Origin of the sequence: Avibacterium sp. 20-132, from assembly GCF_023611925.1 — a bacterium.
Lineage (GTDB): Bacteria > Pseudomonadota > Gammaproteobacteria > Enterobacterales > Pasteurellaceae > Avibacterium.
This window is the reverse complement of sequence record NZ_CP091456.1, coordinates 1209578-1265583: the sequence shown is the minus strand read 5'-3', so window position 1 is coordinate 1265583 and position 56006 is coordinate 1209578. Positions and strand designations below refer to the sequence as shown.

Below are 56006 nucleotides of genomic sequence, written 5' to 3'. Positions count from 1 at the left end.
TTTTTTAATTAAACGATGTTGATTATCTAGAAAAAGCACCAAAAAAACCTCCCGCTCTTTATGCTCTAGCTCCGTTTGCAAATACATTCGCACCAGTTCAGGACGGGTAAATGCCTGTGCCATTTCCAATTCTTGTAACAAATAACGCTTTGTCATCTCTGTACTGGCTTGAAGCTGGATAAATTGCGTGATACCTAACCCTTTGACATTGCAAAAAGCGTGTTGATCCGCACTGATTAATTGCCTTAACGATCCAAAATGTTCAAGAACCAAGCGAGATAATTCCATCACTGAACAATTCTTGATCCCTGTACGTAGAAAAATTGCCAATAATTCGCTGTCATCAAGGGCTTCTGCACCAAATGCTAATAATTTTTCTCGTGGCATTAAGGCGGTCATTTTAATGATGTACTCTTTTCTCTTAAATCAATTTATACTTACTTTTAGCATAAACAACCGCATTGTGATAGGTTTCTCCATCACTTTTGCGATCCTGATCGAAAAATAGGATTTTGTATTAAGGAAAATTACAGTAAAATTAACCGCACTTTTAATTTAAGGATCGCTAATTAATGCAAGATCTTCAAGGAAAACGTATCGTTATCGGCATTACGGGAGGTATTGCCGCATATAAAAGTATTGAACTTATCCGCTTGTTACGCAAAAGCCAAGCAGAAGTACGCGTGGTACTTACCGCAGCGGCGGCTGAATTTGTTACCCCACTTACATTACAAGCAATTTCAGGCAATGCAGTGGCTCAATCACTATTAGATCCTCAAGCTGAGTTAGCGATGGGGCATATTGAACTGGCAAAATGGGCAGACCTTATTGTTATCGCACCCGCTAGTGCAGATTTTATGGCGCGCTTAAATGCAGGAATGGCAAATGATTTACTCACCACCATTTGCCTTGCAACCGCAGCGCCAATTTTGCTTGCGCCTGCAATGAATCAGCAAATGTTCCGCCAACCCATCACACAACAAAATTTGACCAATTTAAAAGCCCGTGGTATTGCCACTGTCGGGCCAAATAGCGGTGAGCAAGCTTGTGGTGATGTGGGCTTCGGGCGAATGTCAGAACCGGCCGAAATTTACACCGCACTTTGTGAGATGCTTCTCCCTAAACAAGATCTCAGCCACTTAAAGGTTGCCATTACCGCAGGCCCAACGCGTGAAGCCATTGATCCCGTGCGTTATATTAGCAATCACAGCTCAGGAAAAATGGGCTTTGCTATTGCCGAAGCCTTTGCCAAACGAGGCGCAAAAGTAAAATTAATTGTAGGGCCTGTCAATTTGTCCACGCCTGCGCAAGTAGAACGAATTGATGTCATTTCTGCTCAAGAAATGGCGGATGTTACCCTTTCACTTGCACCACAAGTGGATATTTTCATTGGCTGTGCAGCCGTAGCAGATTACCGCGTAGCCCAGATCGCCGATCAAAAAATAAAGAAAACGGCTGGAAATGATATGCTCACCTTAGAATTGGTGAAAAACCCTGATATTATTGCCGCTGTGGCTGCACTCACTGAGAACCGTCCTTTTGTGGTAGGATTTGCCGCAGAAACGCAAAATGTTGCCCAATATGCACAGGATAAATTAGTGCGTAAAAATTTGGATCTGATCTGCGCCAATGATGTTTCTGATGGAAAAGGCTTTAATGGTGATGATAACCAACTTCAGCTTTTCTGGCGTGACGGCAACCAACAATTACCACACAGCAGTAAAAAAGAGTTGGCACGGCAACTCACTCAATATATTGTGGAACGATTTTACGCTCAGTTTGAACGAAAGGAATAAACAAAAAAATGAAAAAGATTGATGTAAAAGTTTTAGATAGCCGAATTGGCACGCAATTTCCCTTGCCAGCTTATGCCACAAGCGGTTCTGCCGGCTTAGATCTGCGTGCGTTGGTGGAAGAAAGTTTTGAAATCCAACCGGGTGAAACGAAGCTCATCCCAACAGGGCTGTCTATTTATATCGCCGATCCTAATCTTGCCGCCGTCATTTTACCTCGTTCAGGACTGGGGCATAAACACGGTATTGTACTGGGTAATTTAGTTGGTCTCATTGATTCTGATTATCAAGGCCCTTTAATGGTTTCAATGTGGAACCGTGGTGATCAACCTTTCAAGGTGGAAGTGGGGGATCGCATTGCACAACTTGTGTTCGTTCCTGTGGTGCAGGCAGAATTTAACGTTGTAAATGATTTTGAACAAACAGAACGTGGTGAAGGCGGATTTGGGCATTCGGGTAAGCAATAGAGGGAATATGGTAGAAGAACAATTAGAAATTGCGGGGATTGAGCCAGCGCCCATCACAGAAAAGCACACCACGACACAACGTACAGAAAAAATAACGAAAAGTGATAAACGTAGTGTTAAAGAACGCCGTTTACAAGTCCTCACCGTGCTGACCCATATGCTTCATTCCGAACGTGGAATGGAACGGATGACAACGGCTCGCCTTGCCCAAGAAGTCGGTGTTTCGGAGGCGGCACTCTATCGCTATTTCCCAAGTAAAACCAAAATGTTTGAAGCCTTGATTGATAATTTAGAAAGTAATTTATTTAGCCGTATCAACCATTCAATCAAAAATGAAACAAACACGATGAACCGTGTGCGAGATATTATGCAAATGATTTTAGATTTTGCACGTAAAAACCCCGGGCTTACTCGTGTTCTTACCGGACACGCCTTGATGTTTGAAGATCCGCTCCTACAAGCACGCGTTGCGCAATTTTTTGATCGTTTAGAATTTCAATTTGTGAATATTTTACAAATGCGAAAATTACGTGAAGGAAAAGGGTTTCATCTCGATGAACGGATTATTGCCTCTTATCTTGTTAATCTGTGTGAAGGACAATTTATGCGTTATGTTCGTTCTAACTTTCGCCATCATTCTAGTCAAAATTTTGAACAACAATGGAAACTTATCGCGGTACACTTTGCATAATAACAATTTTTAGGTAATATGATGATTATTCCTTGGCAAGATTTAGAAGAAGAAACACTCATTAATATTGCAGAAAGTTTCATTCTGCGTGAAGGGACAGATTACGGTGAACAGGAGCTTTCCCTCCAACAGAAAACGCAAAACTTGCTGACCAAAATACGTCAAGGAACGGCTGTAATTGTTTGGTCGGAATTACACGAATCCATTGATATTAAAGATAAAATGGAATTTCTTAAATCATAGATGATAAATGTAGGAGGACACCGTGCAAGAACAACATACTCCGCCAATGGATCCAACCTTAGAATGGTTTTTATCTCATTGCCATATCCATAAATATCCAACCAAAAGTTCAATTATTCACGCGGGTGAAAAAGCAGAAACGCTTTATTATCTCATCAAAGGCTCTGTGGCTATTTTAGTCAAAGATGAAGATGGTAAAGAGATGATCCTTACTTACCTAAATCAAGGCGATTTCTTTGGCGAAGCGGGATTATTTGAAGAAGGTCAAGAACGTTCAGCTTGGGTAAAAACAAAAATGACGTGTGAAGTGGCAGAAATTTCTTACAAGAAATTCCGCCAGCTCATCCAAGTAAATCCTGAAATTTTAATGTATTTATCTGGTCAGCTTGCTCGTCGTTTACAAAATACCTCAAGACAAGTTCGCAATCTTGCTTTCCTTGATGTGGCAGGGCGTATTGCACAAACCTTGCTAAACCTCGCTAAAATGCCAGATGCAATGACTCACCCAGAAGGAATGCAGATCAAAATTACTCGCCAAGAAATTGGTCAAATGGTCGGCTGTTCCCGTGAAACCGTTGGGCGAATTTTAAAAATGCTGGAAGACCAACATCTTATTTCAGCTCACGGCAAAACGATTGTGGTTTATCACTCCAGATAAAAATCTCCATCAAAGAAAAGAGCGGTGTAAAAATGCTGAATTTTCCACCGCTCTTACTCTTTCTATTGCTTTACTAATGCTTATTACCAAACGGCGGATTGGCAAACCACACCACGATAAAAAGCAACATAAACATTATCGCAGACAACCAGAAAATCTCATTTGCGCCAATAATAAATCCTTGCGCGGTGATGGTTCTTGCGAGAGACATTGAGGTTTGCGTTTCGCTCAAACCTAGCTCTGCCATTGTGTTGTAATAAGCTTGGGCGTTGAGATTATAAGGATTGATCGCTTCTGTAAATTGCGTGTGATGTATTGCCTCACGGTTATACCATAAGAAAGTGGTCAGCGAAGTACCAATTGAACCTGCAAGGGTTCGTAAAAAATTAAACAAGCTCGAGGCTGATGCCATTTTTTCTGCGGGTAAACCCGATAAGGTAATGGTGGTGAGTGGCATAAAAAAGCAAGCCACAGCAATTCCTTGGATAAGTTGTGGTAATGCTACATCAGCAAAGGTCATTGAAGGCTCAAAAGTAACGGCACGCCAATGGAAAGTTAAGGCATACACCATAAAACTGATCGTAACTAAAATTCGCATATCAATTTTATAGCCAAAACGTCCAATAATAGGCGAAAGTAGAATGGGGAATAATCCTACTGGGGCGGCGGCAAGCCCTGCCCAAGTGGCGGTATAGCCATAAACTTGTTGTAATAAAAGCGGAATTAGGACGACTGAACCAAGATAAATCAAAAATGCAAGGCTAGTACACAAGCAGCCCACACTAAAATTACGTGATTTAAATAAGGAAATATCCACAACAGGGTTATCCTCAGTCAATTCCCAAATAATTAAGGCAATTAATGCAATGGCAGAAATCACAGTAAGCACGACAATTTCAGTAGAATTAAACCAATCTTGCTCGCGCCCTTGGTCAAGCATTAATTGTAAACAACCCACGCCGATGACAAGCAAAATTAATCCCATCATATCAATAGGCTGCTGATAAGTTTTGGTTTCTCGCTTAGCTAAAATTTTCCAACTTAGAAAAATGACACACAATCCAATCGGCACGTTAATAAAGAAAATCCACCCCCAGTGCAGATTATCACTAATCCAACCACCTAAAATTGGACCAAAAATAGGTGCAACAACCACCGTCATTGACCAGAATGCTAATGCCATACTGCGTTTTTGCGGGGGATAGTTGTTCAGTAATAAACTTTGCGAAAGTGGGATAATTGGCCCTGCCGCAAGTCCTTGAAAAATACGGCATAAGATCAACATTTCTAAACTATGAGAAATACCACATAGCCAAGAAGCAAGCACAAATAAGCCAGTAGCAATTAAAAACAAGCGCACTTCGCCAAAACGTTTTGCTAGCCAGCCTGTAATGGGAATTGAAACGGCATTTGCAACCCCAAAGGAAGTAATGACCCAAGTACCTTGACTAAACGATGCCCCCAGATCGCCTGCAATCGTCGGGATTGCCACATTGGCAATGGTCGAATCTAACACTTGCATAAAGGTGGCAAGGGAAAGGGCAATCGTCATTACTGCCAGTGCGGCACCTTGAACAGGTTTTTGCATATTATTCACCTGCATTAGCTTGAATAATTTGTTCTGCTAATGTGTTTACAGGACTTAGGTCATAATCTAATGCCTGTGTTTGATACAATACTTCACTTGCACGCGGTTCGCGCAACACCTTACCGCGCGTATCCGCCACATTCACTTCCACGGTGGCAGAAAGCCCAAGCCGTAATGGATATTTTTTCATTTGGTCAGGATCTAAATCAATCCGCACTGGCACACGCTGTACCACTTTAATCCAGTTACCTGTGGCATTTTGAGCAGGAAGAAGCGAAAAAGCACTGCCTGTTCCCATTTCTATCCCACTCACGGTGCCATCAAATTTTACGTCATCGCCATATAAATCGAAGACTAATTCTACCGGCTGACCAATCCGCATTTTACGCAGTTGGGTTTCCTTAAAATTCGCATCAACCCACATTGTTTGATTGGATACCACTGCCATTAAAGGGCTACCTACTACCACTTTTTGTCCCACTTGCACATTACGACGTGCAACATAGCCATCAACAGGGCTAACAATTTTGCTACGTTGTAAATTCAACCACGCGAGGGTTAAGGCACTCACGGCATTCTTCACCGCTGGTTGCTCGCGTAACGGCAAATTCCCTAATAAGGCTTGATTCGCTGCTAATTGGTTCTGTGTAGCTTGTAGATCCGCTTGTGCAATATTCACCGCGTCTTTGGCGTGTTGTAAGGTTTCCTTATCAATAGATCCTGTTTTAGCTAACTGCTCACGGCGTTGTAAATCGCCTTTTGCTTTATTAAGTGCGGTGCTTTTTGCATCTAAAATGGATTGCAATTGCTTCACCGTAAAACCTAACTGCTCAATTTGACGCACACTACTGGCTAAATTATCTTGAGCTTGCTGAAAGTGCAATTTGAGATCCGTATCATCAAGCTCAAGAAGAACGTCACCCGTATGGACAAAATCCATATTATCTACGTTAATTTTGCTTACGTTGCCGTTCACTTGGGACGAAATCATCACTTGGTTACCTGACACATAAGCATCTTCTGTTTCCTCATAATTTCTTACAAAGAAAAACCAATAAACGCTGGTAATTATCGCGATGAGAAGTAGTATAGTAATAAAATAGCCCAGTGCTTTTTTACGTTTCGCATTTTTACTTAATACCGGTTTTTTATTTTCAGTTTGTTCTGTCATTGACTTCACCTATTAAAGATTTTCTAAACTGGTTAGCAGTTTAAGTAATAATTTTTTTAATTGTTGCTGCTCTTGTTCATCTAACACAGAAAAAAGTTGCTCCACTTGCTTCCATTGATTGGGCAAAAGTTGTTCTAAAAATTGTATTCCTTGCGGCGTAAGGGTTAATAAAAAGCCACGCCGATCCCCTTGCACTTCCGTGCGTGCTAACCACGCACGCTTTACTAATTCATCAGCAATACGTGTTGCATTGGTTTTTGAATAACCAAAAATTTCACTTAATTGACTGGGTTGTAAAGCATAGCTGGGCTGGCAATATAGCACAACTAATGCCATAAAAAGGGTATCATTGAGCTGATATTTTTTAAGCAACTGATTTCGTTTTTCCACATAACGGCTACTGTTATGCAAAAGTAAACGAGCCAAAAGAATTTGTTCTACTGGCATTGCAGGATTATTCTTCGCCGATTGGCGAATCAACATTTCTTGATCCGAAAAAGAGAGTGGCATAAAACAATTGATTAGTAGAAAATAAACTGCGTAATAGTAACGCACGTAACTATTTGTGTCAAAAAATACCGCACTTTCTTTTTCCTTAATGGATAAAGTGCGGTGCTTTTTCTTAATATTTTTCGAGCCTTATGGCAAACCTGATTTATGCCAATAGATAAGCAAAAATGAGATTGATCCCAAGTCCCCCCACCATTAACCAAATCCAAATTATTGCCCCCAATAATAAGGGTTTTGTTCCCGCTTGTTTCAGAGAGTTAATATGCGTGGTGAGTCCCAATGCCGCCATCACCATCATTAATAAAAAGCGGTCTAATTGAACCAGAAAATCTACGATAAATGGAGGTAATACATTGAAAGAATTAAAAATTGCTACGCCAATAAATAATAACGCAAAATAAGGAATCACAATTTTACCTTGTTGCTCCCCGCTTTCTTTGCGTAAAAAATAGGACAACGCAAGTAAAAGCGGTGCGAGCATCATTACACGCAACATTTTAGCAATCACCGCGGTATCTGCCACTTGAGGTGTAATATTTGCCCCAGCGGCGTACACTTGTGCGACTTCGTGTACCGTTGAGCCAATATAAATACCGAATAAATGATCTGGCAAGTAAGCTTGCAAGTAAGGGTAAAGTAGCGGATAAAGGAACATACTCACTGTGCCGAAAATCACAATTAATGCCACCGCAACAGACACTTTATAAGAAGGGGCTTTTAGGATTGGCTCGGTTGCCATAATGGCGGCAGCGCCACAAATACTGCAACCTGAAGCGGTAAGCTGTACAATTTGGCGATCAATCTTAAGCCATTTAATGCCGATCCAACAAGTCAGTAAGAAAGTTAAAATTAGCATCGTTAAATCAGAAAAAAACGCATTTAAGCCAACCTGACTAATGTCTTGCAAGGTTAAACGAAAACCAAATAATACAATACCGCAACGTAATAATATTCCTTTTGCAAAGGTTACTCCCAATTTCATTACGGATTCAATACGATGATAAAACGTATTTCCACCTAAAATCCCTAACAAAATGGCTAATGTCAGGGCGCTAATGTGCCACGACAGCGCTAAGGGGGTTTGCGCAAGCGAGCTTGCCAATAAGCTAATTAATATAGTTAAGAATAAACCCGGGAGCAGTGAGAGGTGTTTCATCATTGTATGGTTCTCCACATAACAAGGTGGTGATACAGTAACGCATTTTTATGATAAGTAAATAAGAAAAATGATAAAAATCCCACCGCACTTAAATTAGCCATTTTTGAATAACGCGGGTGATGCTATAATCTTGCACTATTTTTCAGCAGAGATCAGGAAAGAATATGATACGAATTGGACACGGGTTTGATGTACACGCCTTTGGTGGGGCTGGGCCGATTATTATTGGTGGTGTCGCAATACCTTATGAGAAAGGCTTGCTTGCACACAGCGATGGCGATGTGGCATTACACGCATTAACAGATGCATTGCTCGGTGCGGTGGCGTTAGGGGATATTGGGAAATTATTCCCAGATACCGATCCACAATATAAAGGGGCAGATAGCAAGGGATTGCTACAAGCAGCTTATCGTCAAGTGCAGGGCAAAGGCTATAAAATCGGCAATGTTGATATTACCATTATTGCTCAAGCACCGAAAATGCGTCCATATATTGATAATATGCGTGCGGCCATTGCACAGGTGTTAGATTGTGAAATAGAACAGGTGAACGTAAAAGCCACTACCAGTGAAAAACTTGGTTTTACCGGGCGTGGTGAAGGCATTGCTTGTGAAGCTGTCGCTTTGCTATTGAAGGCTTAATTTATGCAAGAACTCGCCTTTTTATACAACCCCCCCGAACAACCGGCTCACTTAAAAGCGGAATGTGCTGATTTTATCGTGAAAGAAGAATTGGGCTATGAAATGGCTGGTGAAGGGGAATTTGTTGCTCTTTATGTGCGTAAAACCGATGCAAATACCCTTTTCGTTGGTGAAAAATTAGCTGAATTTGCGGGAATTTCGCCACGCAATATGAGCTATGCTGGCTTAAAAGATCGCAAAGCTATTACGGAACAATGGTTCTGTCTGCATATGGCGGGGCAAGAAACGCCTGATTTTAGTCAATTTCATTTAGACGGCGTGGAAATTCTTAAAGTAACAAGGCATAACCGAAAAATTCGGACAGGCAGCTTGGATGGTAACCATTTTGAGATTTTATTGCGTGGCGCACAACAAACTGACGATTTAAACCTGCGGTTAGAAAATCTGAAGCAGTTAGGGTTTCCTAATTATTTTACCGAACAACGTTTTGGCCGTGATGGGCATAATCTCACACAAGCAATGCGTTGGGCAAAAGGTGAAATTAACGTGAAAGATCGCAAAAAACGAAGCTTTTACTTATCTGCCGCACGGAGTGAAATCTTTAATTTAGTGGTTTCAGATCGTGTTCAGCAACAACTTACACAAGCTATTTTATTCGGTGATATTGTGCAATTAAATGGCTCACACAGTTGGTTTACGGTGGATGAAACAGAGGATCTTGAGCAATTAAAAGTGCGGTTAAAAAATCAAGATATTTTACTAACCGCCCCATTAGTTGGAGAATATATTCAAGCAGCGAATGCGCGTGAAATGGAGATTGTTCAGCAACATCAAGAGATCTTAAACTTAATGCATAAAGAACGAATGAAGCCAAGTCGCCGTCCCTTATTGATATGCCCGCAATCCTTAGATTGGGCATTTTTGCCTGAAGGATTGAAATTAACCTTTTATTTACCAGCAGGTTGCTATGCTACGGCATTGATTCGTGAATTAATACAGATTATTGAATAAGGAATACAATGAATATTTTATTATCAAATGATGATGGCATTCACGCTGAGGGAATTAAAACCCTTGCTACCGAATTACGTAAAATTGCACAGGTTACCATTGTTGCGCCAGACCGCAATCGTAGTGCCGCTTCAAGCGCGCTAACCCTAGTAGAACCATTACGCCCAATGAAATTAGATAACGGTGATTACTGCATTAATGGCACACCCGCTGATTGTGTGCATTTAGCCTTGAACGGTTTTCTTTCAGGACAAATCGATCTTGTTGTATCGGGTATTAATGCAGGGGTGAATTTAGGTGATGATGTGCTTTATTCGGGGACGGTGGCGGCTGCTTTTGAAGGTCGCCATCTCGGTTTACCGGCTATTGCCGTTTCATTAGATGGTCGCCAACACTATGAAACAGCAGCGCGTATTGTCTGTGAACTTGTACCGAAATTGCACAATCAGTTAGTAAAAAGCCGTGAAATTCTGAATATTAACGTGCCTGATTTACCTTACGACAACATTAAAGGGATCAAAGTCTGCCATTTGGGCTATCGTGCAGCGGCAGCAGAAGTCATTAAACAACAAGATCCCCGTGGTGAAGCCATTTATTGGATTGGTCCTGCGGGTTTAGCAGAAAATGAACAAGAAGGCACAGATTTTCACGCAGTGAAAAATGGCTATGTGTCTATTACACCGATTCAAGCGGATATGACCGCTTATCATTCGCTCCAATCTTTACAAGATTGGTTAAAAAGTAAATAATATTCCGCTTTGCAAATTATTGAGGGTATGCCATTGAAAATATTTGGCGCGATGTACGATAAAGTGATGCAGTGGTCGGTTCATCGCTATGCGACGGCGTGGTTGATTTTTACCAGCTTTATCGAATCCATTTTTTTTCCTGTTCCCACTGATGTGATGCTTGTACCAATGGCAATGAATCGCCCCAAACAAGCCTTAAAGCTGGGAATTTATACCGCGATTGCCTCTGCACTCGGTGGCGTCGTGGGCTATGGATTGGGTTATTATGCTTTTGATTATATTCAAGAATATATTATTAAATGGGGCTATCAATCTCACTTAGACACAGCGATGTCTTGGTTTAAACAATGGGGAATTTTAGTGGTGTTTATTGCTGGATTTTCCCCTATTCCCTATAAAGTGTTCACTATTTGTGCGGGCGTAATGCAAATGGCATTTTTACCATTTTTAATTACATCAACGATTTCTCGTGCTGCACGTTTTATTTTAGTGGCGAAATTAGCCGCTTGGGGCGGTCAGAAATTTGCGCATAAATTACGTCAATCTATTGAATGGATTGGCTGGGTAGTAGTACTTCTTGATGTGATCATTTATTTCATATTCAAATAAAAGTGCGGTCAAAAATGAAAAAATTTTTAATCCTAATTACTTGCTTTTTTATGCTAGGGGCTTGTACATCAGAACCACAACAGCAAGATGAACATACCCTTTCACCGGGAATGATGCAACCTGTGCTTGGCACAGGGGCAACGGAAGATGCCCAATGGCAACCAATTATTGAAAAACAACCTATGCCTGAATCAATGAATTAATAGAGGAACTCCAATGAAAAAATCTTTTTTACTTCTGCCTATTACGATGGCGGTATTATCAGCTTGTTCATCCACTTCACCTGCACCGGTAGAAAATGCCGATGGTGTGTTGCCACCGGGAACGATGCAACCGGTAGATAGCAATACTGGTAGCACTTGGGAACCCCAAATTCAGCAACAGAGTATGCCGGCTACAATGACTGCACCTGTTGCGCCACAACCCACTTATCAAGCACCTCAAGTACAGGCACCACAAATACCACAACCAGTAAATCAAGCGGTGCAACAAAGCAAAAAAGCGGTGGCAAATACCACTGCGAAAGCAAAACAAGTTTCACAAAACTTTGAGATTCCGCGTAATCCAGAAACCAATGCCCCTGATTACAGTAAAATTGATAAAGGGTTCTATAAAGGGAACACTTACACCGTTCGCAAAGGCGATACAATGTTCTTGATTGCTTATATTTGTGGGCTTGATGTGAAAGAACTGGCGGCGATGAATAATATGTCTGAACCTTATACCTTAAGTGTTGGACAAACCTTGAAAGTCTCTAATGAAACCGCCCCTGTCGCGACCAATACTGCCCCAAGTACGGCTAAACCGGTGGAAAAACCTGCTCAACCTGCAGTTACTTACACGCCGGGGCCAAATGGTACACAATATGGTTCTGATGGTTCGATCATCGGGCCGATTAAATCTTCGGTCGGTACTCCTTCATCAACGCCAATCGTTTCTGCACCAGTTAAAACACAGCCTGTTGCTCAACCGGTTTCTTCTACCCCAATTGCTTCAAATGTGGCTTGGCAATGGCCAACCAATGGCAAAATTGTACAAGGTTTCTCTAGCGCTGATGGCGGAAATAAAGGCATTGATATTAGCGGTTCACGTGGACAGGCAGTTAATGCGGCAGCGGCTGGTCGCGTAGTATATGCAGGTAATGCGTTGCGCGGTTACGGTAACCTTATCATTATTAAGCACAATGATGATTATTTGAGTGCTTATGCACACAATGAAAGTCTTTTAGTGAAAGATCAGCAAGAAGTGAAAGCTGGACAGCAAATTGCGAAAATGGGAAATTCTGGCACAAATAGCGTGAAACTTCATTTTGAAATTCGCTATAAAGGCAAGTCTGTTGATCCTATTCGTTATTTACCGAGACGTTAATGATGAAAAAACTTGCTGCATTATGCTTTAGTACCACGCTGACCTTAGGCTGTACTGCCCATTCAGCAAGCCAACTTTTAGGCGGTGATGTTGATGAAAAAGGCTGTATCTCCTCTGCTGGTTATCGTTGGTCTGAATTAAAACAGCAATGTGTTCAACCTTTTGATATTGCCGATCTTCGCTTTACCGATCCTGAAGATTCGACCTTCGCTATCTATGTGATTTTGGCACAAGATCAAGGTAAAGCAGAGGTTTTTTCTGCGCATTCAACGCCTAATCTGATCCTTGATGCGGTAAAAGGTGGCTATGCAGCAAAAGATAAAAGTCTGAGCATTATAAAAACCACGCAAGGGTGGGAACTGAAAAAACGTCCTACTCGTTAAAAATAAAAAGTGCGGTGGAAAATTTTGTAAAATTTACACCGCACTTTTATTGCATTTAAGTTGAATAGAATAAAGGTGATGTTGAATATCAGTGGCTATTTACTCTTTTCAACAGCAATAGTTATTGACGACCTTTATAAATTGCCACAGCCTCAGGCATTAAACGAAGTAAATTGGCTTGGCGGTCTTTATCACTCGGGTGAGTGGAAGAAAGCGCCGCTAATACACCGCTATTTCCTGAAGAAGCTGTCTGCATTTTTTCCCATAATTTTGGTGCTGCCTCTGGGTTATAACCTGCTTTTGCCATTAAAAATAGTCCCACTTCATCCGCTTCCGTTTCTGCACTACGAGAATAAGGCTTATCTAATGCCCAATCTTTGGTAATACCGATAATTAACCCACTTCCTTCTGAACCAATTTGTGTGGAAAGTGCAATATGCGCAACCTGTGCGACCACATTCGTGAATGTTCCCATATTCACTTTCTTTTTACCGTGTTCTTTCAGTGCGTGTGCCATTTCGTGCCCCATTACGGTGGCAATTTCATCATCATTTAAGTGTAACTTATCCACAAGCCCTGTATAAAATGCCATTTTACCGCCCGGCATCGCCCACGCATTGAGTTCATTTGATTTAATCACGGTAATTTGCCAATTAAATGGCTGCCCCGTATTATTTTCACGATTAGCATAAGGGTACATTTTATTAAATACTTGATGAATGCGTTTTGATGTTGTTGAACTTGTATCAACAACCCCTTTTTGTTTTGCTTCATTCACCGTTTGTAGATAACTTGTCGCCGCTTGTTGATTAACACTTGCAGAATCGGCACAAGCATTAAGCATTAGGGTAAAAATGAAAAGTGCGGTGATTTTCTTCATTGTTTTTAACATATTCACTCCTTAGGTTAAACATAGAAAAATACCGCATTAAGTAACGCGGTATTTAAAAAGAACAGGTTAAGAATTATTTTTTTGCACGCTCAAAAGAGTCTAAAATTTCTTTACGTGCCGCCGCCGCATCTTCCCAACCATCAACTTTCACCCATTTCCCGGCTTCTAAGGCTTTGTAGCTTTCAAAGAAATGTTGAATCTGTGCTTTTAGTAATGCTGGTAAATCACCAACATCTTTAATGTGATCGTATTCTTTGCTTAATTTTGTATGTGGTACTGCAATAACTTTAGCATCTTGACCCGATTCATCGGTCATTTTTAATACGCCCACTGGACGACAACGAATCACTGAACCCGGTTGTAAGGGATAAGGGGTTGGTACTAATACATCAACAGGATCGCCATCTAACGATAAGGTGTGGTTAATATAGCCATAGTTTGCTGGGTAGAACATTGCTGTCGCCATAAAACGATCAACAAATAAGGTACCCGTTTCTTTATCCACTTCATATTTGATTGGATCTGAGTTTGCTGGAATCTCAATCACAACATAAATATCATCAGGAAGTTCTTTTCCTGCTGGAACACTTTCTAAGCCCATTTGCTCTTTCCTTCTAGTTAATGAATGGTAATAAAACGCTTGAATTATAGCTTGATTTTTTTGCTTTTGCCAAGCTAAATGGGCAATTTTGGCATTGTGTTTTTATTTTGCACTATTATAATAGTTCACTAATACCAATATAAAACTTATAGGTGAATTTATGAAAAAAAATCCTTCCTTATTTGGTGGTGCGATGATTATCGCAGGCGGTACAATTGGTGCGGGTATGCTCGCAAACCCTATTGCCACCTCTGGCGTGTGGTTTATCGGTTCAATTTTGATCCTCTGCTACACTTGGTTTTGTATGACCACATCAGGCTTAATGCTACTTGAAGCAAACTTACATTATCCTACTGGTGCAAGTTTTGACACCATTGTAAAAGACTTGCTTGGTAAAGGCTGGAATATGTTAAATGGGCTTTCCGTTGCATTTGTTCTCTATATTCTCACCTATGCGTATATTACTTCTGGTGGTGGTTTAACAGAAAGTTTTCTTAATCAATTACTGAGTAGCGAACAAAGTGCGGTGGAAATTGGACGCATTTCTGGCTCACTGATTTTCTGTGCGGTTCTCGCTTTTTTCGTATGGTTCTCAACAAAAGCAGTGGATCGTTTTAGTACCATTTTAATTGCTGGAATGGTGGCGGCATTTTTCCTTTCGGTGACTAATTTATTAGGTATGGTAAACACCGATATTCTGCTTGATAGCACAGGGGATAGCCAATACTTGCCTTTCGCCCTTGCGGCCTTGCCAGTTTGCTTAGTTTCGTTCGGTTTTCACCAAAACGTACCAAGCCTTGTGAAATATTATGATCGCGACAGTAGCAAAGTGACAAAATCGATTGTTTACGGTACATTCATTGCCTTAATCATCTATATGCTATGGCAACTTGCTATTCAAGGCAATTTACCACGTAATGAATTTATCCCGGTTATCCAAAAAGGGGGCGATATTGCGGTGCTACTGGAAGCCTTAAATAGTCAAATTCAAACGGATTTTGTCGGCTTAATGTTACGCTTTTTTGCCTATATGGCGATTGCTAGCTCGTTCCTTGGGGTAACTCTCGGTTTATTTGATTACATTGCGGATTTATTCAAATTCGACAACGGTAGTGCAGGCAGAAGCAAAACCGCATTAATCACCTTCTTACCACCGTTGATTTTAAGCTTATTTTTCCCATACGGTTTTGTTATCGCCATTGGTTACGCAGGATTAGCGGCAACAATTTGGGCGGTTATTACGCCTGCATTATTGGCTAAAGCAAGTCGGGCTAGATATCCAAATCAAACTTACCAAGTGTATGGTGGTTCAGCGATGATTTATTTTGTTATCTTATTTGGATTAATTAATATTCTTGTTCAACTCGCTGATTTAGTTGGCTGGTTACCAGTATTTGGAAGATAGTTGAAAATCCCTTAAAATAACAGAAAATAGACACAATTAGCACGGATAACCGTGCTAATTTTTTACCGTTAAGATGATAATGAAAACCTCTGTTTACGATAAAGAAGGCTTTTTTGAGCTTTACCAAAAATTACGCCAGAACCCATCTAGTTTAAATGAAATTGTGGAAAAACCCACAATGTTAAGTTTACTGCCTGATTTAACGGGTAAAAAATTGCTCGATCTCGGTTGCGGAATGGGAGAGCATTTACAACTTTATTTGCAACAAGGTGCAGCATTTGTGGTAGGAATGGATTTATCTCAAGCGATGCTACAACAAGCGGCAAAAAATCTCGCCGAAAAACGACCGCACTTTGCTTTGCATCAACTGGCAATGGAGCAACTTAATGAATTACCTGATGGAAATTTTGATGTCATTACGAGTTCTTTTGCATTTCACTATATACAAGATTTTCCCCGGTTATTAGCCCATATTCAGGCAAAACTTAAACCTAATGGCTGGCTGATTTTCTCTCAAGAACATCCGATTGTTACTTGCTATCAAGGGGGAGAGCGTTGGGAAAAAGATCAGCATAAACAACAAGTGGCTTATCGACTTAATTATTATCGCGATGAAGGTGAACGGCAACGAAACTGGTTTAAACAACCATTTAAAACCTACCATCGAACACTTTCAAGTATTATCAATGATCTTATCAATGGCGGGTTTCAAATAGAAAAAACGGCAGAACCAATGCTCGCTGAACAACCCGAATGGCAACAAGAATTTAAAGATCTACAACATCGCCCCGTGTTACTTTTTATCAAAGCGAAAAAAATAAAAAATTTGCTTGCATAAAAATTTTTTTTGCGTAGAGTAATGGCTAAGCAATTTTTGGAGCAAAATAAAATGAATTTTAATCGTAATACTCATCATCACCATCACCCTGAATAATCTTTCGGGCGATGGCGATTGCTTGGAAGATAAGCTTCCGAGTGAGTATTGCTGATACCAAAACACATAAACCTCTCGGAAGTCAATTTCGAGAGGTTTTTTTATACTTAAATTTTGATTTAGAAGGAAAAATTATGGCTAACACAACACGTTTACGTATTGCTTTACAAAAAAAAGGCCGTCTTAGTAAAGATTGTGCTGAATTATTGAAACAATGTGGGGTAAAAATTAATTGGAATGAACAACGTCTGATTGCTTACGCGGAAAATATGCCCATTGAAATTTTACGGGTGCGTGATGATGATATTCCGGGGTTAGTTTTTGATGGCGTGGTTGATCTTGGCATTATCGGGGAGAATGTCCTTGAAGAAGAGGAGCTTGGTCGTATCGCAACAGGCGAAAACGTAAGTTATAAAAAATTACGCACACTTGATTTCGGCGGTTGCCGTTTGTCTTTAGCCATTGAGCGAGATCGTTCCTATAATGGCGTGCAAGACTTTGCCGATTCTCGCATCGCAACCTCCTACCCTAATTTATTAAAACGTTATATGAATGAACAAGGTGTTCCTTTCAAAAGCACCTTATTAAACGGATCCGTTGAAGTTGCCCCTTCCGCAGGATTGGCTGATGCTATCTGCGACCTTGTTTCTTCAGGTGCAACCTTAGAAGCAAATGGATTAAAAGAAGTGGAAGTCATTTATCGTTCAACTGCGTGTTTAATTCAACGTCAAGAGGCGTTATCTGCCGAAAAACAAGCCTTAGTAGATAAATTATTAACACGGATTCAAGGCATACAACAAGCTGGCGAATCAAAATATATTATGCTTCACGCCCCCAAAGCACAATTGGAACAGATTATTAATCTGCTTCCCGGTGTGGAAAATCCCACAATTTTACCACTTGCGCACGATGAAAGCCGCGTTGCTTTACACGCAGTAAGCCAAGAAACCTTATTCTGGGAAACAATGGAAGAACTCAAAGCACAGGGCGCCAGTTCGGTATTAGTATTACCTATTGAAAAAATGCTCGCGTAAAGTGCGGTCAGAATTTAAAACGTTTTAAGGAAAAATTATGCAAACACTAATTTGGAAAAATTTAACACAACAAGCGCGAAAAGACGCATTAATGCGACCAGCGATTTCTGCCGCACAGTCCATTCAAGAGGCCGTTGAGGCTATTCGTGAGCAGGTGCAAAGCAATGGCGACCAAGCATTATTTGAGCTAGGTGAAAAATTTGATAAGGTGAAATTAACCCGTCTGACGATTTCTCCACAGGAAATTGATGCCGCCTCTCAACGCCTCACTCAGGAATTAAAAACAGCCATTCAAAATGCTAAACGTAATATTGAACGCTTCCACCAAGCACAAATTCCGCAACCTGTGGATATCGAAACACAAGCTGGCGTGCGTTGTCAGGTGGTTACTCGCCCAATTAACCGTGTAGGGCTATATATCCCGGGGGGATCGGCACCACTTTTTTCGACCGTATTGATGCTCGCAATCCCTGCTAAAATTGCAGGTTGTAAAAAAATTGTACTTTGTAGCCCGCCGCCTATTGCAGATGAAATTCTCTATACGGCAAGCCTATGTGGCATTGATACAATTTATCCCATTGGTGGTGCACAAGCCATTGTCGCAATGGCATTCGGCACAGAAAGCGTCACTAAAGTAGATAAAATTTTTGGCCCCGGTAATAGTTTTGTGACAGAAGCAAAACGTCAAGTAAGCCAAGCCGTAGATGGCGCTGCGATTGATATGCAAGCAGGCCCTTCTGAAGTATTAGTGTTAGCGGACGAAAATGCCGATCCTGATTTTGTTGCCAGCGATCTGCTTTCTCAAGCTGAACACGGTGCTGACAGCCAAGTGATTTTAGTTACCCCTAGCGAAACTTTAGCAAAACGCACCGCACTTGCTATTGAACGCCAGCTTGCTCAACTTCCCCGTGCTGAAACTGCCCGTAAGGCGCTCAGCCATAGCCGAATTATTCTTGCGGAAGATTTAGCGCAAGCCATTGAAATTAGTAACGAGTATGCGCCAGAACATCTTGTGGTGCAGGTAAACAACGCGCGTGAATTGCTCGATCAGCTTGATAATGCAGGGTCTATTTTCCTCGGCGCATATAGCCCTGAAAGTATGGGCGACTATGCCAGCGGCACTAACCACGTTCTACCTACTTATGGCTATACCCGTACAACTTCAAGCCTTGGCTTAGCCGATTTTAGTAAACGAATGACAGTGCAAGAATTGACGCCACAAGGTTTTAAAGATCTGGCAAAAACAGTGGAAATTATGGCAGAAGCGGAACAACTAGATGCCCATAAGCAAGCGGTTTCTATTCGTTTGGCAAAGCTACAATCCTCAAATTAGCTACTTGTTACATTTTGTATCGAACGAGCAAGAAATTGTGATGAAGATCGTAAAATTGAGGGAAACCGCTTGCACATTCTGTGCTTTCCATTAAGGATTACTGTGTTTTTATACATTAAAATGAGAGGCTAGAAAAATGCAAGATCAACGAGGTAATAACCAAATTGAAATTTATCAATTAGCAAACGGCGAAACTCAAATTGAAGTGAAATTTGAAAATGACACGGTTTGGCTTTCTCAAGCCCAAATGGTCTCGCTATTTGGGCGTGATGTTTCTGTTATTTCAAGGCATATTCGCAATGCAATAACAGATGGCGAAATCTCAGAAAAAAGCAATTTGCAAAAAATGCAAATTGCTTTTGCAGACCGTCCAGTCACCTTTTATGATTTGGATACTGTGATTCCTTTGGTACTTACGATTAAATCAACATTTACTCGCTAAACCTGTAGAGCGACTGATTAATGATAACACGTTAGTCGCACTTGCACTTTTGGTGGCGGAAAGTTTGCCAGAACAAAAAGAATTAATGATAAAACTGATCGAACATTTTATTTTGATCAAATAAAAGTGCGGTCAAAAAAACGAAAATTTTTAGAGAGAACAACAATGACAATCACAACCTTATCACGCAAAAATATTCAAGCCCTCACGCCTTATCAATCGGCGCGCCGTTTAGGTGGGAAAGGGGATATTTGGTTAAATGCCAATGAATTTCACTCATCTCCTCAACTGAATTTGACTCAGCAGAATTTTAATCGCTACCCCGAAGCGCAACCACAAGCATTGGTTCAAGCGTATGCTGATTACGCGGGGGTAAAAAAAGAAAATGTGCTAGTAAGCCGAGGAGGGGATGAAGGGATTGAATTAATCATTCGAGCGTTTTGTGAAGAGCAAGATAGCGTGTTATATTGCCCACCGACCTATGGAATGTATGCGGTGAGTGCGCAAACCTGTGGTATCGCAACGAAAACCGTTCCTCTCACGGCTGATTTTCAACTTAATCTTGCCGAAATTGAACAACAACTTGATGGCGTTAAAGTTATTTTTGTATGTAGCCCAAATAATCCGACAGGCGGTTTGTTGAAACGGGAAGATTTACTTACCTTATTACGAATGACTCAAGGCAAAGCCATTGTCGTCGTTGATGAAGCTTATATTGAATTCTGCCCAGACGCGACAATGGCTAATGAACTCGCCCATTATCCTCACCTTTCGATTATCCGAACCTTATCAAAAGCCTTTGCACTTGCGGGATTACGTTGTGGTTTCACCTTAGCGAATACGGCACTGATTGATGTCTTACAAAAAGTGATCGCGCCTTACCCAATTCCTGTTCCGGTATCAGATATTGCCGTACAAGCCTTAAGCAAGGAAGGGGTAGCGACAATGCGAGCAAATGTGGATGAAGTCATCACGCAACGCCAATGGCTGGTTAAGCAATTAGGCGATTTGCCTTTGGTGGAACAGATTTTTGAGAGTGAGGCAAATTATCTGTTAATTAAATTTAAAGAAGGGCAAAACGTCTTTCAGCAATTATGGGAGCAAGGCATCATTCTACGTAACCAACACACTGCGCTAGGATTGCAAAATTGCGTGAGAATGACGGTGGGAAGTGCGGTAGAAAATCAACGTGTAATCAATGCGTTAAAGGCACTTTAGCCATTTAAACCCGTAATAAGAAAAAATACGCGTTTATCTTATTTTCTGATGATAATATTAAACACACGACGTTACTTTATAAGGAAACACCAATGACACAACAATCTATTTTATTTATTGATCGAGACGGAACCTTAATTGATGAACCGAAAACAGACTTTCAAATTGATAGCCTAGAAAAATTAAAATTTGAAAAAAACGTTATCCCTGCCTTACTCAAATTGAAAAACAAATATCGCTTTGTTATGGTCAGTAACCAAGACGGTTTAGGTACTGCCTCTTTTCCACAGGCTGATTTTGATGCCCCTCATAATACAATGATGACGTTGTTTAACTCGCAAGGTATTGAATTTGACGATGTGCTGATTTGTCCGCACAAGCCTGAAGATAACTGTGATTGCCGTAAGCCAAAAACCAAATTATTGCAAAAATATATCGACCGTGAATTATTTGACCCCGCCACCAGTTTTGTCATTGGCGATCGTGTAACCGATGTGCAATTGGCGGAAAATTTAGGCATTCGAGCCTTACAATATCATCCTGAAAAATTAAACTGGGATCTAATCAGTGAAAAATTATTAGGCGAACCTGTTACTAACATAGGAAACCGTCAGCCACGCTATGCTGAAGTAGAACGAAAAACGAAAGAAACAGAGATTAAAGTTCAAGTATGGCTAGACGAAACAGGACATAATGACATCAAAACAGGCGTAGGTTTTTTTGACCATATGCTTGATCAAATTGCCACGCACGGCGGTTTTAGAATGAATGTGTATTGCAAAGGCGACCTTTGGATTGATGAGCATCACACGGTTGAGGATACCGCCCTTGCCTTAGGCACGGCACTGAAACAAGCCATTGGTGATAAACGTGGCATCGCCCGTTTTGGCTTCGTATTACCAATGGATGAATGTCGAGCTGAATGCGCAATGGATCTTTCCGGTCGCCCATTTATTAAATTTAATGCACAATTTAAACGCGAAAAAGTTGGTGATTTCAGTACTGAAATGACGGAACATTTCTTCCAATCTATCGCATTTACCCTATTAGCAACCTTGCATTTAAACGCTGAAGGCGATAATGATCACCATAAAATTGAAAGTTTGTTTAAAGTGTTTGGACGAACGCTAAGACAAGCGATTAAAATTGAAGGGAATGAATTGCCGAGTAGTAAGGGGGTACTCTAATTCTTATGGGTAAAGTCTGAAGGGAAATGACTATGCTAAGTAACACCACCATCATTACTGATATTAAACAAATCATCGCGCAATCTCGTGAAAATGCGGTAAGAGCGGTAGATTTTCAACGTGTGCTGATGTATTGGCACATTGGTAAACGTATTTTCGAGGAAGAACAGCAGGGGCAAGCGCGGGCGGATTATGGGAGTTATTTGATCAAATCTCTTGCAAAACAATTGCAACCTGAGTTTGGTACGGGGTTTTCTGCTCGTCAGCTAGAACGTTACCGTCAATTTTATCGAACTTTTCCAATTGCGACCGCACTGCGGACGCAATTAAACTGGACCCAGTATAAAAGCTTAATTTCAATTAATGATCCTGATAAACGCGAATTTTACATTGCCGAAAGTATCAAGAATAATTGGAGTTCTCGTCAGTTAGAACGTCAAATTAATAGTAGTTTATATGAACGTTTACTGTTAAGTAACGACAAAGAAACCGTGCTTGCAGTGGCGAATAATCAGCTTATCCCTAATGATCCTAAACAGATTATTAAAGATCCTATGGTGTTGGAATTTCTCGGGCTGCAACGTGAAAGTGCCTATTATGAAAAAGATCTTGAACAAGCGATTATTACTCATTTACAGGAATTTTTGCTTGAATTAGGTAATGGCTTTTCTTTTGTTGCACGGCAGAAACGTTTACATCTTGAGGGTGATGATTTTTTCGTGGATCTCGTTTTATATAATCGCTTACTGCAATGTTTTGTGATTATCGAAATCAAAACCCATAAATTAACCCATCAGGATTTAGGACAGTTACAAATGTATGTCAATTATTTTGATCGTGTTGAAAAGCTGCCACGAGAAAACCCAACCATTGGGATTTTATTATGTGCAGATAAGAATGATAGCGTAGTGAAATTTTCCTTACCTGAAAATCAACAGCAAATTTTTGCTAGTCAATATCAACTTTATCTACCGTCAGAAGAATTATTGCTGACAGAAATACGCAAAGAAATTGAAAATTTTGAACAAAAACAACAAGAAAACTAGGATACTCAGAAAACAATGCAAACCATTACTATCATCAACACAGGCTGCGCTAATCTTTCTTCGGTGAAATTTGCGTTTGAGCGATTAGGTTATCAAGCGGATATTACCGATGATCTTGCCAAAATTCAGCGTGCTGAAAAGCTTATTTTACCGGGAGTGGGAACGGCATTGGCCGCAATGCAAAGTATGCAAGCCCATCAATTAACCCACGTTTTAACTCAGCTTACGCAGCCAGTTTTAGGCATCTGTTTGGGAATGCAGCTAATGACAGATTATTCTACGGAAGGTGATGTGGAAACGCTGAAACTTATTCGCGGTAACACGCAATGTTTGCCAAATAAAGGGTTACCATTACCCCATATGGGCTGGAATAAGGTAAATTATCAGGATAACCACCCATTATTTAAAAACATTCCGCAAGACAGCTATTTTTATTTTGTGCATAGCTATGCCGTTTTGCCAAATGAAAATACGATTGCTACCTGCGATTATGGCGTGCCATTTTCTGCAGCGATTGCGAGAAAAAATTTCTATGGCGTGCAATTTCACCCTGAGCGTTCAGGCAAAGTAGGCGAACAGTTATTGCGCAATTTTATGGAAAATCTGTAATGAACAAAATCCAAAGTGCGGTGAAAAATCTGCTCATTTTTGCCTTATTGTTTGGCGTTATCTCTCTCGCAATAGATTATTGGCGGCGCCCCAATGTCCCTGAAAATGCGTTGCAACAACCATTGATAACGTTGGCGGGGGAACGCATTCAGTTAGCCAAACTCAGTAAAGAAAAGCCCGTGCTACTTTACTTTTGGGGAAGTTGGTGCAGTATTTGTTCACTGACTTCACCAAGCATCGCAAGCCTTGCCAATGAGGGCATACAAGTCATTAGCGTGGCATTAAAATCGGGCAATGATCAGGCGGTACAAGACTATCTACAGCAACACCAATATAATTTTTTGACCGTAAATGATCCACAGGGGACACTTTCCGCCCAATGGCAAATTCAGGTAACACCAAGTATTATCATTATTAAAAATGGCAAAATTGTGCATACCACCACAGGATTAAGTAGTCCTTGGGGCTTAAAATTACGTTTATGGCTTAGTTAATAAATCCAAAAGAGAAAATAACAATGAAAAAAACATCACAAATTATCCCCGCACTTGATCTCATTGACGGCAAAGTGGTGCGTTTATATCAAGGGGATTACGCGCAGCAAACACAATATAGCGATAACCCCATTGCTCAATTTCAGCATTATTTATCGCAAGGTGCGAAGCAGTTACATTTGGTAGATTTAACGGGAGCGAAAGATCCAAGCAAACGTCAAACCAAGCTTATTGGTGAAATCATTGCGGCAACCCAAGCCAATATTCAAGTAGGGGGCGGTATCCGCACGGAACAAGATGTGGCAGATTTACTCTCCGTCGGTGCTAATCGCGTGGTGATTGGTTCAACGGCAGTAAAACAACCTGAAATGGTGAAACAATGGTTCACTCACTATGGTGCAGAAAAATTTGTTCTTGCCTTAGATATTCATATTGTAGAGGGTAAAAAACGCATTGCCATTCACGGCTGGCAAGAAACCAGTCCACTTACTTTAGAACAAGTCATTGAGGAGTTCCATCAAGTGGGCTTACAACACGTCCTTTGTACGGATATTTCCCGTGATGGCACATTACAAGGCTCCAATGTCGCCTTATACCAAGAAATTTACACTGCTTTCCCACAGATTGAATTTCAATCTTCTGGTGGTATTGGCTCACTGGCAGATATTGCCGCATTAAAAGGCACTGGCGTCGCAGGCGTGATTGTCGGGCGTGCATTATTAGAAGGAAAATTTAACCTAGCGGAGGCGATTCAATGTTGGCAAAACGGATAATTCCTTGTTTAGACGTGCGTGATGGGCAGGTGGTAAAAGGTGTGCAATTTCGCAATCACGAAATTATTGGGGATATTGTTCCTTTGGCAAAACGCTATGCAGAAGAGGGCGCAGACGAACTCGTATTCTACGACATCACCGCCTCATCAGACGGGCGCACGGTGGATAAAAGCTGGGTGGAGCGGGTAGCGAAAGAAATCAATATTCCATTTTGTGTTGCAGGAGGAATTAAAACCATTGCAGATGCGGAGCAAATTTTTACTTTTGGTGCGGATAAAATCTCAATAAATTCCCCCGCACTTGCTGATCCCACATTAATTACACGGTTAGCGGAGCGATTTGGTGTTCAGGCCATTGTGGTTGGTATTGATAGTTGGTTTGAGCAAGAAACCGGAAAATACTGGGTTAATCAATATACCGGCGATGAAAAACGTACACGCCAAACAAATTGGCAGTTATTAGATTGGGTCAAAGAAGTACAACAACGCGGAGCGGGGGAAATCGTGCTAAATATGATGAACCAAGACGGTGTACGTAATGGCTATGATTTAGTGCAACTTAAAAAAGTGCGTGAAGTATGCAACCTGCCACTGATTGCCTCTGGCGGTGCTGGCGAAATGGTGCATTTCCGCGATGCCTTTATTGAAGCGAATGTGGACGGTGCATTGGCAGCAAGCGTGTTTCATAAACGGATTATTGATATTAGTGAATTAAAACGTTATTTACGCAATGAAAAAGTTGAAGTGAGAGGTGAGGAATAAAATGACAAATCAAGTATTAAACGCCAACATAGACTGGCAAAAAGTGGACGGTTTACTTCCGGTTATCGTGCAAAATGCGACGACTTGCGAAGTGCTAATGCTAGGCTATATGAACCCAGAAGCACTAGAAAAAACCCTTTCAGAAAAACGGGTTACCTTTTATTCTCGCACCAAGCAACGTCTTTGGACAAAAGGAGAAACTTCAGGGCATTTTCTTAATGTGGTGGATATGAGTTTGGATTGTGATAATGACACCTTATTAATCCTTGCTAATCCCATTGGCGAAACTTGTCATACTGGGGCGGAAAGTTGTTTTCATCAATTTGAAAAACAAGATGAGCCAGATTGGATCTTTTTTAGTAAATTAGAACGTTTAATTGCGAGCCGCAAAGGGGCTGATCCTGAAAGCTCTTACACCGCCCATTTGTATTCACGCGGCACAAAACGCATCGCACAAAAAGTGGGGGAAGAAGGGGTGGAAACCGCACTGGCAGCGACAGTAAAAGATCGTGAGGAAACCATTTGCGAGGCAGCAGATTTAGCCTATCACTTAACCGTGTTACTGCAAGACGCGAATTTAAGCTGGGCAGATGTGATTGCGAAGCTGAAAGAACGGCATCAAAAATAAGTCTAAAAAATGAATTTTGCACACTATCGTCAATTACTCTCTCGCCCTGATTGGCAAACATCAGGGCATTTTGCCACACCTGAAATAGCGCAATGGATACAGCATCAAGGTTCGCTAACGCAGAAATTGCAACAAGCCTGCCAGCAACTTTCCGTGGAGGTCATTCATCAGGGCTGGCAAACAAATTCCTCGACAAAAACTTCCGAAAAAAGCACCGCACTTAATGATGTCTGGCTACGCGAAGTATTGCTGAAAGGCGATGACATCCCTTGGATTTTTGCACAAACACGCCTGCCTAAAGATACCGTTGATAACGTCGCACAATATGTATTGCAACTAGATAATGAACCTATTGGCTTGTGGTTATTCAAACAACCCATACAACGCACCTCTCTTTATTGGCGACAAGATCCTGAAACTGGCTTATATGCACGTTATTCAGATTTTGACCTCAAAGGATATGTTTTACAAATCAAAGAGTTATTTCTTGATAATTTCTCTTTCCCAGTCTAGCTCTTTCTTTATATGAGTGAGACATCAAAAAAATGAATGAAAAAACACCGCACTTTTTTCATTGATTTTGCATAATTTTGCTGTTCATTTTGATCACTTTGATTTAGAATTTGTCGATTTTATTTTTACGGGTCGAATAAGGGGTTAAAGATGAAAATTGTTGAAGTTAAACATCCATTAGTGAAACACAAATTAGGTTTAATGCGTGCGGCTGATGTTAGTACCAAACACTTCCGTGAACTCGCTACTGAAGTAGGGAGTTTATTAACCTATGAAGCAACCGCTGATTTAGAAACTGAAAAAGTGATTATTGATGGTTGGTGTGGGCCTGTAGAAGTAGATCGAATTAAAGGCAAAAAAGTGACGGTTGTGCCGATTTTACGTGCTGGTTTAGGAATGATGGACGGAGTGTTAGAGCATATTCCAAGTGCGAGAATTAGCGTAGTTGGTATGTATCGTAATGAGGAAACCCTTGAGCCAGTTCCTTATTTCCAAAAATTAGCAAGCGATTTAGAAGAACGTTTAGCCATTGTCGTTGATCCTATGTTAGCAACAGGGGGATCAATGATTGCCACAATTGATTTATTAAAAGAAAAAGGCTGTAACCAAATTAAAGTATTAGTGTTAGTAGCCGCACCTGAAGGCATTGCCGCATTAGAAAAAGCCCATCCAGATGTAGAATTATATACCGCTTCTATCGATCAAAAATTAAATGAACAAGGCTATATTATCCCGGGCTTAGGTGATGCCGGTGATAAAATTTTTGGTACAAAATAATCTTTTTAAAAACGGCATTTATGCCGTTTTTTTTCCGTGCGTTTTATGCAAATAAAACGTTTTTTTAAAGTTAATTCAGACAGAGAGTTGAAACTTAAAATGATAAAAACCAATCCAAATGCACCTATTGAGGTGGAAAACAAAGCCAAACAAGCCTTTGTAGGCTTGCAAATGTTATTTGTTGCTTTTGGCGCACTAGTACTTGTTCCCCTTATTACAGGCTTAGATGCAAATACCGCATTATTAACTGCAGGGGTAGGAACATTACTTTTCCAATTATGCACGGGTAAACAAGTCCCCATTTTTCTTGCTTCTTCTTTTGCTTTTATTGCGCCAATCCAATATGGCGTTGCGACTTGGGGGATTGCCGTAACAATGGGCGGGCTAGCTTGCACTGGCTTAGTCTATTTTGCGTTAAGCACACTGGTAAAACTAAAAGGTGCGGAAGCCTTACAAAAGATCTTTCCGCCTGTCGTGGTAGGCCCTGTTATTATTATTATCGGTATGGGACTTGCACCTGTTGCGGTAGATATGGCACTTGGGAAAAACTCAGCATATCAATATAATGATGCAGTTTTAGTTTCTATGGCAACACTCTTAACGACACTGGCAGTGGCGGTTTTTGCTAAAGGAATAATGAAACTGATTCCAATTATGTTTGGTATTACGGTCGGTTATATTTTATGCTTATTCTTAGGCTTAATTAATTTCCAGCCTGTCCTTGATGCCCCTTGGTTTAGTTTACCGCATATCACCACGCCAGAATTTAAGCTAGAAGCCATTTTATACTTACTTCCAATTGCGATTGCTCCTGCGGTAGAACACGTTGGCGGAATTATGGCGATTAGCTCCGTAACGAGTAAAGATTTTCTGAAAAAACCGGGATTACACCGCACATTACTCGGTGATGGTGTCGCAACCACTGCGGCATCATTATTAGGTGGTCCACCAAATACCACCTATGCGGAAGTAACAGGGGCTGTTATGCTTACCCGTAACTTCAATCCAACGATTATGACGTGGGCTGCCGTATGGGCAATTGCCATTTCTTTCTGTGGAAAAGTGGGGGCATTTCTTTCCACCATTCCAACCATCGTAATGGGAGGCATAATGATGCTGGTATTTGGCTCTATTGCAGTGGTCGGAATGAGTACCTTGATCCGTGGCAAAGTCGATGTTACCGAAGCACGCAATCTGTGCATTATTTCTGTGGTGATGACTTTTGGTATTGGTGGAATGTTCGTGAACTTCGGCGAAATTTCATTAAAAGGTATTAGTTTGTGTGCGGTTGTGGCGATCCTTCTTAACCTGATTTTGCCAAAAGCGAAAGATCAGGTAGAAATTCAAGAATAAAATTTCACCAAATTCAACGTAGAAAATAGGGGTAGGCTTTATTTATCCCTATTTTTTTTGTATATTCTTACCGCACTTTAGTTTACGAACACATTGGTTATTAGATTTGCAGTTACCGCTTCCCATTCATCAAATTGATGAAGAAACTCTAGATAATTTTTATGCTGACAATAATTTATTGTTGCTCGATTCCTTGCATAAAAATTTTACTGAATTAAAACAGCAATTTTTCTATATATGGGGAACAAAAAGTAGCGGCAAAACCCATTTGCTAAAAGCCTGTTCTAATGAATTTTTAGTGCAGCAACGCCCTTCTATTTATGTACCATTAAGCAAATCACAATATTTCTCCCCTGAAGTGCTGGAAAATTTGGAGCAGCAAGATTTGGTCTGCTTAGATGATATTCAAGCTGTGATTGGTAATGATGAATGGGAACTCGCAATTTTTGATCTGATTAATCGTATGCGAGAACAAGGGCGAGGTATTTTACTCATCAGTGCCAATCAATCACCAAATGCGCTACCAGCGAAATTGCCTGATTTGAGATCACGTTTATCTTGGGGGGAAAGTTATCAGCTTGTATCTTTAGATGATGAACAGAAAATCAAGGTATTACAACAAAAAGCACATTCTCGTGGCATAGAACTGCCCGATGAAACCGCTAATTTTCTGCTAAAACGCCTTAATCGTGATATGCACACGCTGTTCCAAGCATTGGCAGACTTAGATAAAGCCTCTTTACAAGCACAGCGTAAACTGACGATTCCTTTCGTGAAAGAGATTTTAAAACTATAAAGGGAAGGTATTCCCCTTCCCTCTCAGTATGTTATCGTCATTCCAAATAAAAATCATACAGCGTTGCCGCTTCCTTATGTACGACGAGTAACACCGCGGTCGCTTTCTCGTATTTTCATTTTCAACGACGATAATAATCTTGTTTACAAATTGTTTTTTTCAGCATTTCTGAATTTTTTGCAATATTTTGTGTTGCAACTTGTTTACCGTATTTATTTTCTTCATCTTGCACCTGCTGTGCAATTTTTTCATCTTGAATGTTAAATACAGGCGCATATTGCACATTTTCTGGCGCATTTTTAGAATAAATGGTGGCACCTGCAATGCTTGCATAATATTCATTATTAGCTTGGTCAATATAATAAGTACGAGAATCGGTCATATCAACGCCATAATGTGATCTAAACCCTCGACAAATCCCCGCACCAGATTTGAATACCGTGTGTGCAACACGATTTTCACTCACCTCATACACTTCAAACTCAATACTTTTGGCGAGTTTTTCTGCATCGCTCATTTTCTTAGGATTAAGAAGCTTCGATTCTTCCTTGCTCACATAGGTTTGATTTTCTGGCTCACTTTCAGAAAAACGAAAAACTTCCACATAACCAGAAGGCTCTGCCGTTTCTTCAACTGCCATAATGAAATGGCTAGAAAAGCTAAGGAAGATAGCCGTTGCTATATTTAACTTTTTCATTTTGTTACCAAATATTTTACTCAATTTCGTATAGTTCCAAAGGTAACCCATCTGGATCTTGAAAAAAGGTAAACTGCTTACCCGTTAATTCATCGACTCTGATAGGTTCACAAAAAATGCAATGTTGGGCTAAATACGCCACAACTTGATGAATATGCTTTACTTTAAATGCCAAATGGCGTAAACCGCAAGCTTCTGGTTTTGTCACTCTGGCTGGCGGGTTGGGAAAGGAAAACAGCTCAATTTGACTGCCATCGGGCAAAGCAAGATCCAGTTTATAGCTGTCTCGCTCTGCTCGATAGGTTTCTTGAATCACCTTTGCCTGCAAAATTTGCGTGTAAAAATGTTTAGATTTTGCATAATCTGACGCAATAATCGCAATATGATGAAAACCTAAAAATAATGAATTCATTTATCCTCCACGCAACAATCGCTCCACTATATCATTTTTTCAGTAAAATGTGGAATTATCGCTCAAATAGGAAAAAGATAAGATTAGCGTATTTCAAATGGCGCGACGCCACACATCATTAGTTTTTCTGATTTGCCTTCTCTTTTTCTTCTTGCGCATCACGTGCTGCACGGATACTTTTTTCTAATAATGCGACTCTAGGATCATCTTTGGGAATTAAACGCAGCATCATTGCCCAAGTAACCGCAGCCATTTTATATTCTTCAGCTTCAAAATATTGAAAAGCCAACAAACCTAACGCCTGTAAATTCGTATGATCTTTACGCAGTACGCCTTTGAGTAACTCCATACCTTTATTTTTATCCGTTTGGTCATCAGAGAACATTAATATACGTGCATAAGAAAGCTGATATTCCTTATTTTCAGGATCTAATTTTACCGCTCTTGCATAGCTGTCATAAGCCAAACGTGCATCATTAAGATTCATTGCCGCCTGCCCAAGCGTCCACCAATCTGCTGCATTATTTGGCTCTTTTTGCAATTTCAAACGCAAAGCCATCGCAAACTGCTGTAATTCTTGCTCATTCATTGGCTTACTTTCTTCTTCCTTTAAGCGTTCATAAAAGTGCGGTAATTTTTGATAAGTTTTTTCAAGCATTGCCTCTTGTTGCCACGCCCCTACACGCATATAGCCTAATCCCGCCAGAATAACCAACGCAAGAAAACCTGAAATAAACCAAATTTTGCCATATTGTTTATGATCTTGTTGAAGGGGTTCATTTTCAGGAATATCTTGCAATAAGGTTTGTTGCAATTCTGTGCGTAACTGCGGGGTATCTTCAATTAAGCCTTGTTGTTCATCATCCTCAAGTTCTTTTAACCGATTAAGATAAAAGGCTTTATTTAACTTATTTCGCTTATTACTATCCTGTTCGGTTTTGCTTGAAAATAATAAGGGATAGAAACAAATCACTGTAATCAAGAGTGTTACGCCTAGACTAATGAGCCAAAAATTCATTGATTATTCCTTATCTGCTAATAATTTTGCTAAACGTTGCTGTTCTGCTTGGGTTAATTTTTCATCATCCATTTGTACCGCACTTTGCTTTGCCTGAATTTGTGTTTTGGGTTTGCGGCGTAACACTAAAATACCACCAAATAACACCAAGCCAATCGGTACAATCCAAAGTAATAGCGTAGCTGGCGTGAGCGGTGGGTTGTAGGTAACAAAGTTGCCATAACGTTGCACCATATAATCCACCACTTGCTGTTTAGTTTGTCCTTGATTGAGCAATTGATAAACTTTTTCGCGCATATCCACCGCAATGGTGGCATTAGAATCTGCAATATTATTGTTCTGACACTGCGGGCAACGTAGCTCTTGGGTGAGGGTTTGATAATCTTGTTCCTGTTGTGCTGACGCAAAATTCCGCACCTCAATCGCTGCCTTGGCGGTGATAGCAAAAAATAAAAGTGCGGTAAAAAAATAAGGAATTTTTCGCATTATTTTTGTTCCATTAATTTTTGATAAATTGGCTGTAACGTGCTTTGCCAGACTTTTTCGTTCACATCACCTGCATAGCGATAATGAATGATGCCTTTGCCATCAATAATGAAGGTTTCTGGTGCGCCATAGACGCCTAAATCAAGTCCAAAAGCCCCTTTTTCATCTTTAATCACAAGCTGATAAGGATTGCCTAACTCTTTTAACCATTTAATCGCCTTATCCGTTTTGTCTTTATAATCTACCCCGATAATGGTTATCCCTTGTGAATGAAGCTGATTTAAATATTGATGTTCCGCGTAGCAGGTGGGACACCAAGTTGCCCATACATTCAATAAGATTGGCTTGCCTTGCTGAAAAATACGTTGCTCGTGCGTTTTGTTGTCAAACAGATCTTGCAACATTGCCGTTGGCACAGGTTTTCCCACTAACGCACTTTCCAACGCTTTGGGATCATCGCCGTTGGAATTACGCTGTAATTGAACGAAAAAGGCAATACTCAATGCCAAAAATAAAATTAGCGGAATTGCATATTTTTTATTCATTATAACCTTCTTATTCTGTTTAAGCCTTCGTTAATAACTGTTTGAAACGGTAACGTCGATCAAGCATACAGAGCAAGCCGCCTAACGCCATAAAGAGACCACCGAGCCAAATCCAACGAATAAACGGTTTATAATATAAACGTAATGCCCACGCGCCGTTGCCAAGGCTTTCACCTAATGCCACATAGAGATCGCGTGCAAAGCCCCAATCAATCGCCGCTTCTGTCATTGACATTTTACTTACCGTGTAAAAGCGTTTTTCAGCATACAGCGTGGCTTCATATTGACCATTTTTACTGATTTCAATTTCTGCCTTGCCACCAAGATAGTTTGGCCCATTCGCATCACTAATCCCTTGGAATTTAAAATCATAGCCTGCAATCTCAATGCTATCACCAACGTTCATTCGCACATCACGTTCAATGCTGTAATTTTGGCTAAAGGCAATCCCCCAGACGGTCATCGCCACGCCGAGATGTGCCAACACCATTCCCCAATGGGAACGGGAAAGTTTACTTAGCCCTGCAAAAAAGTGATGGCGGTGAGTAGCTCGCTGTTGTAATTCGTATAAGGCTAATACGGTGATGATCACCGACATCATCACGCCTAGCACAGAGGTTGCCGTGATACGATCTTGTAACCAATAAGGCAACGCAACCCCCGCAATTAACATCAAAATTAGGCTAAGAATGACCGGCGTTCGGATAGCAGAAAATTGATCTCTACGCCATTTTACCAACGGTCCAATACCAAGTAATAAAGCAAAAGGGATCATAATATAAAGGAACATTTGATCGAAGAATGGCGCACCGATAGAAATGCTCCCCAAGCCAAGTTGTTTATGCACTAAAGGCAATAATGTACCTAAAAACACCACAGCAAGTGCGGTCATTAAAAGGATATTATTGAGTAACAACATCGTTTCGCGCGAATAACGTTCTGCATTATCTCTTGAACGAATGCGGTTGCCTTTGTAAGCATACAAGGTCAGTGAGCCACCAATCACGACGATCAAATACGCTAAAATATAGAGTCCACGGGTTGGATCAGAAGCAAAGGCGTGTACAGACACTAAAATACCCGAACGCACAAGGAATGTGCCGAGCAAACAAAGGGAAAAGGCTAAAATCGCCAGCAATACTGTCCAAGCTTTAAATGCTCCCCGCTTTTCGGTTACCGCAAGCGAATGCAATAACGCCGTTCCTGCCAACCAAGGCATTAATGAGGCGTTTTCTACCGGATCCCAGAACCACCAGCCGCCCCAGCCGAGTTCATAATACGCCCACCAAGAACCAAGTACGATCCCTAAGGTTAAAAACACCCAAGCGGCCATTGTCCAAGGTCTTGACCATCTTGCCCACGCGGTATCCAGTTTGCCCGTCATTAATGAGGCAATGGAAAAAGCAAATGCCACTGAAAATCCCACATAGCCCATATAAAGCAGGGGCGGGTGGAAAATTAAGCCCACATCTTGCAATAAAGGATTTAATTCTCGCCCTTCCACTGGAAAATTTGGAAAGGTACGTGTAAAAGGGTTCGATGTGAAGAGAACAAAAATCAAAAAACCAATCGTAATAACCCCCATCACGCCTAACACGCGCGCAACCGCTTCTTGCGGTAACGGCTTGCTGAAAAAGGCTACCGCAGCACTCCATAAGGTGAGCAACCAAATCCATAGCAATAATGAGCCTTCGTGCGATCCCCATACCGCAGATAAGCGATAAGCCAAAGGTAACGTTGTATTTGAATTATTGACCACATATTGCACAGAAAAATCATTGGTCGCGAATAGATAAAATAAGCACGCAAATGCCAAACTCAATGCCACAAATAATCCATAGGTCATTGGACGTGCTAATGCCATCAGTTGGACATTATTTTTTTCTGCCCCATATAAAGGGAATATCGCCAATAATAATGCAATGCCTAAACTTAGGGCTAACGCATAATTTCCTAATTCCGCAATCATTATTTACCTTCTCGTTTTTCTTGACGATCACGTTCGCTTTCATGGCTTAAATCTGAAATGCCCATTGGCTTATGCACTTTTTTCATTTGTTCGCCTAATTCGGGTGGAACATAATTCTCATCGTGTTTTGCCAATACTTCACTGGCTTCTAGCACAGTCGGGGTTTTTAATACTCCTTGTGCAACAATGCCCTGCCCTTCACGGAATAAATCAGGCAAAATGCCTTCATATTCCACCGTAATTGAAGGCCCAATATCATTGAGATCAAATACCACTTTCAGGCTTTTCGCATCACGTTTTACTGAGCCTTCCACCACCATTCCGCCAACACGGATACGTTGCCCAACGTGCGGTTTGGTTTCCGCATTCTCATTTTTGCCATAAAGTACTTCTGTTGGTGTATAAAATAAATCAATATTTTGACGCAACGCATACAACACCAGCGATGACGCCACCGCAAGACCGACTAACACAAATAAAACAATGGTTAAACGAGATTTACGTCTTGGATTCATAGGCTTTCCCCCGTTCTACGTTTTTGTTCATATTGGGCACGTTGTTGTTCACGTTTAATTTCATTAATGAGATTTTTCTTACTCATCACCCCTTGCAAGATCAAGCCTACAATGGCTAAGAAAGAAATGCCATAGGAAAGCCAGACGTAAAACCCATAGCCCCCCATATTTAGAAAATCACTCACAGAGTTAAAAAACATTCTCTTATCCTTATAAAATTAAAAATTCGTTGAAAAACCACCGCACTTTAGTTTTCTCCCCACATTATGTTTAAAAAATAAAAGTGCGGTGCAAATTTATGCAAAATTTATTTGCTATTTACTAACATTTTTACCCAAGGGCGTTTTTTCTCATCATTTAATAAGGCTAAACGATAACGCACTAAGGTTAAACAAATGGTTAATGCCATAAAGCCCAAAATAGATAAAATCAGTGGGATCAACATCGGCGTTGCAATAGATGGCTTTTCAAATTTGGTGATACTCGCGCCTTGGTGCAAGGTATTCCACCATTCCACAGAGAAGTGGATAATCGGAATATTGATAACACCGACAATAGATAAAATAGCGGCAGCTTTCATTCCTGTTGTGCGATCTTGGAATGCGGAATACAACGCAATCACGCCTAAATATAAGAAAAATAAAATTAATGATGCGGTTAAGCGTGCATCCCACACCCACCACGTTCCCCACATAGGTTTTCCCCAAATCGCCCCAGTTACTAAGGCGATAAAAGTAAATACCATACCAATTGGTGCCATCGCAATAATTGAAAGATGCGCTTGGCGAATTTGCCACACTAAACCAATGATTCCCGCAATCGCCATTGACACATAAATACTCATTGACCAAATGGCTGCCGGAACGTGAATATACATAATGCGAAAGCTATTACCTTGTTGGTAGTCTGCTGGTGCATAAGCTAAGCCCCATACTAAAGCCGTCGCAATGAATAAGGTTGAAAGTATGGCAAACCAAGGAAGTAATTTTCCACATACGCGATATTGCGTTTCTGGTTTAGCATAAGGGTGAAGCCATTTCCACATAATGAATATTTTCCTTACTTTAAAATCAAAAATCAGTTTCTCACGTTATTCCACGCTAATCCGTAACGCTGCCGCAATAGCAAAAGGCGATAAGGTTAATGCAGCACATAACATTGCGCCCAAAATAGCAAGTTGCCCGTTATAAGGCAAGGTAAGTGCCGCCGCTTCAAGGACAGACGAAGAAAAAATCAGCACGGGAATAAACAAAGGTAACACCAATAAACTCAATAGCACACCGCCTTTGCGTAGCCCAACCGTAAGCGCCACACCAATTGCACCAAGACAGCTTAGAATTGGCGTCCCCAATAACAATGTCAGCACTAACGCCCACCAAATATGGCTATCCAAAGAAAGCAATAATGCAGCAATAGGGGAAAGCAAAATCAGGGGTAAGCCTGTCAATAACCAATGTGCCACCACTTTAGCTAATGCGGTTAAGGCTAAATGTTGTGAGCTGAGCATTAATTGCTCTAATGAGCCATCAATAAAATCATCACGAAATAAACGTTCAAAAGATAATAATGCCGAGAGCAACGCTGCCACCCAAGCAACCCCGGGGGCAATTTCGGCGAGTAATTTCGGTTCTGGGCCGATGACCAAAGGAAATAAAGTAATAATAATCAAAAAGAACCACAACGGATTGAGAATCTCCGTTTGTTTTCGCATCGCAATGCGTAATTCCCGTTTGATAATTTGCGCAAATATCTGCATAAAAACGTCTCTCATTTTGCACCGCACTTTATTTGAGCGTAGCGACTAAGCACGATGTGGGTCAAATTTATATTTCTCTAAATCCAGCACCTGTAATTGTTCGCTCGGGATCGCTTGATGACTAGTTAAAATCACCATTCCGCCTTTTTCCACTTGCTGTTCAAATAAGCCTGTTAAAATGCGTACACCCTTTTTGTCAATCGCCGTGAAAGGCTCATCTAAAATCCATAAAGGCGCTTGGGAAAGCCATAACCGTGCAAGGGCAATACGTCGCTGTTGCCCTGCGGAAAGTTGCCCTGCGGTAATCTCTTCACGCCCGATCAAGCCCACTTTTTCCAATGCCTGCCAAAGGGCTTCTTCACCTTGTTGGCATTGGCTAACGGCTTGATAAAATTTTAAATTTTCCCACGCAGTAAGTTCTGGTTTAATTCCCGTGTGATGACCTAAATATAATAACTGGTAATAATACGCTTCACGGCATTGTTTAATCGGTTGAGCATTCCAGCATACTTGCCCAACAACGGGTTGGGCTAGCCCAACTAAAATCCGTAATAAACTGGTTTTTCCAATACCATTATGTCCTTCAATCTGTACAAAATCACCACTTTGCCAAGTTAAAGATAACTCGGAAAATAAGGTTTTATCGCCACGTTGGCAGGTAATTTGTTCAAGCTGTAATTGATTGATTATTGACATAAAAATTGACAATTATTGGAAAATGCCCTGATTCTATCATAAGGCGATAACGCCGCGTAGTTCTTCCAGCAAAGAAAGGCTACCCCTTTAGTAGTATTTGTAGGTTATTATTGATTTAACGCAAAATTTGTTTTTTCTTCTTTATCAAAATAAATTTTATTCTCTTGTTTTCAGGAAAAGTGCGGTATAAAAAAATAACATTTTTGCCACTCTTAGTTTATTAAACCAATATAAAATTAAAATATGAAATATTAAACTAAACAAACACATTGAAAATCGTTTGCTTTAGAGAAAAATCCTAAAATAGTGTTTGACAGTTTATTTTTAGCAGGTAAGATAAAACCGTTTTCAAGAAGGATTATGTTTTATGTTTACTCGTGTTTTGCTTTCACTCCACCTGCTCCTCTCACAATTTTTGTGCGGCTAGCTTGTGGATAAAAAACACGTTATGTAAAAATTTCCCAAATTTGACCCGCACTTTAGAGGCGGGTTTTTTTATATTCAAAATCAATGAAAGGATAAGTTATGACAGATCAAGTGATTATCTTTGACACCACCTTACGCGATGGCGAGCAAGCCCTAAAAGCCAGTTTAACGGTAAAAGAAAAACTACAAATTGCCCTTGCTCTTGAACGTCTTGGCGTTGATGTAATGGAAGTGGGATTTCCTGTTTCTTCTGCGGGGGATTTTGAATCCGTGCGTACCATTGCGGAACATATCAAAAATAGTCGTGTCTGTGCGTTATCTCGTGCGGTGGATAAAGATATTGACGTGGCAGCAGAAGCCTTAAAAGTGGCGGAAGCATTCCGAATTCATACTTTCATTGCCACCTCAGCTTTGCACGTTGAAAGCAAATTACGTCGCACCTTTGATGATGTGGTCGAAATGGCAATTAATGCGGTTAAACGCGCACGCCGTTATACCGATGATGTGGAATTTTCTTGTGAAGATGCAGGGCGTACAGGCATTGATAATATTTGCCGTATTGTAGAAGCCGCAATCAATGCGGGAGCAACCACAGTGAATATTCCAGATACAGTGGGTTATTGTTTACCAATGGAATATGGCAATATTATCGCCAATGTAATGAACCGTGTACCAAATATTGATAAAGCGATTATTTCCGTGCATTGCCATAATGATTTGGGAATGGCGACTGCGAACTCTTTAACTGCGATACAAAATGGTGCAAGACAAATTGAATGTACAGTAAATGGTATCGGTGAGCGTGCGGGTAACACGGCATTGGAAGAAGTGGTGATGGCAATTAAAACCCGTCAGGCCTTGTTTGGCGTAGATACTCGCATTAATACACAAGAAATTCACCGTGTTAGCCAAATGGTCAGTCAATTATGTAATATGCCAATTCAACCCAATAAAGCGATTGTTGGTTCAAATGCCTTTGCCCATTCTTCTGGTATTCATCAAGATGGTATGGTGAAAAATAAAAATACTTACGAAATTATGTCGCCAGAAAGCATCGGTTTGAAAAAAGAAAAATTGAATTTAACGGCACGTTCTGGGCGCGCCGCGGTAAAAAATCATATGGATTCAATGGGATATCAAGAAAGTGAATATGATTTAGATAAATTGTATGAGGCGTTCTTGAAATTAGCAGATAAAAAAGGGCAAGTGTTCGATTATGATTTAGAAGCCCTTGCTTTTATTGATATGCAGCAAGGCGATGAGGATCGTTTAACCTTAGATGTGATTACTTCACAAATGATCAGCCATTTACCTGCCTCTGCCTTTGTGCAAGTGGAGCTAGACGGTGAAAAATTAAGTCAAGTATCCAGTGGGGGGAATGGCCCAGTGGATGCGGTGTTTAATGCTATTTTGAACATCACGAATATTGATTTAAAAATGTTGAATTATCACTTAACAGCTAAAGGCGAAGGGGCTGAAGCACTAGGGCAAGTGGATATTGTGGTGGAGCATAAAGGTCGCCGTTTCCACGGGGTGGGCTTGGCAACGGATATTGTAGAATCCTCAGCCCGTGCGCTGATCCACGCCATCAATGCAATTTACCGCTCACATAAAGTAGAAAATTTGAAATTAAGCAAAAACTCGATCAATTAAGGAGTGATACGATGAAAAATTATAATGTTGCTGTATTAAGTGGTGATGGCATTGGGCCTGAAGTGATGGCAGAAGCCATTAAAGTGCTTGATGCCGTACAACAAAAATACGGTTTTCAGCTTAACTTCCGTCATTTTGATGTAGGTGGCATTGCCATTGACAAGCACGGCACAGCGTTACCAGAAGACACCTTAACAGGTTGCGAACAAAGCGATGCTATTTTATTTGGTTCAGTAGGTGGACCAAAATGGGAACATCTTCCGCCTAACCAACAACCTGAACGCGGTGCGTTATTACCATTACGCAAACATTTTTCATTGTTTTGTAATTTACGCCCTGCAACCTTATACAAAGGCTTAGAAAAATTCTGCCCATTGCGTGCGGATATTGCCGCTAAAGGTTTTGATATGGTTACCGTCCGTGAATTAACGGGAGGCATTTATTTTGGTCAGCCAAAAGGGCGAGAAGGCGAGGGAGATAATGAGAAAGCCTATGATACGGAAATTTATCATCGTTATGAAATTAAACGCATTGCCAAAGTTGCCTTTGAAACCGCAATGAAACGTAAAAAACATTTAACGTCTGTAGATAAAGCCAATGTATTAATCAGTTCAATCTTATGGCGGGAAGTGGTTGAAGAAGTGGCGAAAGATTACCCAGAAGTAACGTTAGATCATATCTACATTGATAATGCTACGATGCAATTAATCAAGCAACCTGAATTTTTTGATGTGTTACTTTGCTCAAATATTTTCGGCGACATTATTTCTGATGAATGTGCGATGATCACGGGTTCAATGGGAATGCTACCTTCAGCGAGCTTAAACGAAAAAGGATTTGGTTTATATGAGCCTGCAGGCGGTTCTGCCCCTGATATTGCTGGGAAAGGTATCGCAAACCCAATTGCACAAATTCTTTCTGCCGCAATGATGTTACGTTATAGCTTTAATCTTAATGAGGCGGCGAAGGAAATAGAAAGTGCGGTACAAAAAGTGCTAGAAAATGGCTATCGTACAGCAGATTTAGCCGATGAAAACACACCTGTTTCAACGAAGGAAATGGGGGATCTGATTGTGGCGGAGATTAAGGCTTAGCCATTTATTAAGAAACTTGATTAATTTATCTAGTTTCACCTAACCGAGACTTCATTTTCTTTGTTCGCACAAAGAAAACGAAGCAAAAGAAATGCGCCCTGATAACTTGCTTTTCTTCATTTCGTGGAGTGGCAAACGGCGGATTTTTAACTCGCCTGCAAGCAGGCTCAAACACGAAAAATCCACCTAGCCACTTAGCCACTCATTCAGGCAAGTTATAAAGGGGAAAAACGGGATATTCACTATCCTTTTAATTTAACAAAGATAGTACTTCGGGTTACCTGCTGTTTTGCCCAAACGTAAATAAATTTTTAGGAAAATTCATTCTAAAAAATGGAAGCAAAACAGCAGAGAGCTTTTTTGCACAAGCAAAGACACCCTTTAGGTTGAACGTTGCTTTAGCAACGGCACGCAGTGCAAGGCATAGCCACAGTAAAATGAAGTCGCTATTAGGCGAAACCAAACAGCAGATACCAAATATTAAATACCAAATAACGAGCGAAATATGAAAAAAACTCTCTACGACAAATTATTCGATGCACACATCGTCTACGAATCACAAGGTGAAACACCGATTTTATACATTAATCGCCATTTAATTCACGAGGTTACTAGCCCTCAAGCATTTGATGGATTACGAGTCGCGAACCGCCCAGTTCGTCAAGTAGGAAAAACCTTCGGCACAATGGATCACAGTATTTCAACGCAAGTACGTGATGTGAATAAATTGGAAGGGCAAGCCAAAATTCAAGTGCTTGAATTAGCTAAAAACTGTGCAAAGACAGGAATTGAGTTGTTTGATATGAATAGCAAACAACAAGGTATCGTTCACGTAGTTGGACCTGAACAAGGGCTAACCTTACCGGGTATGACCATCGTATGTGGCGATTCGCACACCGCAACTCACGGTGCTTTTGGTGCATTAGCCTTTGGAATTGGAACATCAGAAGTCGAACACGTGTTAGCAACACAAACCTTAAAACAAAGCCGCGCGAAAAATATGAAAATTGAAGTACGTGGTAAAGTTGCTCCGGGGATTACTGCAAAAGATATTGTACTTGCGATTATCGGTAAAACCACAATGGCTGGTGGCACAGGACACGTTGTAGAATTTTGTGGCGAAGCGATTCGTAACCTCTCAATGGAAGGCCGAATGACAGTATGTAATATGGCAATTGAACTTGGTGCGAAAGCAGGATTAATTGCCCCAGATGAAACGACCTTTGAATATTTAAAAGGGCGTCCTTATGCGCCGAAAGGTAAAGATTGGGATGAGGCTATCGCTTATTGGAAAACACTCAAAACCGATGAAGGGGCTGAATTTGATACGGTAGTCGTATTAGAAGCCAAAGACATCGCACCACAAGTCACTTGGGGAACAAATCCGGGGCAGGTGATTGGTATTGATCAAACCGTACCCAATCCAGCGGAAATGCGTGATCCTGTGATACGTGCCTCTGCGGAAAAAGCCTTAGCTTATATTGGTTTAGAACCCAACGCAGATTTAACTCAGATTTCCATTGATCAAGTATTTATTGGCTCTTGCACGAACTCTCGTATTGAAGATTTACGCGCTGCCGCTGCGGTGATGAAAGGGCGTAAAGTGGCAGATAACGTAAAACGCGTGTTGGTTGTTCCGGGGTCTGGGCTTGTGAAAGAACAAGCAGAAAAAGAGGGATTAGATAAAATCTTTATTGAAGCTGGCGCACAATGGCGTAACCCAGGCTGTTCAATGTGCTTAGGAATGAACGATGACCAACTAGGTGAATGGGAACGCTGTGCCTCCACTAGTAACCGTAATTTTGAAGGCCGTCAAGGGCGTAATGGCCGAACACATCTTGTTAGCCCAGCAATGGCAGCAGCCGCAGCGGTGTTTGGTAAATTTGTCGATATTCGTCAAGTGGAATTATATTAAGGAGAAATTATGGCAGGCTTTAAACAACATTCAGGCATTGTTGTGCCATTAGATGTGGCAAATGTAGATACCGATGCCATTATTCCAAAACAATTTTTGCAAGCGATTACACGCGTCGGTTTTGGTAAACATTTATTCCATGAATGGCGTTATCTTGATGCCGAAGGCACTCAGCCCAATCCCGAATTTGTACTAAACTTCCCGCAATATCAAGGGGCGAGTATTTTGCTTGCACGCAAAAATCTAGGCTGTGGTTCATCTCGTGAACACGCGCCTTGGGCATTGGCCGATTATGGTTTCAAAGTGATGATTGCACCAAGTTTCGCAGATATTTTCTATAACAACAGCTTAAACAATCATATGCTTCCAATCCGTTTAAGCGAAGAGGAAATCGAAGAAATCTTCCAATGGGTGTGGGCAAATCAAGGCGCAACCATTGATGTGGATTTAGAAAAAATGACCGTTACCACAGGTGAAAAAATCTATCCCTTTGAACTAGATGCATTCCGCCGTCATTGCCTATTAAATGGTTTAGATAATATTGGTTTAACCTTGCAACACGAAGAGGCTATTTCAGCATACGAGAAAAATATTCCTGCATTCTTGAAATAGATTTAAGGCTGACATAACGTCAGCCTAATTTTATCTAAAGGCTGGAAATTTTGATTTTTTTGACACATAATTAGCCCAGAAAATGTTCATTCTGACTAAAGAAAGTTATGTGTAATAAAAATTATCCTTTTACTTATCTATTTATCAATGCCGCTGTTGCAATTTATTTTTTATCAATTTTCCTCTTTGACCGTAGCTATAACATAGCCCCCGCATTATTAATTTTAGCGACACTGTTTCTTTTCGTAACAAATAAAGAAAGGAAAAATCTTTTTACGTTTTATGGCGAACAGAAAACATTAGCCTTTAGTTATTTATTTTATTTTGCCACACTTACATTTTCTGTATTATTCCACCACGGAGAATTAAAGGAATTAGATAATCCTAGCCGAATTTTACTATTCTTACCTCTCCTTCCACTATTAGCTAATTATAAAATTAACTTTTATCTTTTAGCCAAAATTATCCCTTTTTCTGCGTTATTAGCCGGTGTTATTGAGCTTATTCAACGTTTTTATCTTGGATATGCACGAGCCTATGAGAATATTCTAAGTATTCAAGGTGGTGATATGGCAATGAGCCTAGGATTATTTTCAATCGCTATTGGGTTATATTTTTGGACAAGTAAAAATAAAAGCTTTGCGCTATTCGTCTTGTTCTGTGCCTTAATGGGAATATTAGGAAGCATTTTATCTACCGCCCGCGGTGGATGGATTGGTGTACCGTTTGTATTGGCTGTTATCCTATATAATTATCGAAAAAAACTACCTAAATACTTCTTCCCGATTTTATTTTCTATAATATCAACGTTTGCTGTCCTCGTTTCGCTCACTAACACGGGCGGCATTATTGATCGTATCAATGCGGCTAAGGCCAATATTACGCAATATATGAGCGGTGAAAATACCTCAACCTCCGTGGGCGCGCGTTTCGATATGTGGAAAGCGTCTTGGATTGCCATTCAAGAAAAACCGCTTTTAGGTTGGGGAAAACAAGGCATTTATGATAAAAAGCAAGAGCTCGCCAAAACAGGTATTATTAGTGAGTATTCCGCAAGTTTTGTACATAATCACAATCAATTTATTGATAATACCGTGAAACAAGGGCTAATAGGGTTAATCGCCTTATTATTTATTTTTATTGTTCCTTTACGCTTTTTTATTCGCAATTTAAATGGAGATAATCCTGAGCTATTATGCCTTTCCAGCTTAGGTATTATTCACGTTATATCTACAATGTTTTATAACGTTTCACAAAGTTTCTTTGCACATAACTCAGGAAATATTTTCTATTTCTTTTTGATTGTGGTGTTTTATGCTGCGATAAATGTGGTAAAGAATAAAAATTAGGATATAAAAATAATGCGCTATTAACAGCGCATTATTTTTAAAAGTGCGGTGTTTTTTTCTATTATTTTTATTTGCCCTCAGCCCAATGTTTTTCATAAGCGGATAACGTATTATACATTAACATTGCAACGGTCATTGGCCCTACACCACCGGGAACTGGGGTAATATAACCCGCTTTTTCTTTTGCTTTATCAAATTCCACATCACCCGCAAGTTTGCCATCGACACGGTTAATCCCGACATCAATCACCACAGCGCCTTCTTTAATCCATTCGCCGGGGATAAATTGTGGTTTTCCTACCGCTACCACTAAAATATCCGCTTGCTTAACGTGATGTTCCAAATCTTTCGTAAAGCGATGTGTTACCGTAACGGTGCAGCCTGCAAGTAATAGCTCTAGTGCCATAGGACGCCCTACGATATTAGAAGCCCCTACAATTACGGCGTGCTGACCATAAAAATCAATGCCAGTGGTTTCTAAAAGCTTAATCACGCCGTAAGGCGTACAAGCGCGTAAGGTAGGAATACGCTGACATAAACGCCCCACATTATATGGGTGAAAACCATCCACATCTTTATTTGGCGAAATACGCTCAATCACAGAGGTGCTATTAATATGAGCCGGTAAAGGCAATTGAACGAGAATCCCATCAATGTTCGGATCCGCATTTAACTCATCGATCAGGGCAAGCAATGCTTGCTCGGAGGTACTTTCAGGCAAGTCATAAGATTTAGAAAACATACCAATTTCTTCACAGCTTCTACGTTTACTTTCAACATAAACTTGTGAAGCTGGATCTGTGCCAACTAAAATAACAGCCAACCCCGGGGCGCGTCTATTTTGTTTAAGATGCTGCTGAATTTTTTCTGCTATTTCTGCTTTGATTTCTTTCGAGAGTGCGGTGCCAGAGATGATTTGTGCCGTCATTACGTTTTCCTTAAATATGAAATGCTGAGAAAGTAAACGTTTGCTATTTTCTCAAAAAAAACCTTCTAATGTAAGCCTAATTGAGATAATTTTGAGCGATTAAACCAAAAAACAGAAAAAATTCATTGACTGATAATAAAAGCATTTTATAATTACCGCCATCTTGTCGGCGAGTAGCGCAGCTTGGTAGCGCAACTGGTTTGGGACCAGTGGGTCGTAGGTTCAAATCCTATCTCGCCGACCACTTCTTTTATATATCCATTTGAAATGCGCCCTTAGCTCAGCTGGATAGAGCAACGGCCTTCTAAGCCGTAGGTCATTGGTTCGAATCCAATAGGGCGTGCCATTATATTATTCTCCCTTGTAAATTCTTGTTAATTCCTATTTCTTATCAAGTATTTAATAAAAAATACATCCTAATGAAAACGAGAGGAAATCTATATCATTTTCCATATAAAATATATCCATACTGATTTTCTGATTTTTTATACTGATGATTTTCGCTCTAACTTATTAGTCTAACTACAAAAAATCCCCATAGCGAAAACTATGGGGATTTTGCAGTAGAAATTTAAAAATAAGAAAAATTTCTACCGCTCTTTGAAAATAAAGATGTGGGAGGAATTACATCATACCGCCCATTCCACCCATACCGCCCATTCCGGCGCCTAGGTCAGCTTTCTCTTCTTTAGGAATCTCTGTTACCATCGCTTCAGTGGTAATCATTAATCCCGCGATAGAAGCGGCAAATTGAAGTGCTGAACGTGTTACTTTAGTTGGATCTAAGATACCCATTTCAAGCATATCACCATATTGCTCAGAACCGGCATTATAACCAAAGTTTCCTTCGCCAGATTTCACCGCACTTGCCACAACAGAGGCTTCTTCACCTGCATTGGTAACAATTTGGCGCAATGGCGCTTCCATTGCACGTAAAGCTAGTTTGATCCCGACGTTTTGCTCTTCATTATCACCTTTTAAGTTTGCGGCTACCTTGTTTGCTGCACGAATTAAAGCAACACCACCACCTGCAACAATTCCTTCTTCTACCGCTGCACGGGTTGCGTGTAAGGCATCTTCAACGCGATCTTTTTTCTCTTTCATTTCAACTTCGGTTGCAGCACCGACTTTAATTACTGCCACGCCACCAGCTAATTTCGCTACGCGCTCTTGTAATTTTTCTTTGTCATAATCAGAAGTACTTTCTTCAATTTGCTGACGAATTTGTGCAACACGTCCTTTAATTTGCGCTTCTTCACCTACACCGTCAATAATGGTCGTGTTGTCTTTATTGATCACCACACGTTTTGCTTGACCTAAATCTTCTAAGGTTGCTTTTTCTAACTCCATACCGATTTCTTCAGAAATTACGGTACCTGCAGTTAAAATGGCAATATCTTGTAACATTGCTTTACGGCGATCACCAAAGCCCGGCGCTTTCACTGCGGCGACTTTCACGATACCACGCATTGTATTCACCACTAATGTCGCAAGCGCTTCTCCTTCTACATCTTCTGCAATGATAAGTAACGGCTTACCAGCTTTTGCTACCGCTTCTAATACAGGTAATAATTCACGAATATTAGAGATTTTTTTATCCACTAAAAGAATAAATGGGTTATCAAATTCTACCGTTGCGGCTTCAGGTTTATTGATAAAGTATGGAGAAAGGTAACCGCGATCAAATTGCATCCCTTCCACAACAGCAAGCTCATCTTCTAAGCCCGTGCCGTCTTCAACGGTAATCACGCCTTCTTTACCCACTTTTTCCATTGCTTCAGCAATTAATTTCCCTACGACATTATCTGAGTTCGCAGAAATCGTACCAACTTGCTCAATTTCTTTTGAGCTTTCGCACGGTTTAGAAAGGGCTTTTAATTCAGTCACAACCGCATTAACCGCTTTATCAATACCACGTTTTAAATCCATTGGGTTCATTCCTGCAGCCACGGCTTTTAACCCTTCATTCACGATCGCTTGGGCTAAGACCGTTGCGGTTGTGGTGCCGTCTCCTGCCGCGTCATTCGCTTTAGACGCCACTTCTTTTACCATTTGTGCGCCCATATTTTCAAATTTATCTTCTAATTCGATTTCACGAGCCACAGAAACACCATCTTTTGTGATCGTTGGCGCACCAAAGGCTTTATCTAAAATTACATTACGACCTTTTGGCCCTAGCGTTACTTTCACTGCATCTGCAAGAATGTTTACGCCGTTAAGCATTTTTACACGTGCATCATTACCAAATTTAACGTCTTTTGCTGCCATTTTTTTATTCCTTCTTAATAATAAATTGAGAGAAAAATGCGGTAAAAAAGCACCGCACTTTTTTATTTTGATTATTCAACGATGGCTAAAATATCGCTTTCAGAAATGATTAACACTTCTTCGCCATCAATTTTTTCTGCTTTTACGCCATAGCCATCATTAAAAATAATGGTATCGCCTACTTTGACATCTAAAGGGAGTACTGTGCCATTTTCTAAAATACGTCCTTTCCCCACAGCAAGCACTTTTGCACGGGTAGATTTTGTTGCTGCAGAACCGGTTAATACGATTCCGCCCGCAGATAAGGTTTCAATTTCTTCACGTTTGATGATCACACGATCGTGTAATGGACGAATATTCATTGTTATTTCCTTTTTAAGTTGATGTTTAAAAAAAGTATTGCAAATATGGGGGAGTTTTTTTGCGCTTTCAAGAGCGTAATCAAATTTTTTTATCCAAGAGTAAACATCAAACCAAGGAAAATGAGAATAATTTTTATTTACTTCGTTATTTTTTTATGTAAAATCAAGCACAGCTAGAAGGAATTTTAGCGAAACAACATCACTTGAATATGAAATCTGTTTTTTTGTCATACCAAAGAAAAATTCGTTTGGAAAGAGTGCGGTCTAAAAAGCAGGAAAATTTCAAACACTCATCTATTTTAACCACGGAGAACGTGAAATGAAAAAAACATTATCAGCGATTGCATTATGCACCACATTTGCCACCTCAGCGTTGGCTGCCAATGAAGTCAATGTTTATTCTTATCGTCAGCCTTACTTAATTGAGCCTATTTTAAAGCAGTTTGAAAAAGAAACGGGCGTAAAAGTGAATTTTATTTTTGCTGATAAAGGGCTGGTTGAACGTGTAAAACGTGAAGGCGAGCTTAGCCCGGCTGATGTGCTATTAACAGTGGATATTAGTCGTGTGATGGAAATTGTTAATGCCGGATTAGCTCAACCGATTCATTCTACAACGTTAGAGAAAAATATTCCTGCTCGTTTCCGTGATAGTCAAGATAGATGGTTTGCTTTAACCAGCCGTGCGAGAGTGATCTATTCTTCAAAAGATCGTGTTGGCAAATTACCACCGAGCTTTACTTATTATGATTTAGCCAAACCTGAATTAAAAGGCAAAGTGTGTGTGCGTTCTGGCAAACATTCTTATAATGTTTCGTTAATTGCGTCATTGATTGCCCACGATGGCGTAGAAAAAGCCAAAGCGTTCTTAACGGGATTAAAAGCAAACTTAGCACAAAAACCACAAGGCGGCGACCGCGATCAAGTGAAAGCAATTAAAGAGGGCGTGTGCGATTATTCATTAGGCAATAGCTATTATTACGGCAAAATGCTAGAAGATGAAAAACAAAAAAGCTGGGCAGAAGCGGCTTATATTAACTATCCAAACCAAGAAACCGTGGGAACGCATATGAACATCAGCGGTGTGGTTGTCGCAAAATATGCCCCAAATAAAGCAAATGCGGTTAAATTAGTGGAATATTTAAGCGGTGATCAAGCACAACATCTCTACGCAGAACTAAATCACGAATATCCAGTAAAACCTTCTGTAGAAAAATCAAAATTGGTACAGTCTTGGGGCGAATTTAAGCAAGATGACTTACCATTAGAGAAAATTGCAGAAAACTATGAAAACGCATTGAAATTAATCGATGAAGTAAAATTTGACCTATAATAGGCCTAATCTAGGCTAGCCTATCCCATACAGGGTAGGCTAGTTTTATTTTGATTATGGATAATTTCACACAACATAAAAAATTTTTCGCAAAAAGCACCGCACTTATCATATTGTTAGGGGTATTGGGGTTTTTCTCGCTTCCAATTATCGCTCTGCTATCTTCGGCATTTGGCAGTTCACTGCACAGTTTACAACATTTATGGCAAACGGTGTTTACCGACTATTTAGTTAATTCCCTAAGCCTAGTGGTGGGGACAACAGCCTTGAGCTTATGCTTTGCCTTACCTTGTGCATTTTTGGTTTCGCGTTATCATTTTATTGGTAAAACCTTGTTACAGTGGTTGCTTTGCCTCCCACTTGCCATTCCAGCGTATTTATCAGCCTATCTTTATACCGATTTTTTAGACTATCCCGGTATTGTGCAACAAAGTTTACGCACTTGGTTTGATTGGCAAACCAAGCAAGATTATTGGTTTCCTTCCATTCGTAGTCTAGGCGGTGCTTGTTTTATTTTGGCATTGTCTTTATATCCTTATATTTTCTTATTGGTAAGAATGGCGTTAATGGAGCAAGGTGATAATTTACAACAAAGCGCAAAATTGCTAGGGGCAAGTCGCTGGCGGGTGTTTTACAAAATTACCTTTGCCTTAATCCGCCCTGCTATTGCGGTGGGTTGTGCCTTAGTTGCAATGGAAACCTTAGGCGATTTTGGTACGGTCGCATTCTTTGCGATTCCTTCACTCACCACCGCCATTTATGATACTTGGCTCGGCTTTGGTGATTTACAAGCAGCAGCGCAAATTTCGCTTTTTATGCTAGGGCTATTGGTGCTATTTATCAGTATTGAACGTTACGCTCGTCGCCAACAACGCTATTATCAACGAACAGGGCAACGCCCGCTCCAAACGCAACAGCTCAACGGATTAGGTTGGGGATTACTGTTATTTAGCATCATCTTGATTATTCTTGCCTTTTTTATCCCACTCTTTCAACTCAGCTATTGGTCTATCATCTATTTTGAGCAAGCGTGGACGGCTGATTTCTGGCAATATAGTCAAAACAGCTTACTGGTTTCTGGGCTGGCAATGATCATTTGTGTATGTTTAGCGTTATTAATGCACTTTTGGGCAAGATTAACCCCCGTGCCGTTGGCAAAACTGGCAGTACGCTTTTCTGCACTAGGCTATGCCATTCCCGGTACGGTACTTGCAATCGGCTTGTTAATTCCTTTTACCTTTGCCGATCATCAACTTAATCAATGGTTAAAATGGCTAGATTTACCAATGCTTGGTTTAGTGTTTTCAGGCTCACTTTTCGCGCTTGTCTCTGCTTATGTCATTCGCTTTTCGGCAATGGCATTAGGCAGTTTAGAAACGAGCCTGAACCAAATACCCCCTTCTTTAGAAATGGCAGGCAGAATGTTAGGCTATAAATCGTGGGGAATCTGGCGAAAAATCCATTTACCTCTTATGCATAAAGGAATTTTTACCGCATTATTGCTGGTTTTTATTGAAAGTATGAAAGAACTTAATGCTTCTTTATTATTGCGCCCGTTTAATTTTGATACGCTCGCCACCCACGTTTTCACCTTTACTTCAGATGAACAGCTTGAACGTGCTGCGTTGCCTGCATTAATACTGATTTTAGTTGGGATAATTCCCGTATTGATTTTAACTCGCGCTTTACTGCAATCAGGGAAAAAACAGAATAAATGAAGATGTTAGATATTACCCATTTAACTTGTTGCTATAACAATCAACCTATTTTACAAGATCTTAATTTATCTATTGAAAATGACGATATTGTCTGTTTACTTGGCGCAAGCGGTTGCGGAAAAACGACCTTACTCAAAGCTATCGCAGGATTGCTCCCACTCAGTGCAGGAACGCTTCGCTTGCAAGGTAAAGATATTGGCTATCTTGAGGCAAATCAACGAGAAATAGGCTTGATCTTTCAAGATTATGCACTTTTCCCTCACTTAACCGTAGCAGAAAATATTCTGTTTGGCTTACATCAACGTAATAAAAATGAGCAAATAAAAACCTTGCAAAAAATGACCGCACTTGTGCATTTACAAGGTTTGGAAAAACGCTATCCACACGAGCTTTCAGGCGGGCAACAACAGCGTGTCGCCATTGCTCGTGCGTTAGCTTGTCAGCCGAAATTGTTATTACTAGACGAACCTTTTTCTAACATTGATAGCCAAGTTCGTCATCAAATGATCGAAGAAATTCGCACTATTCTCAAACAGCAGCATATTCCTGCCATTTTTGTAACACACAGCAAAGAAGAGGCATTTCTATTTGCTGATAAATTAGCGCTAATGAACCAAGGAAAAATCTGTCAAGTTGGCTCACCTCGCACACTTTACCAGCAGCCAAACAGTCCTTTTGTGGCTAATTTCTTGGGCGAAATGAATTATTTGCCTTGTCAGCCTATTGATGAACAGCATTACCAATCCCTACTTGGCGTGCATTTATGTACAAATCATCAATTACAACAAAAGCCGAGTTATCTTGCGATCCGTCCAGAACAGTTACAATTACGCTTAGTGGATGATCTCAAACAAGCCAACGGCATTATCCGTCAGAAGCGTTTTTTAGGGGCTTATTATAAATATCACGTAGAAATCTCTGGCGTGCAATTGATCATTACAAGCCAGCAATCTTTACCCTTAACGGGGCGGGTTCAGGTATTATATGAGAAAGAAACTGGCGTCATCTTTGCTGAAAAATAATATATTGAAAATTGAAGTATTATTTAGCGTATAAAAAGCAAAAGCCTTGAAATTTCTTTCAAGGCTTTAAAATCTGGTGGAGATAATCGGGATCGAACCGACGACCTCTTGAATGCCATTCAAGCGCTCTCCCAACTGAGCTATATCCCCTTAATACTGGCTATGATAATTAGCAGAATGAATGCTGTCAATATTAAATTTGTTGCATTCATTCGCTAGATTAAATATTAAGCGTTTTGTGCTTGAATAAAATCGATGGCTTTTTGAATACGTGCCAATGAACGTTCGCGACCGATACCCACAAGGGTGATATCCATTGAAGGGGATTGTCCTGCTCCTGTAACGGCAACACGTAATGGCATACCCACTTTACCCATTCCTACCCCCAACGCTTCCGCTGTTTGCTCAATGGCTTGATGAATTAGCTCGGCAGTCCATTGAGGAAGTGCGGTCAATTTTTCTTTTACTTTTTCAAGTGCATCAATTGCACCAGATTTAAAGTGTTTTTTCACCGCACTTTCATCAAAATGATCAAACTCTTCAAAGAAGTAACGGCTTGCACTTGCCATTTCTTTCAATGTTTTACAACGCTCACCAAGCATAACGACAATATCACTTAATGCAGGACCATTGCTGGTATCAATGCCTTGCTGTTGATAATGCCAAGCAAGGTGTTTAGCAACATATTCAGGCGGTAATTCACGAATATAGTGATGATTTAGCCACAAGAGTTTTTCCGTATTGAATGCACTTGCAGATTTACTCACTTGAGTTAATTCAAACAGCTTGATCATTTCTTCTACGGAGAAAATTTCTTGATCGCCATGCCCCCAACCTAAACGCACCAAATAATTGAGTAAGGCTTCCGGTAAAAAACCATCATCACGATATTGCATAACACTCACTGCCCCGTGGCGTTTTGATAATTTTTGTCCATCATCACCTAAAATCATAGAAACGTGTGCATAAGTTGGAATTGGCGCGCCTAATGCTTTTAATATGTTAATTTGACGCGGGGTGTTATTAATATGATCTTCGCCACGCACAACGTGTGTGATACCCATATCCCAGTCATCAATCACAACACAGAAGTTATAGGTTGGTGAACCATCGGTACGGCGGATAATTAAATCATCAAGTTCGCGATTGCTAATTTCAATACGTCCACGCACCGCATCATCAAATACGACAGAACCTTCTTGTGGGTTTTTGAAACGTACAACGTGAGGTGCATCGGGATTCTCAGGTGCATGATGTAAGCAATACCCATCATAACGTGGTTTTTCTTTATTTTTCTCTTGCTCACTGCGTAAATGTTCTAAACGTTCTTTAGAGCAATAACAACGATAAGCCAAACCTTGCTCAAGCATTTGATCAATGACTTGATTATAACGATCAAAGCGTTTTGTTTGGTAATATGGCCCATGCTCCCAAGCTAAATTTAACCATTCCATTCCTTCTAAAATTGCTTGTGTTGCTTCAGGTGTAGAACGTTCTAAATCAGTATCTTCAATGCGTAATACAAATTCACCTTGGTTATGTTTCGCAAATAACCAAGAATATAATGCCGTTCTTGCTCCTCCAACGTGCAGATAACCCGTTGGGCTAGGAGCGAAGCGAGTACGAACTTTCACAGAGGGATCTAAAGTAAATAAGGGTTCAGCTTTCATTTTATAACCTTGTTCGATAGAAAAAATTAAATCGGCGGTATTGTACTATGAGTTATCCGAATTCACGATAAAAAAAGAAAATTTATGTCTATTTTTACAACACTTAGACAAAAATAACTAAAAATGTATTGACTGTATGTTGAGAATACTTATAATGCCAACCCACAACACAAGGGCGATTAGCTCAGTTGGGAGAGCACCTCCCTTACAAGGAGGGGGTCACTGGTTCGAGACCGGTATCGCCCACCACTTTTTTAAGGACTTGTGTTGTAATGCTTAAACTCACGTGGGCGATTAGCTCAGTTGGGAGAGCACCTCCCTTACAAGGAGGGGGTCACTGGTTCGAGACCGGTATCGCCCACCACTCAAGTTTAAGTTCCCATTTAGCTTTTGCAAAGTTAAATCCGATAGCTAGAAATAGCATTCTGTCGGGCGATTAGCTCAGTTGGGAGAGCACCTCCCTTACAAGGAGGGGGTCACTGGTTCGAGACCGGTATCGCCCACCACTTTATTAAAAACTAAAATATTTATTATTTCTCTACAGTATTTTCATTAAAAAATAAAAAAATCTCTTTTAATTTGGTTTATCAATTAAGTTTACCCAATATCAAAAGAGACAAAAATCATTTCTTATTTATTGATGATATTATTCAATATGTAATTGCTTTGCTACTTTTCGTAATAACAAGAATATCCAAGGCCATAATACCCCGCTCGTCATTGCGCCAAAAATCTCTTGCCAATTAAAATCCGCACTATGCAAGAATAATTCAACAATAAAAATACCTATTCTTACGCTAAAAACAGCGAAAATAACAAATATCCCCTGCATCCATAACGATAGGTTACGAATTAATATACTATTCACCGCTAATAAATAAGCAAAAACAGAAAGCACTAATGCGTGAATACCTAAGGTTGAGCCAAGTACAAGATCCCAAGCAATCCCCATACAAAATGCCGTACCTACACTAATTTTTGCAGGCATTGCTAAAATCCAATAAGTTAAAACGAGCAATAACCAAGCAGGCTTGAAATGATGTAAACTGCTTGGCCAGGGCGCAATTTCTAACACCATTGCAACTAAAAAGGTGGATACAATAAATAATAATTGTAAAAAAGCACGACCTTGCATTAATCTTCCTCTCGATAATGTTGCAATTCAGGCTCAACAGGTTCAGAAGGCATTTCCATTTGTTCCGTATGGATCTCCTCTAGCGTTGGCGTTGATGGTTTTTCTTCTGGTTCTTCAGTCGTCATCAATGGCGGTAGAATGTCTTGCTTTTTCTGTGTTTCAAGACGCTGGCGAACGGCTTTACGCACTTCTTCTGGTGTACTTGAATTGACTTTACGCATATCTTCATTCGTCGGCCATAAAAGCAAGACATAACGTAAGCGCTCGAGCGATGCAAGCGGCTTTGCGGTGATCGTGGCAAAATAATTTTTTCCATCGCGCGATACATTTTCTACAATCGCAACAGGATATCCTTCAAGAAAACGTCCTCCTAATCCAGAAGTAACCAAGAGATCACCTTTAACAATATCCACTGAACGTGGCACATTGTCTAAAGTAAGTTCATCGCTGTGTCCCGTACCACTTGCGATCACGCGTACATCATTACGCAACACCTGCACAGGAATAGAATGCGTTACATCAGTGAGCAATAACACACGGCTTGTATGACTTCCCACAGAAATAATTTGCCCAACTACACCTTTTTCATCAAT

At 40.5% G+C, this 56006-nt stretch carries 61 protein-coding genes, 6 tRNA genes and 1 other annotated feature (2 of these 68 running past the window's edge); of the genes, 42 read left to right on the top strand and 25 right to left on the bottom strand.

Features of this window, described 5'->3' with window-relative positions:
- Positions 1–399: the 5' portion of a RadC family protein gene (gene radC, locus L4F93_RS06050; protein WP_250351570.1), read on the bottom strand. Its footprint begins 258 nt before the window's first position; only the first 399 of its 657 coding nucleotides appear in the window; its start codon is at positions 397–399; the stop codon falls past the left edge of the window.
- A 173-nt stretch (positions 400–572) separates the two neighbouring features.
- Between radC and coaBC the strand changes: the two genes are divergently transcribed.
- The 5 genes from coaBC (at position 573) to crp (ending at position 3852) form a co-directional block, all read left to right on the top strand.
- Positions 573–1796, top strand: a complete 1224-nt coding sequence (coaBC, locus tag L4F93_RS06045) for a bifunctional phosphopantothenoylcysteine decarboxylase/phosphopantothenate--cysteine ligase CoaBC (protein ID WP_250351569.1) — start codon at positions 573–575, stop codon at positions 1794–1796.
- Between the two features lie 8 nt (positions 1797–1804).
- Positions 1805–2260, top strand: coding sequence for a dUTP diphosphatase (gene dut / locus L4F93_RS06040; protein ID WP_250351568.1), 456 nt, complete (start codon positions 1805–1807; stop codon positions 2258–2260).
- A 91-nt stretch (positions 2261–2351) separates the two neighbouring features.
- The gene (slmA, locus tag L4F93_RS06035) at positions 2352–2951 is read left to right on the top strand and encodes a nucleoid occlusion factor SlmA (RefSeq protein ID WP_250351643.1); all 600 of its coding nucleotides are present in this window, start codon (positions 2352–2354) and stop codon (positions 2949–2951) included.
- Positions 2952–2972: 21 nt separating this feature from the next.
- The gene (locus L4F93_RS06030; RefSeq protein ID WP_250351642.1) at positions 2973–3194 is read left to right on the top strand and encodes a YheU family protein; all 222 of its coding nucleotides are present in this window, start codon (positions 2973–2975) and stop codon (positions 3192–3194) included.
- A 46-nt stretch (positions 3195–3240) separates the two neighbouring features.
- Positions 3241–3852, top strand: a complete 612-nt coding sequence (gene crp / locus L4F93_RS06025; RefSeq protein ID WP_250351641.1) for a cAMP-activated global transcriptional regulator CRP — start codon at positions 3241–3243, stop codon at positions 3850–3852.
- A gap of 73 nt (positions 3853–3925) precedes the next feature.
- Here the strand turns inward: crp and L4F93_RS06020 are convergent, their stop codons facing one another.
- From L4F93_RS06020 to L4F93_RS06005, 4 genes are all read right to left on the bottom strand, one after another.
- On the bottom strand, positions 3926–5440 hold the full coding sequence (locus L4F93_RS06020; protein WP_250351567.1) for a DHA2 family efflux MFS transporter permease subunit: 1515 nt from the start codon (positions 5438–5440) through the stop codon (positions 3926–3928).
- A gap of 1 nt (position 5441) precedes the next feature.
- Positions 5442–6611 carry an EmrA/EmrK family multidrug efflux transporter periplasmic adaptor subunit gene (locus L4F93_RS06015; RefSeq protein ID WP_250351566.1) on the bottom strand — a complete coding sequence of 390 codons (1170 nt, stop codon included), beginning with the start codon at positions 6609–6611 and terminating at the stop codon, positions 5442–5444.
- A gap of 12 nt (positions 6612–6623) precedes the next feature.
- A complete protein-coding gene (gene mprA, locus L4F93_RS06010; RefSeq protein WP_250351565.1) occupies positions 6624–7094 on the bottom strand; it encodes a transcriptional repressor MprA in 471 nt (156 codons plus the stop codon).
- A gap of 172 nt (positions 7095–7266) precedes the next feature.
- Positions 7267–8277 (bottom strand): YeiH family protein, encoded by a 1011-nt coding sequence (locus tag L4F93_RS06005; protein WP_250351640.1) that lies wholly within the window; start codon positions 8275–8277, stop codon positions 7267–7269.
- A 167-nt stretch (positions 8278–8444) separates the two neighbouring features.
- Between L4F93_RS06005 and ispF the strand changes: the two genes are divergently transcribed.
- The 7 genes from ispF to L4F93_RS05970 are packed head-to-tail and all read left to right on the top strand — an operon-like array spanning position 8445 to position 13041.
- Positions 8445–8921: a 2-C-methyl-D-erythritol 2,4-cyclodiphosphate synthase gene (ispF, locus tag L4F93_RS06000; RefSeq protein WP_250351564.1), complete on the top strand. Its 477-nt coding sequence runs from the start codon at positions 8445–8447 to the stop codon at positions 8919–8921.
- A 3-nt stretch (positions 8922–8924) separates the two neighbouring features.
- Positions 8925–9932: a tRNA pseudouridine(13) synthase TruD gene (gene truD, locus L4F93_RS05995; RefSeq protein WP_250351563.1), complete on the top strand. Its 1008-nt coding sequence runs from the start codon at positions 8925–8927 to the stop codon at positions 9930–9932.
- Between the two features lie 8 nt (positions 9933–9940).
- Positions 9941–10681: a 5'/3'-nucleotidase SurE gene (surE, locus tag L4F93_RS05990; RefSeq protein WP_250351562.1), complete on the top strand. Its 741-nt coding sequence runs from the start codon at positions 9941–9943 to the stop codon at positions 10679–10681.
- A 33-nt stretch (positions 10682–10714) separates the two neighbouring features.
- Positions 10715–11290: a YqaA family protein gene (locus tag L4F93_RS05985; RefSeq protein WP_250351561.1), complete on the top strand. Its 576-nt coding sequence runs from the start codon at positions 10715–10717 to the stop codon at positions 11288–11290.
- Between the two features lie 14 nt (positions 11291–11304).
- Positions 11305–11493 (top strand): hypothetical protein, encoded by a 189-nt coding sequence (locus L4F93_RS05980; protein ID WP_250351560.1) that lies wholly within the window; start codon positions 11305–11307, stop codon positions 11491–11493.
- A 13-nt stretch (positions 11494–11506) separates the two neighbouring features.
- The gene (gene nlpD, locus L4F93_RS05975; RefSeq protein WP_250351559.1) at positions 11507–12658 is read left to right on the top strand and encodes a murein hydrolase activator NlpD; all 1152 of its coding nucleotides are present in this window, start codon (positions 11507–11509) and stop codon (positions 12656–12658) included.
- The gene (locus tag L4F93_RS05970) at positions 12658–13041 is read left to right on the top strand and encodes a hypothetical protein (RefSeq protein ID WP_250351558.1); all 384 of its coding nucleotides are present in this window, start codon (positions 12658–12660) and stop codon (positions 13039–13041) included. The genes nlpD and L4F93_RS05970 overlap by 1 nt, the downstream gene beginning before the upstream one ends.
- Positions 13042–13162: 121 nt before the next feature.
- Here the strand turns inward: L4F93_RS05970 and L4F93_RS05965 are convergent, their stop codons facing one another.
- Together L4F93_RS05965 and ppa are read right to left on the bottom strand one after the other, a co-directional pair.
- Positions 13163–13933, bottom strand: a complete 771-nt coding sequence (locus L4F93_RS05965; RefSeq protein ID WP_250351557.1) for a M48 family metallopeptidase — start codon at positions 13931–13933, stop codon at positions 13163–13165.
- Positions 13934–14006: 73 nt separating this feature from the next.
- On the bottom strand, positions 14007–14534 hold the full coding sequence (gene ppa, locus L4F93_RS05960; protein WP_250351556.1) for an inorganic diphosphatase: 528 nt from the start codon (positions 14532–14534) through the stop codon (positions 14007–14009).
- A gap of 160 nt (positions 14535–14694) precedes the next feature.
- On the opposite strand from ppa, the gene L4F93_RS05955 reads away from it, so the two are divergent.
- The 17 genes from L4F93_RS05955 (at position 14695) to hda (ending at position 29837) form a co-directional block, all read left to right on the top strand.
- A complete protein-coding gene (locus L4F93_RS05955) occupies positions 14695–15939 on the top strand; it encodes an aromatic amino acid transporter (RefSeq protein WP_250351555.1) in 1245 nt (414 codons plus the stop codon).
- A 73-nt stretch (positions 15940–16012) separates the two neighbouring features.
- Positions 16013–16777: a class I SAM-dependent methyltransferase gene (locus L4F93_RS05950; RefSeq protein WP_250351554.1), complete on the top strand. Its 765-nt coding sequence runs from the start codon at positions 16013–16015 to the stop codon at positions 16775–16777.
- A gap of 71 nt (positions 16778–16848) precedes the next feature.
- Positions 16849–16977, top strand: a sequence feature (His leader region).
- 30 nt (positions 16978–17007) lie between these two features.
- Positions 17008–17907: an ATP phosphoribosyltransferase gene (hisG, locus tag L4F93_RS05945; protein ID WP_250351553.1), complete on the top strand. Its 900-nt coding sequence runs from the start codon at positions 17008–17010 to the stop codon at positions 17905–17907.
- A 37-nt stretch (positions 17908–17944) separates the two neighbouring features.
- The gene (gene hisD / locus L4F93_RS05940) at positions 17945–19240 is read left to right on the top strand and encodes a histidinol dehydrogenase (RefSeq protein WP_250351552.1); all 1296 of its coding nucleotides are present in this window, start codon (positions 17945–17947) and stop codon (positions 19238–19240) included.
- Between the two features lie 136 nt (positions 19241–19376).
- A complete protein-coding gene (locus L4F93_RS05935) occupies positions 19377–19682 on the top strand; it encodes a hypothetical protein (protein WP_250351551.1) in 306 nt (101 codons plus the stop codon).
- Between the two features lie 165 nt (positions 19683–19847).
- Positions 19848–20900, top strand: a complete 1053-nt coding sequence (hisC, locus tag L4F93_RS05930; RefSeq protein ID WP_250351550.1) for a histidinol-phosphate transaminase — start codon at positions 19848–19850, stop codon at positions 20898–20900.
- 92 nt (positions 20901–20992) lie between these two features.
- A complete protein-coding gene (gene hisB / locus L4F93_RS05925) occupies positions 20993–22087 on the top strand; it encodes a bifunctional histidinol-phosphatase/imidazoleglycerol-phosphate dehydratase HisB (RefSeq protein WP_250351549.1) in 1095 nt (364 codons plus the stop codon).
- A 32-nt stretch (positions 22088–22119) separates the two neighbouring features.
- The gene (locus tag L4F93_RS05920; protein WP_250351548.1) at positions 22120–23133 is read left to right on the top strand and encodes a PDDEXK nuclease domain-containing protein; all 1014 of its coding nucleotides are present in this window, start codon (positions 22120–22122) and stop codon (positions 23131–23133) included.
- Positions 23134–23148: 15 nt separating this feature from the next.
- On the top strand, positions 23149–23742 hold the full coding sequence (hisH, locus tag L4F93_RS05915; RefSeq protein ID WP_250351547.1) for an imidazole glycerol phosphate synthase subunit HisH: 594 nt from the start codon (positions 23149–23151) through the stop codon (positions 23740–23742).
- Positions 23742–24236, top strand: a complete 495-nt coding sequence (locus tag L4F93_RS05910) for a protein disulfide oxidoreductase (RefSeq protein WP_250351546.1) — start codon at positions 23742–23744, stop codon at positions 24234–24236. The genes hisH and L4F93_RS05910 overlap by 1 nt, the downstream gene beginning before the upstream one ends.
- A gap of 23 nt (positions 24237–24259) precedes the next feature.
- Positions 24260–25009, top strand: a complete 750-nt coding sequence (hisA, locus tag L4F93_RS05905; protein ID WP_250351545.1) for a 1-(5-phosphoribosyl)-5-[(5-phosphoribosylamino)methylideneamino]imidazole-4-carboxamide isomerase — start codon at positions 24260–24262, stop codon at positions 25007–25009.
- Positions 24991–25770, top strand: a complete 780-nt coding sequence (gene hisF, locus L4F93_RS05900; RefSeq protein WP_250351544.1) for an imidazole glycerol phosphate synthase subunit HisF — start codon at positions 24991–24993, stop codon at positions 25768–25770. The genes hisA and hisF overlap by 19 nt, the downstream gene beginning before the upstream one ends.
- Before the next feature lies 1 nt (position 25771).
- Positions 25772–26398 carry a bifunctional phosphoribosyl-AMP cyclohydrolase/phosphoribosyl-ATP diphosphatase HisIE gene (gene hisIE / locus L4F93_RS05895; RefSeq protein ID WP_250351543.1) on the top strand — a complete coding sequence of 209 codons (627 nt, stop codon included), beginning with the start codon at positions 25772–25774 and terminating at the stop codon, positions 26396–26398.
- A 9-nt stretch (positions 26399–26407) separates the two neighbouring features.
- Positions 26408–26911, top strand: a complete 504-nt coding sequence (locus L4F93_RS05890; RefSeq protein ID WP_250351542.1) for a chorismate--pyruvate lyase family protein — start codon at positions 26408–26410, stop codon at positions 26909–26911.
- Between the two features lie 150 nt (positions 26912–27061).
- Entirely contained in the window at positions 27062–27688 is a 627-nt protein-coding gene (gene upp, locus L4F93_RS05885; protein ID WP_250351541.1) for a uracil phosphoribosyltransferase, read from the top strand.
- Between the two features lie 99 nt (positions 27689–27787).
- Positions 27788–29041, top strand: coding sequence for a nucleobase:cation symporter-2 family protein (locus L4F93_RS05880; protein WP_250351540.1), 1254 nt, complete (start codon positions 27788–27790; stop codon positions 29039–29041).
- Between the two features lie 106 nt (positions 29042–29147).
- The gene (hda, locus tag L4F93_RS05875; protein ID WP_268741072.1) at positions 29148–29837 is read left to right on the top strand and encodes a DnaA regulatory inactivator Hda; all 690 of its coding nucleotides are present in this window, start codon (positions 29148–29150) and stop codon (positions 29835–29837) included.
- A 121-nt stretch (positions 29838–29958) separates the two neighbouring features.
- Here the strand turns inward: hda and L4F93_RS05870 are convergent, their stop codons facing one another.
- The 11 genes from L4F93_RS05870 to ccmA form a co-directional block, all read right to left on the bottom strand.
- Positions 29959–30534: a hypothetical protein gene (locus L4F93_RS05870; protein WP_250351539.1), complete on the bottom strand. Its 576-nt coding sequence runs from the start codon at positions 30532–30534 to the stop codon at positions 29959–29961.
- A 16-nt stretch (positions 30535–30550) separates the two neighbouring features.
- Positions 30551–30946 carry an SMU1112c/YaeR family gloxylase I-like metalloprotein gene (gene gloA2, locus L4F93_RS05865; protein WP_250351538.1) on the bottom strand — a complete coding sequence of 132 codons (396 nt, stop codon included), beginning with the start codon at positions 30944–30946 and terminating at the stop codon, positions 30551–30553.
- 118 nt (positions 30947–31064) lie between these two features.
- The gene (gene ccmI, locus L4F93_RS05860; protein WP_250351537.1) at positions 31065–31964 is read right to left on the bottom strand and encodes a c-type cytochrome biogenesis protein CcmI; all 900 of its coding nucleotides are present in this window, start codon (positions 31962–31964) and stop codon (positions 31065–31067) included.
- Positions 31965–31967: 3 nt separating this feature from the next.
- Positions 31968–32450 (bottom strand): cytochrome c-type biogenesis protein, encoded by a 483-nt coding sequence (locus L4F93_RS05855; RefSeq protein ID WP_250351536.1) that lies wholly within the window; start codon positions 32448–32450, stop codon positions 31968–31970.
- Entirely contained in the window at positions 32450–32995 is a 546-nt protein-coding gene (locus L4F93_RS05850; protein ID WP_250351535.1) for a DsbE family thiol:disulfide interchange protein, read from the bottom strand. Before L4F93_RS05850 ends, L4F93_RS05855 begins: the two co-directional genes overlap by 1 nt.
- Before the next feature lie 19 nt (positions 32996–33014).
- Positions 33015–34964, bottom strand: coding sequence for a heme lyase CcmF/NrfE family subunit (locus L4F93_RS05845; RefSeq protein ID WP_250351534.1), 1950 nt, complete (start codon positions 34962–34964; stop codon positions 33015–33017).
- Entirely contained in the window at positions 34964–35479 is a 516-nt protein-coding gene (gene ccmE, locus L4F93_RS05840; protein WP_250351533.1) for a cytochrome c maturation protein CcmE, read from the bottom strand. The genes L4F93_RS05845 and ccmE overlap by 1 nt, the downstream gene beginning before the upstream one ends.
- Positions 35476–35679 carry a heme exporter protein CcmD gene (gene ccmD, locus L4F93_RS05835; RefSeq protein ID WP_250351532.1) on the bottom strand — a complete coding sequence of 68 codons (204 nt, stop codon included), beginning with the start codon at positions 35677–35679 and terminating at the stop codon, positions 35476–35478. Before ccmD ends, ccmE begins: the two co-directional genes overlap by 4 nt.
- A gap of 107 nt (positions 35680–35786) precedes the next feature.
- Positions 35787–36524 carry a heme ABC transporter permease gene (locus L4F93_RS05830; RefSeq protein WP_250351531.1) on the bottom strand — a complete coding sequence of 246 codons (738 nt, stop codon included), beginning with the start codon at positions 36522–36524 and terminating at the stop codon, positions 35787–35789.
- Positions 36525–36569: 45 nt separating this feature from the next.
- On the bottom strand, positions 36570–37235 hold the full coding sequence (gene ccmB, locus L4F93_RS05825) for a heme exporter protein CcmB (RefSeq protein ID WP_250351530.1): 666 nt from the start codon (positions 37233–37235) through the stop codon (positions 36570–36572).
- A gap of 45 nt (positions 37236–37280) precedes the next feature.
- Entirely contained in the window at positions 37281–37931 is a 651-nt protein-coding gene (ccmA, locus tag L4F93_RS05820) for a cytochrome c biogenesis heme-transporting ATPase CcmA (protein WP_250351529.1), read from the bottom strand.
- A 525-nt stretch (positions 37932–38456) separates the two neighbouring features.
- Here ccmA and leuA point away from each other — a divergent pair.
- From leuA to L4F93_RS05795, 5 genes are all read left to right on the top strand, one after another.
- Positions 38457–40010, top strand: coding sequence for a 2-isopropylmalate synthase (gene leuA / locus L4F93_RS05815; protein WP_250351528.1), 1554 nt, complete (start codon positions 38457–38459; stop codon positions 40008–40010).
- 11 nt (positions 40011–40021) lie between these two features.
- Positions 40022–41104, top strand: coding sequence for a 3-isopropylmalate dehydrogenase (gene leuB, locus L4F93_RS05810; protein WP_250351527.1), 1083 nt, complete (start codon positions 40022–40024; stop codon positions 41102–41104).
- 505 nt (positions 41105–41609) lie between these two features.
- Positions 41610–43019, top strand: a complete 1410-nt coding sequence (gene leuC / locus L4F93_RS05805; protein WP_250351526.1) for a 3-isopropylmalate dehydratase large subunit — start codon at positions 41610–41612, stop codon at positions 43017–43019.
- A 9-nt stretch (positions 43020–43028) separates the two neighbouring features.
- On the top strand, positions 43029–43631 hold the full coding sequence (gene leuD, locus L4F93_RS05800; RefSeq protein ID WP_250351525.1) for a 3-isopropylmalate dehydratase small subunit: 603 nt from the start codon (positions 43029–43031) through the stop codon (positions 43629–43631).
- Positions 43632–43738: 107 nt separating this feature from the next.
- A complete protein-coding gene (locus L4F93_RS05795; RefSeq protein ID WP_250351524.1) occupies positions 43739–44980 on the top strand; it encodes an O-antigen ligase family protein in 1242 nt (413 codons plus the stop codon).
- A 67-nt stretch (positions 44981–45047) separates the two neighbouring features.
- On the opposite strand, the gene folD is transcribed toward L4F93_RS05795, so the two are convergent.
- Entirely contained in the window at positions 45048–45908 is an 861-nt protein-coding gene (gene folD / locus L4F93_RS05790; protein WP_250351523.1) for a bifunctional methylenetetrahydrofolate dehydrogenase/methenyltetrahydrofolate cyclohydrolase FolD, read from the bottom strand.
- A 167-nt stretch (positions 45909–46075) separates the two neighbouring features.
- Here folD and L4F93_RS05785 point away from each other — a divergent pair.
- Positions 46076–46152: transfer RNA gene (locus tag L4F93_RS05785), tRNA-Pro, on the top strand.
- A 25-nt stretch (positions 46153–46177) separates the two neighbouring features.
- Positions 46178–46254, top strand: a tRNA-Arg gene (locus tag L4F93_RS05780).
- A gap of 278 nt (positions 46255–46532) precedes the next feature.
- Here the strand turns inward: L4F93_RS05780 and groL are convergent.
- Positions 46533–48176: a chaperonin GroEL gene (gene groL / locus L4F93_RS05775; protein ID WP_250351522.1), complete on the bottom strand. Its 1644-nt coding sequence runs from the start codon at positions 48174–48176 to the stop codon at positions 46533–46535.
- 71 nt (positions 48177–48247) lie between these two features.
- Positions 48248–48538 carry a co-chaperone GroES gene (locus L4F93_RS05770; protein ID WP_250351521.1) on the bottom strand — a complete coding sequence of 97 codons (291 nt, stop codon included), beginning with the start codon at positions 48536–48538 and terminating at the stop codon, positions 48248–48250.
- A gap of 319 nt (positions 48539–48857) precedes the next feature.
- Here L4F93_RS05770 and L4F93_RS05765 point away from each other — a divergent pair, with 319 nt between their 5' ends.
- Genes L4F93_RS05765 through L4F93_RS05755 form a run of 3 tightly spaced genes read left to right on the top strand, consistent with a single transcriptional unit; the run spans position 48858 to position 52608 of the window.
- Complete coding sequence (locus L4F93_RS05765; protein WP_250351520.1) at positions 48858–49868, top strand: Fe(3+) ABC transporter substrate-binding protein; 1011 nt, start codon at positions 48858–48860, stop codon at positions 49866–49868.
- Between the two features lie 56 nt (positions 49869–49924).
- Entirely contained in the window at positions 49925–51586 is a 1662-nt protein-coding gene (locus tag L4F93_RS05760) for an ABC transporter permease (protein ID WP_250351519.1), read from the top strand.
- Positions 51583–52608, top strand: a complete 1026-nt coding sequence (locus L4F93_RS05755; protein ID WP_250351518.1) for an ABC transporter ATP-binding protein — start codon at positions 51583–51585, stop codon at positions 52606–52608. The genes L4F93_RS05760 and L4F93_RS05755 overlap by 4 nt, the downstream gene beginning before the upstream one ends.
- A gap of 74 nt (positions 52609–52682) precedes the next feature.
- Here the strand turns inward: L4F93_RS05755 and L4F93_RS05750 are convergent.
- Both L4F93_RS05750 and gltX read right to left on the bottom strand, forming a co-directional pair.
- Positions 52683–52758 (bottom strand) — tRNA-Ala (locus L4F93_RS05750).
- A 77-nt stretch (positions 52759–52835) separates the two neighbouring features.
- Positions 52836–54278: a glutamate--tRNA ligase gene (gene gltX, locus L4F93_RS05745; RefSeq protein ID WP_250351517.1), complete on the bottom strand. Its 1443-nt coding sequence runs from the start codon at positions 54276–54278 to the stop codon at positions 52836–52838.
- Between the two features lie 173 nt (positions 54279–54451).
- Here gltX and L4F93_RS05740 point away from each other — a divergent pair.
- The 3 genes from L4F93_RS05740 (at position 54452) to L4F93_RS05730 (ending at position 54784) form a co-directional block, all read left to right on the top strand.
- Positions 54452–54527, top strand: a tRNA-Val gene (locus tag L4F93_RS05740).
- Positions 54528–54566: 39 nt separating this feature from the next.
- Positions 54567–54642 (top strand) — tRNA-Val (locus tag L4F93_RS05735).
- A 66-nt stretch (positions 54643–54708) separates the two neighbouring features.
- Positions 54709–54784: transfer RNA gene (locus L4F93_RS05730), tRNA-Val, on the top strand.
- A 140-nt stretch (positions 54785–54924) separates the two neighbouring features.
- On the opposite strand, the gene mreD is transcribed toward L4F93_RS05730, so the two are convergent.
- Complete coding sequence (gene mreD, locus L4F93_RS05725; RefSeq protein ID WP_250351516.1) at positions 54925–55413, bottom strand: rod shape-determining protein MreD; 489 nt, start codon at positions 55411–55413, stop codon at positions 54925–54927.
- Positions 55413–56006, bottom strand: partial view of a rod shape-determining protein MreC gene (mreC, locus tag L4F93_RS05720; RefSeq protein WP_250351515.1) — the 3' portion only. 453 nt of this gene lie beyond the right edge of the window; the window shows 594 of its 1047 coding nt (coding positions 454–1047); its start codon lies beyond the right edge, outside the window; the stop codon is at positions 55413–55415. The genes mreD and mreC overlap by 1 nt, the downstream gene beginning before the upstream one ends.

What these genes read in the sequence shown, in the direction of transcription:
- coaBC (WP_250351569.1), top strand. Translation starts at nt 573, where the DNA reads ATGCAAGATCTTCAAGGAAAACGTATCGTTATCGGCATTACGGGAGGT.
- dut (WP_250351568.1), top strand. Translation starts at nt 1,805, where the DNA reads ATGAAAAAGATTGATGTAAAAGTTTTAGATAGCCGAATTGGCACGCAA.
- L4F93_RS06030 (WP_250351642.1), top strand. Translation starts at nt 2,973, where the DNA reads ATGATTATTCCTTGGCAAGATTTAGAAGAAGAAACACTCATTAATATT.
- crp (WP_250351641.1), top strand. Translation starts at nt 3,241, where the DNA reads ATGGATCCAACCTTAGAATGGTTTTTATCTCATTGCCATATCCATAAA.
- L4F93_RS06020 (WP_250351567.1), bottom strand. Translation starts at nt 5,440, where the DNA reads ATGCAAAAACCTGTTCAAGGTGCCGCACTGGCAGTAATGACGATTGCC.
- L4F93_RS06015 (WP_250351566.1), bottom strand. Translation starts at nt 6,611, where the DNA reads ATGACAGAACAAACTGAAAATAAAAAACCGGTATTAAGTAAAAATGCG.
- mprA (WP_250351565.1), bottom strand. Translation starts at nt 7,094, where the DNA reads ATGTTGATTCGCCAATCGGCGAAGAATAATCCTGCAATGCCAGTAGAA.
- L4F93_RS06005 (WP_250351640.1), bottom strand. Translation starts at nt 8,277, where the DNA reads ATGAAACACCTCTCACTGCTCCCGGGTTTATTCTTAACTATATTAATT.
- ispF (WP_250351564.1), top strand. Translation starts at nt 8,445, where the DNA reads ATGATACGAATTGGACACGGGTTTGATGTACACGCCTTTGGTGGGGCT.
- truD (WP_250351563.1), top strand. Translation starts at nt 8,925, where the DNA reads ATGCAAGAACTCGCCTTTTTATACAACCCCCCCGAACAACCGGCTCAC.
- surE (WP_250351562.1), top strand. Translation starts at nt 9,941, where the DNA reads ATGAATATTTTATTATCAAATGATGATGGCATTCACGCTGAGGGAATT.
- L4F93_RS05980 (WP_250351560.1), top strand. Translation starts at nt 11,305, where the DNA reads ATGAAAAAATTTTTAATCCTAATTACTTGCTTTTTTATGCTAGGGGCT.
- nlpD (WP_250351559.1), top strand. Translation starts at nt 11,507, where the DNA reads ATGAAAAAATCTTTTTTACTTCTGCCTATTACGATGGCGGTATTATCA.
- L4F93_RS05970 (WP_250351558.1), top strand. Translation starts at nt 12,658, where the DNA reads ATGATGAAAAAACTTGCTGCATTATGCTTTAGTACCACGCTGACCTTA.
- L4F93_RS05965 (WP_250351557.1), bottom strand. Translation starts at nt 13,933, where the DNA reads ATGTTAAAAACAATGAAGAAAATCACCGCACTTTTCATTTTTACCCTA.
- ppa (WP_250351556.1), bottom strand. Translation starts at nt 14,534, where the DNA reads ATGGGCTTAGAAAGTGTTCCAGCAGGAAAAGAACTTCCTGATGATATT.
- L4F93_RS05955 (WP_250351555.1), top strand. Translation starts at nt 14,695, where the DNA reads ATGAAAAAAAATCCTTCCTTATTTGGTGGTGCGATGATTATCGCAGGC.
- L4F93_RS05950 (WP_250351554.1), top strand. Translation starts at nt 16,013, where the DNA reads ATGATAATGAAAACCTCTGTTTACGATAAAGAAGGCTTTTTTGAGCTT.
- hisG (WP_250351553.1), top strand. Translation starts at nt 17,008, where the DNA reads ATGGCTAACACAACACGTTTACGTATTGCTTTACAAAAAAAAGGCCGT.
- hisD (WP_250351552.1), top strand. Translation starts at nt 17,945, where the DNA reads ATGCAAACACTAATTTGGAAAAATTTAACACAACAAGCGCGAAAAGAC.
- L4F93_RS05935 (WP_250351551.1), top strand. Translation starts at nt 19,377, where the DNA reads ATGCAAGATCAACGAGGTAATAACCAAATTGAAATTTATCAATTAGCA.
- hisC (WP_250351550.1), top strand. Translation starts at nt 19,848, where the DNA reads ATGACAATCACAACCTTATCACGCAAAAATATTCAAGCCCTCACGCCT.
- hisB (WP_250351549.1), top strand. Translation starts at nt 20,993, where the DNA reads ATGACACAACAATCTATTTTATTTATTGATCGAGACGGAACCTTAATT.
- L4F93_RS05920 (WP_250351548.1), top strand. Translation starts at nt 22,120, where the DNA reads ATGCTAAGTAACACCACCATCATTACTGATATTAAACAAATCATCGCG.
- hisH (WP_250351547.1), top strand. Translation starts at nt 23,149, where the DNA reads ATGCAAACCATTACTATCATCAACACAGGCTGCGCTAATCTTTCTTCG.
- L4F93_RS05910 (WP_250351546.1), top strand. Translation starts at nt 23,742, where the DNA reads ATGAACAAAATCCAAAGTGCGGTGAAAAATCTGCTCATTTTTGCCTTA.
- hisA (WP_250351545.1), top strand. Translation starts at nt 24,260, where the DNA reads ATGAAAAAAACATCACAAATTATCCCCGCACTTGATCTCATTGACGGC.
- hisF (WP_250351544.1), top strand. Translation starts at nt 24,991, where the DNA reads ATGTTGGCAAAACGGATAATTCCTTGTTTAGACGTGCGTGATGGGCAG.
- hisIE (WP_250351543.1), top strand. Translation starts at nt 25,772, where the DNA reads ATGACAAATCAAGTATTAAACGCCAACATAGACTGGCAAAAAGTGGAC.
- L4F93_RS05890 (WP_250351542.1), top strand. Translation starts at nt 26,408, where the DNA reads ATGAATTTTGCACACTATCGTCAATTACTCTCTCGCCCTGATTGGCAA.
- upp (WP_250351541.1), top strand. Translation starts at nt 27,062, where the DNA reads ATGAAAATTGTTGAAGTTAAACATCCATTAGTGAAACACAAATTAGGT.
- L4F93_RS05880 (WP_250351540.1), top strand. Translation starts at nt 27,788, where the DNA reads ATGATAAAAACCAATCCAAATGCACCTATTGAGGTGGAAAACAAAGCC.
- L4F93_RS05870 (WP_250351539.1), bottom strand. Translation starts at nt 30,534, where the DNA reads ATGAAAAAGTTAAATATAGCAACGGCTATCTTCCTTAGCTTTTCTAGC.
- gloA2 (WP_250351538.1), bottom strand. Translation starts at nt 30,946, where the DNA reads ATGAATTCATTATTTTTAGGTTTTCATCATATTGCGATTATTGCGTCA.
- ccmI (WP_250351537.1), bottom strand. Translation starts at nt 31,964, where the DNA reads ATGAATTTTTGGCTCATTAGTCTAGGCGTAACACTCTTGATTACAGTG.
- L4F93_RS05855 (WP_250351536.1), bottom strand. Translation starts at nt 32,450, where the DNA reads ATGCGAAAAATTCCTTATTTTTTTACCGCACTTTTATTTTTTGCTATC.
- L4F93_RS05850 (WP_250351535.1), bottom strand. Translation starts at nt 32,995, where the DNA reads ATGAATAAAAAATATGCAATTCCGCTAATTTTATTTTTGGCATTGAGT.
- L4F93_RS05845 (WP_250351534.1), bottom strand. Translation starts at nt 34,964, where the DNA reads ATGATTGCGGAATTAGGAAATTATGCGTTAGCCCTAAGTTTAGGCATT.
- ccmE (WP_250351533.1), bottom strand. Translation starts at nt 35,479, where the DNA reads ATGAATCCAAGACGTAAATCTCGTTTAACCATTGTTTTATTTGTGTTA.
- ccmD (WP_250351532.1), bottom strand. Translation starts at nt 35,679, where the DNA reads ATGTTTTTTAACTCTGTGAGTGATTTTCTAAATATGGGGGGCTATGGG.
- L4F93_RS05830 (WP_250351531.1), bottom strand. Translation starts at nt 36,524, where the DNA reads ATGTGGAAATGGCTTCACCCTTATGCTAAACCAGAAACGCAATATCGC.
- ccmB (WP_250351530.1), bottom strand. Translation starts at nt 37,235, where the DNA reads ATGCAGATATTTGCGCAAATTATCAAACGGGAATTACGCATTGCGATG.
- ccmA (WP_250351529.1), bottom strand. Translation starts at nt 37,931, where the DNA reads ATGTCAATAATCAATCAATTACAGCTTGAACAAATTACCTGCCAACGT.
- leuA (WP_250351528.1), top strand. Translation starts at nt 38,457, where the DNA reads ATGACAGATCAAGTGATTATCTTTGACACCACCTTACGCGATGGCGAG.
- leuB (WP_250351527.1), top strand. Translation starts at nt 40,022, where the DNA reads ATGAAAAATTATAATGTTGCTGTATTAAGTGGTGATGGCATTGGGCCT.
- leuC (WP_250351526.1), top strand. Translation starts at nt 41,610, where the DNA reads ATGAAAAAAACTCTCTACGACAAATTATTCGATGCACACATCGTCTAC.
- leuD (WP_250351525.1), top strand. Translation starts at nt 43,029, where the DNA reads ATGGCAGGCTTTAAACAACATTCAGGCATTGTTGTGCCATTAGATGTG.
- L4F93_RS05795 (WP_250351524.1), top strand. Translation starts at nt 43,739, where the DNA reads ATGTGTAATAAAAATTATCCTTTTACTTATCTATTTATCAATGCCGCT.
- folD (WP_250351523.1), bottom strand. Translation starts at nt 45,908, where the DNA reads ATGACGGCACAAATCATCTCTGGCACCGCACTCTCGAAAGAAATCAAA.
- groL (WP_250351522.1), bottom strand. Translation starts at nt 48,176, where the DNA reads ATGGCAGCAAAAGACGTTAAATTTGGTAATGATGCACGTGTAAAAATG.
- L4F93_RS05770 (WP_250351521.1), bottom strand. Translation starts at nt 48,538, where the DNA reads ATGAATATTCGTCCATTACACGATCGTGTGATCATCAAACGTGAAGAA.
- L4F93_RS05765 (WP_250351520.1), top strand. Translation starts at nt 48,858, where the DNA reads ATGAAAAAAACATTATCAGCGATTGCATTATGCACCACATTTGCCACC.
- L4F93_RS05760 (WP_250351519.1), top strand. Translation starts at nt 49,925, where the DNA reads ATGGATAATTTCACACAACATAAAAAATTTTTCGCAAAAAGCACCGCA.
- L4F93_RS05755 (WP_250351518.1), top strand. Translation starts at nt 51,583, where the DNA reads ATGAAGATGTTAGATATTACCCATTTAACTTGTTGCTATAACAATCAA.
- gltX (WP_250351517.1), bottom strand. Translation starts at nt 54,278, where the DNA reads ATGAAAGCTGAACCCTTATTTACTTTAGATCCCTCTGTGAAAGTTCGT.
- mreD (WP_250351516.1), bottom strand. Translation starts at nt 55,413, where the DNA reads ATGCAAGGTCGTGCTTTTTTACAATTATTATTTATTGTATCCACCTTT.